Genomic DNA, 41619 nt, shown 5'->3' with positions numbered 1-41619 from the left:
CCCCTCGAGGGCGCCCTGCTGGAGCGGATCGCCCGTGCGCTGGAGGGCATTTCCGCCCACCTGGCGGGCTCTTCCGCGGTCCCGGCCGATGCCGCGCTGAGTTCGGCCGAGGCGTTCGTCTGGCAACCGGAGGGGCGGTTGGCGCCGGTTCCCAGGGTCAGCCGGGTCGAGCTGTCGCTGCTGCAGGGTGTCGACCGGATGCGCGACACGCTGATCGAAAACACCGAACGGTTTGCCACCGGCCTGCCCGCCAACAACGCGCTGCTGTGGGGCGCGCGGGGCATGGGCAAATCGTCGCTGGTCAAAGCCGCTCACGCGCATGTCAACGCGCGGCCCGACGTCGCCGGCCGGCTGAAGCTGATCGAGATTCACCGCGAGGACATCGAAAGCCTGCCGGCGCTGATGGCGCTGCTGCGCGCCTCGGACTATCGCTTCATCGTGTTCTGCGACGATCTGTCGTTCGACGGTAACGACGCCTCCTACAAGTCGCTCAAGGCGGTGCTCGAAGGCGGTATCGAAGGCCGGCCCGACAACGTCATCCTGTACGCGACGTCGAATCGCCGGCATCTGCTGGCGCGCGACATGATGGAGAACGAGCGCTCGACCGCTATCAATCCCGGCGAAGCGGTCGAGGAGAAGGTGTCGCTGTCCGATCGATTCGGCCTGTGGCTCGGCTTCCACAAATGCAGCCAGGATGAATTCCTGGCGATGGTGCGCGGCTACTGCGCGCACTACGACATCGCGATCGACGACGACCAGATCCAGCGCGAAGCACTGGAATGGTCGACCACCCGCGGGTCGCGCTCCGGCCGCGTCGCCTGGCAGTTTGTGCAGGACCTCGCCGGCCGGCTCGCGGTGCGACTCGGAGCCGGATAATCGGACTGCGGTTTCCGTCGCCGCCAAGGAAAGTCGGGTCGACTCGGAGGTTTCCGAGTTCGCAACCGGCGGTGCCTGCCCCTACAGTGCCGACAGCGATTCGTGGACAGGCACAGTCACGCGGACGGCCTGTGTCCGCGAGGGCGTCGATGGCGACTTTGGGGGCGAAGTCCGTGCGCAACTCGATCAGCAACTCGATCATCTGTGTGTCCGCCGTGCTGGCCGCATCATGCAGCGCGCACGCTGCGGATCTGCCGCGGCCCCCGGCCGCCAAGGCCGTCGCCGTCTGGAACTGGACCGGCTTCTATCTCGGCGCTCATTTGGGCGCCGGCTTCGGCACCGCCAAGGTCGACAATCCTTTTGGGGCGTCGATCTACGGCGACACCGTGCGGGCGCCGAAAGCGCTGGCGGGATTGCAGGCCGGCTACACCTGGCAAGCCCCCGGCTCGGCCTGGGTGCTCGGCGTCGAAGTCGACGCCTCGGCGATCGACGCCGATGGCACCGACACCTGTCTGGCCTATTCCGGCCAGTTCGTTTCGGCGAACTGTCGGATTCGCGAACACGTTCTGGGCACCCTGACCGGGCGGCTCGGCCACGCCTTCGGCGCGCAGGGCCGTTCGCTGCTGTACGTCAAAGGCGGCGGCGCGTTCCTGATCGGCAATCTGACCATGACGACCAACGCATCGGACTATCTGGCTCAGCCCGGTGCCGAGCTGAACGCAACGCGCTGGGGCTGGACCGTCGGCGCCGGCATCGAGCACGCGCTGACGCCGCGCTGGTCGGTACGGGCCGAATACGACTACGCGAATTTCGGCCGCCGCGGGATGAACACACCCGGCGGCGGATTTCTGCAGACGCCGTTCAACCCCAACACCCTGATCGACACGCCCGGCGCGCCGACGCAGGTGCGTCAGGACATGCATCTGATCAAGCTCGGGCTGAACTATCAGTTCGGCCGTGGCGACGGCGCATTCGATCAGGCGTCGCTGCTGCCGGTGAAGGCAGCCGCCGTCAATCCCTGGTCGTCCTGGCAGTTCGATGTCGGCGCGCGTTACTGGTACAGCCACGGCCGCTATCAGAACGATCTGACGCTCAACACCGTCAACGCCCTCCAGGAGCATCTGGTGTCGCGCCTCACCTACGCGAGCGAAGGACACTCCGGCGAAGTGTTTTGGCGGATCGACAGCCCGCAGAAGCTGTTCCTGAAGGGCTTCGCCGGCGGTGGCGCGCTGGTGGCGGGGAAGATGAACGACGAAGATTGGTTCCCCACCGACCAGCAAAACGCCACGGCGTATTCGAACACGGACCACGGCAAGGTCACAGGCACCATCGCCTATGCGACGCTGGACGCCGGTATCGATCTGTTCGGCAACGCGTCCGGCAAGCTCGGCGTGTTCGCCGGCTACAATTTCTATCGCGACCGCAAGGACGCGTTCGATTGCCGCCAGATCGCGCTGCAGGATCCCGGGGCATTCTGCGGATCGGCGCAAGGCATCTCGATCAGCCAATACGAAGACTGGCACTCGCTGCGGATCGGCGCCAACGGCACCATGACCGTCGCACCGAACACCAGGCTGCAGGTCGACGCCGCCTACCTGCCCTACACTCATATTTCGGCGCTCGACATCCATCACAACAGAACCGACGTCGCCGACAAGAACTCACCGGCCTGGGGCACCGGACGCGGTGTTCAGTTGGAGGCGATCCTGAGTTACGACGTGACGCCGACGTTCAACATCGGTGTCGGCGGCCGCTATTGGGCGATGTGGGCGACCGATGTCGAGACCGCAGGCTTCGGCAGCCCGGTGCCGACCCAGTTGCTGCCGATCCGCGTCGAGCGCTACGGCAGCTTCGTGCAGGCGTCGTACAAGTTCGGCGTCCACTGACCGCAACCAGAGTAGTTCAGTTTCTGATCGAAACAGAGCTGCGCTTCGCAGACTTCGCAACCGGCACGACCTCACCGGTGAGGAGGCGCAACGCGCCGTCTCGACCTCTGCGCCGCAGGCGATGCGGTTCCTCATCCTGCGAGACGCCCTGGTTTGTCGGACCGTCAGATGAGGGCTTCATGCGCTCGGAAAGGGGCAAGTCCGCTGCGATCAATGAGGCGTTGTTAGCTCGACCGTATCGCCATCGCCGACCGCCGGCGGAACTGAAAATGCCCGGCTTTTCGGGCCGGGCATTTCGTCTTCCAGGTATCGCTCAACCAGCGTTGCTCAGGCGCCGTTGAGGAACTTGAGCGGATCGACCGGGGTCGATCCCTTGCGGATCTCGAAGTGCAGTTGCGGGGACGACACGTCGCCGCTCTGGCCGGATTTGGCGATCACTTGGCCGCGCTTGATGGACTCGCCGCGCTTGACCATCAGTTCGCTGGCATGGGCGTAGGCCGAGACGTAGCCGTTGGAATGCCGGATCAGCACCAGATTGCCGTAGCCCTTCAGCTCGCTGCCGGCGTAGGCGACGACGCCGTCTTCGGCAGCCTTCACCGGGGTGCCTTCCGGCACCGACAGGTTGATGCCGTCGTTCGACTTGCCGTTGGTCTTGGCGCCGTAGGCGGCGATGACGCGGCCGCGGGCCGGCCAGCGGAAGCTCGGCAGCGCGCCGGTCGCCTCGGCGGCCTTCACCGGGGAGGCATCGGCCGGGGCCGCGGATTCCGGTGTCTCGGTCGGAGCCACCATCCGGGCCTTCTGGGCGGGCTCGGCCGGCGTCGGAGCGACACTGGCCATCCGCACCGGCGCAGCGGCAGGAGCCGCAGCCGGGGCTGGCGCCTGCGGCTGGGCCGGCGCAGCCGCCGCGACCTGCGCGGTCGGCACGTTGATCTTCATGCCCGGCTTCAGCTTGGTCGTGGTGGTGAGATTGTTGTACCGCGCCAGCTCGCCGAGCGATAGGTTGTTGCGCCGCGCGATGTTGATCAGCGTGTCGCCGTTATTGACGTAGTGGACCCGGGACGCTGTCGGGGCCGGCGCCGCGGTGGCGACCGGACGCGGCGCCGGCGGAACGGCGGCCGGTGCGGCAACCGGCGCAGCCGCCTGGGCGGTCGTGGCGCGGCTCGGAATCACCAATTGCTGGCCAGGCTGCAATCGCCGCGGCCCCTTGTAGCCGTTGGCGCGCAGGATTTCGGCGGTCGAGACGCGATAGCGCTGCGCCAGGATCTCGAGGGTATCGCTGGTGCCGACGATGATCGTGGTGCCTGCAGCCGGGGCCGGTGCGGGAGCAGCCGGCATCGGCCGCGCCGCAGCGACCGAGCGCGGCGCCTGCACCGTCCCGGTCGACTCGATCGGGGCGCGCGGCGGCGGCTCGTAGGACGCGACACCGCGACCGCCGCCGGAGACGCCGGCACCCTGCCCCGCGACCGGATAGGACGGCGGCGCCGAGATCGGCGGCAGAGCCTGCGACTGGTACTGCGGCGATTGATATTGCGGCTGGTACGGCTGCTGATATTGCGGCTGCTGATACTGAGGCCGCGCATATTGCGGCAGCTCCTGCCGCTGCGGCTGACGTGCCACCGACCCGGTGGATTCGACCGGCCCGAACGGGGCCTGCTGGAAGCGTGTCTGCATGTCGGCGCTGCACGCACTGAAACCGACCGACATCAACGCCAGCACCGCAACTTGCGGGGCGCGGCGCGAGCAAAGCAACGCGGCAACGCGGGACATGGTTACTCACTCATACGCAATACGACTGGTAAATTGAGTAAACACCGCGCCAGTAAACAACCGTTTAACCTTGCGCGGAAACCGCTTGTTGACGCTGAGAAATCGAAAAGCCGAGTGCGCTCAGAGCTCGCGCGCGGTGCCGCGCAGCGCGGGTACGAAGCGGACCTCGCCGAGTGCCTTGTGCTCGTCGCCGTCCGGGGAGCGGCGCACCCGCAGCAGCGTCTGCCGCCCGTTCGCTGGCCCGACCGGGGCGATCAGAATGCCGCCCGGATCGAGCAGCTCGAGCAAACGCTGCGGCAGCTCTGGCACCGCGGCGGTGACCAGGATACGATCGAAGGTGCCGGCGGTCTCCGGCAGGTCGAACCCGTCGCCGAATACCACTTCGACATTGTGACAGCCGAGCTCGGCGAGTCGCTTGCGGGCGCGGTCGGCCAGCGTCTTGAAGCGTTCATAGCTCAGCACGTCCCCCGCCAGCCGCGACAGCACCGCGGCGTGATAGCCGGAACCGGCGCCGATCTCGAGTACGCGGTCGCGCGGACGCAACTGAAGCTGCTCGGTCATGTAGGCGACCACGAACGGCTGACTGATGGTCTGGCCGCAGGCGATCGGCAGCGCAGTGTCGCGCCAGGCGCCGTCGCGATAGCCGGGATCGACGAACTGGTCGCGCGGCACCGCCTCCATGGTACGCAGCACCGCCTGATCGCTGATGCCGCGCCGCCGCAGGCTGAGCTGGAACATCATCTTTTCGGGCGGCGGCGCCGCGGGGCTCGGCATCTCGGGTCTCGCGATCAGTCGGTGCGCCGCCCACTCGGGTTCCGGATGGCGCGATTCTCGGCAGAGTGTTGGCGTGCGGAACGAAACCTGGCAAGTGCGGAGCGCCACGCAACGACGTAGGTCGCGCTTGCATTTGCCATCCCGCCGCTTATTTGCGACGGTGTTCGGAGAAGCGCCTTTGCTGCGGATCGGCGCCCGCGACAGCACATTTCGAGGACATCATCCGATGACGACACCTGGCCCGACCGGCGGCTCCGTTTTTCTGGTCGAGGACGAAGCGATGATCCGCATGATGGTGGCCGACATGCTCGAAGAGCTGGGCTTCTCGGTCGCCGCCGAGACCGGCGAGATCAACGAAGCGCTGCAACTCGCCGAAGCCACCGACTTCGACATTGCGATCCTCGACGTCAACGTCAACGGCAAGGTGATCTCGCCGGTCGCCGACCTGCTCAAGGCGCGCAACCGGCCGTTCATCTTCGCCACCGGCTACGGCACCCAGGGCGTGCCGGAAAACTATCGCGATCGCCCCGCGCTGCAGAAGCCGTTCCAGATCGAATCGCTGAAGCAGGCGCTCGACGCCACGCTGCGCGGCGCCGCGTAGTTCCGTCGGATCATCTGCGGTCGCTGCGCCCAACCCATGCTACGCGCTCGTTTCGAGCTTATCCCAGCGTCTTGGTCAGCGCCGCCGAAAATGCCTCGTCGGTGCGGTCGAGGCGCAGCGGCGTCACCGAGACGAAGTTGGCGGCGAGCGCGGCCAGATCAGTGCCTTCGGCCGGCATGTCGGCGACTTTGATCTTCTCGAAGCCGATCCAGTAGTACGGGTTGCCGCGGCCGTCGTGACGCTCGTCGATCCGCAGGAAGCCGGGATTGCGCTTGCCCTGCCGCGTCACCACCACGCCCTTGACCTCGTCCGGCGTGCAGGCCGGGAAGTTGATGTTGACCACGGTGTTCTTCGGCACGCCCGCCGCCATCACCTTGCGGATGATGTCTGGCGCGTGCGTCCTTGCAGTCTCCCACAGCGGCGCGTTGCGGGTCTCGATGGTGAATTCCTGCGACAGCGCGAACGACGGCAGCCCCAGAATGGTGCCTTCGAGCGCACCGGCGATGGTGCCCGAATAGACCACGTCCTCGGCGACGTTGCGGCCGCGGTTGACACCGGACAGCACCAGATCCGGCGCCTTGTCCTTGAGGATGAAGCGCGAGCCCATGATCACGCAGTCGGTCGGCGTGCCGCGCACCGCGAAGTGCCGCGGGCCGACTTCGCGCAGGCGCAACGGATCGTTCAGCGACAACGAATGCGATACCCCTGACTGGTCGAGCTCGGGCGCCACCACCCAGACGTCGTCGGAAAGCGCGCGGGCGATCTGTTCGACCGTCTTGAGGCCGGGCGCGTGAATGCCGTCGTCGTTGGTGCACAGAATCCGCATGGTCGCTGGGACGCCTTTCGTCGGGGATGGGGTCAGGCCGTCGTCTTATCCGCCCCCGCCGCCAGAGGCAAATAGCTGCCCCGGCAGATCAGCGCCTCAGATGCACAGGCCGAGCAGCCGGACCGTGCAATCCCGTGCAGCGGAAGGTTTCGGGAGCTGCTTGCCCCAGGTGGCCGCCGGCTCGGCGGCCGCCTTGGAGCTGGAGGCCGATTTCGCCGCGGGCTTGCTCGCGGATTTGGCCGGCGGCTTCGCTTTCGGCTTCGGTTTTTCGTCGCCGCCGGCGATCACCATCGCCCAATAGGTCCGCCCGCTCGCGCTCGACCTGACGCTGGCGACGCCGACCTTCGAAGCGCCCTTCAGCAACAGGTTGCGGCGGTGACCCGGCGAGTTGATCCACTGCTTCAGCGTGTTCGGAAAATCCGGATAGCCGTAGGCGATGTTCTCGGCGGCGCGCGACGCCTTCGCCGGCGCCACGCGCGAGGTGAACGAGCCGCCGGCCTCGTGGCTGAGGACGTCCTTCGACGCCATCGCGGCGGCCTGCCGCTGCGCGATCGCATTCAGCGCCGCGTCCATCACCACCTTGCCTTGGCCGTTCTTGGCACGAAACTGCGAGATCAGGTCGGCGGGACCGGCGGCGGAGCCAGTAGCAAGTGCGAGGTCTGGTAGACTGGCGGCCATCAACAAAGTCGCGAGTGCAACAAAAGCTCCAAAGCGTCGCGCCATCCCACTATTTTTGCTTTTCAACATTCGTGAGAGATGATGACGTTCCCGATCGGGTCGTCGGAACATCCGACTTCAACGTTTTCGCGCTTGTGGCACGATTCCCGAAATCCCGCTTGGCGGAGGACCAGGTTTCCATTCGTATCGCGGCGCTATTCGCCGCCTTCATGACGGGGGACGCCTTATCCATTTGTTTCATCAGAGACATCCGAGTGCCGACATGACAGCTTTGACCAATCGGCGCGTGCGATAGGCGCAAGATAGGACGATTCCATCTCGGCGACCAGAGAGCCGTACGTTACCCCTTTCGGACCATCTTTCGGAGCCGTCGGTCGCAGAGCATAGCCTTGAGCATCTTTTCGGCGCGTCATATCAAACAGATCGATGAATCGCGTTGGAGCAATTCCGACAAAGGCATCGAACCTGACCGCGTCTTCGTCGGCAAGTCGGTCGTGATCGACCTGAATTGCTCGCTTGTAGAGCTTCTTTGCACGGCTCTTCGGATAGGGCTCAATGTAGACGACCCGCTTGATCCCAGCAGCGATGATGTGCCTTGCGCACATGTGACAAGGAAACGTGGTGCAATAAAGCGTACTATCGCGCACTGAAATTCCGCGCATAGCAGCATCGCATACCGCGGCCATTTCAGCATGTACAATTCGGCCAAACTCTAACAGGCTCGCCACCGTGGTTCCGGCCAACGGTTTCGGCTCGACGTAGAGAGCATCCTGCGCGCGTTCCTCTGCCTTCTTTGCCTTTTTCTCTGCGGTCAACCATCCGGCATCGGCAAGTGCTTCTAACAGCTCAGCGACGATCTCCTTTCGCGTCCCTGCGGCCGCATCCTGTCCCAATTTGTAGTCTCGATAATCACGCTCCGTGCCCGCGACGTCGTCCCAAATAACACCTCCACCAGCCCGCGGCACCTCGTTGCAACCCGTAGCCAGAATTTCCCCAGTACGAGTTGCGATGACAGCGCCAACCTGCCGAGACAGATCGGCCGATCGCTGCGCAGTCGCGCGGGCTTGAAACATCAATAACTCATCGACTGTCGGCGTGATGTAAGGCGCTTGGAATAATAGCTGAACAAACCTTCGAGCATCCTCGCGGAAGGAGACGCCGGCCTTCAGGAATACATCGGCCCTCTGAAAGACGTCTTCCAATCGCTGCCCCAGTTCATCTGATCGCTCTTTCTGATCAGTATCGATGAGGCGTTCAGCGATTTCTCGATGCGCATCGGGATCGGATGAATTTTTACTGCTGGCTATCTTCCGGCATAAATTTTCGATCCGGTGCTCTTTTGGCTCGTATATTGAAACAAGAAGTGCTCGTTGGCCGAACAGCTTCCGCAGCATCTCGAGCTCTTCCTCCCGCTTCAGAGACGACACGATGAAGCAATGTCGTTCCGCGGGCACCGATGGATCATTGCTGTCGTTCAGCCCTGCACGGATCCGATGAATCTCCGACAGGGCAAGCCTTGCAACCGCATCCGCACTGCCGATAATCGCCCGGATCTCATTGCCAGCCTTCATGCTCTCTTGGATGCGCTCGTCTTCTGCCTTCAAGTCCAGGAGAAATTCGAGCCCCGGTATCTGAGCCATGAGCGCGCTTAGCCGGATCGGTACCGGCGTATATCCGACCGAGAGCAGTTCTGAAGCGAGAGCGTCGGAAACTATCGCAGTGTCAGTGCCGACCGCCGCACAAATCGACAGGACCAATTCGGGATAGTAGCGCCCATCGACTGGCGCGATAGACGCATCCTGTGACCTCGAGCAACTCATCGTCGATCTCTGCCTGAAACAATCTGCAAACACGAACTTGCATTGCTTGAAAACCAGCAGTGGTTGACACTATCGAAATCCGACGAACCTTTCTACCCTAAGTAGCAGCCCCAATCACCTTCAGCCCGCCCATGTAGGGCTGCAGCACGTCGGGCACGGCGATCGAGCCGTCTTCCTGCTGATAATTCTCGATCACCGCGATCAGCGCACGGCCGACGGCGGTTCCGGAGCCGTTCAGGGTGTGGACGAAGCGCGGCTTGCCGTCCGGGCCGCGCGAGCGTGCGTCCATGCGGCGGGCCTGGAAGTCGCCGCACACCGAGCACGAGGAGATTTCGCGGTACGCGCCGCCTTCGCCCTGGCCCGGCATCCAGACCTCGATGTCGTAGGTCTTCTGCGACGCAAAGCCCATGTCGCCGGTGCACAGCGTCATCACGCGGTAGTGCAGCCCGAGGCGGCGCAGCACTTCCTCGGCGCAAGCCAGCATCCGCTCGTGCTCGTCCTTCGACTGCTCGGGCGTGGTGATCGACACCAGCTCGACCTTCGTGAACTGATGCTGCCGGATCATGCCGCGCGTATCACGCCCCGCCGCGCCCGCCTCGGCGCGGAAGCACGGCGTCAACGCCGTGAGCCGCATCGGCAGCTCTTTCTCGTCGAGAATGGACTCGCGCACCAGATTCGTCAGCGAGACTTCGGCGGTAGGGATGAGCCAGTAGCCCTCGCCGCCGCTGCCGATTGCGCCGGCGGCAAACTGATCCTCACGAAATTTCGGCAACTGCGCGGTGCCGAACATCGCATCGTCCTTCACCAGCAGCGGCGGGTTGACTTCGGTGTAGCCATGGTCGCCGGTGTGGACGTCGAGGAAGAACTGGCCGATCGCGCGCTCAAGCCGGGCAAGCCCCTTCTTCAGCACCGTGAAGCGTGCACCGGAGAGTTTGGCCGCGGCTTCGAAGTCCATCATGCCGAGCGCTTCGCCGAGGTCGTAATGCGGCTTCGGCGTGAAGCTGTAGCTCGGCTTCTCGCCGAAGCGGTGATGCTCGACATTGCCGTGCTCGTCGGCACCTTCCGGCACCTCGGCGAGCGGCAGGTTGGGAATTTCCGACAGCGCCTTCTTGAGCGCCTCATCTGCCTCTTTCACTGCGGCGTCGAGCGCCGGCATCGTGGTCTTCAGTTCGGTGACCTCGGCCATCAGCGCCTCGGCGCGGGCATTGTCCTTGGCCTTCTTGGCGTCGCCGATCTCCTTCGACGCCGCATTGCGCCGCGCCTGCGCCTGCTCGGCGGCCTGCACCGCGGCGCGGCGGGCTTCGTCGAGCTTGATCAGGCTGTCCGCGATCGGCGCCAGACCGCGCCTCGTGAACGCCGCGTCGAAGGCCTGCGGATTGTCGCGGATCGCTTTGATGTCGTGCATGGAATCGCCTCGTCAGGCCGGGCCCGTCCCGGCCGTCCGCGTGTTGCGGAGCACCGTCTGTAAAAGACGGCAATGCCCGGCACAAGGCCGGGCACGACAACGGAGACAGGTCAGAACTGCCAGCTCAACAGGCCGCGGACCTGATCGCGCCGGGCACGCTCGCCGCGCTGGGCGGCGTAGGACAGTCCGGCACGGGCCTGCGGACCGAGTTGCAGATCGAAGCCGCATTCGACCAGCGCGGTGTCGTGGTCGAGCGGCACGCCGGCGACCGCGAACGGCCCGCCGGTGCTGCGGAACGCCAGATCGGCGATCGCTGCCGTCGTTCCGAACGCATGCTGCCAGGACGCCGCCAACCGGGGCATCGCCACCAGACCGGGCGACAGCGTGTAGCTGGTCGTCAGGCGGCCGCCCAGCGTCGAATAGCCGATATCGTGGTTGTGGCCCGTCCCCGCCAACGCGGTGATGCCGCCGCCTTCGGTGAACGCATCGCGATGCAGATGCACCAGCGCCAGCCCGCCGAACGGCTCGGCGACGGCCTGCCCGACCGCCACGCGGTAGCCGATCTCGCCGAAAGCCTGCGCGGTGGTCGCATCGTAGCGGGCGCCGGCGATGTCGGCGACGCCCGGGAAGCTCACCGAGCGGCTGGTCGACAGCGTGCTGAAGCTCGCCGAGGCCGCCGCGCGCAGCCGCCACGGGCCGGCCTCGCCGGACGCGTAGCCGGCCAGATGCGCGGTATCAATACCGGCGGAACTAGCGCGGTCGCGCACCGTCACGGTGGAGTTAGTGGAGCCACCAGCGAGGCCGACCTGCCAGCCGGAGCCGAGGCGGTAATCGACGCCGCTGACGAAGCCGGCAATCGACGTGCTCGCCTCCGCCGCATTGCCATCGCTGCCATTGCGGCCCCAGGTGCCGATGCCCTGCGCCCAGACGCCGGCGCCGGTGGCGAGCACCGTGTCGGTGCCCCCGCTCTGCCGCATCCGCCCGAGCACCGCTTCGCGCAGCAGCAGGCTGTCGTCGAGCAGCGCGGATTGGGCGCTGGCATGAACCTCGCCGGACAGCGCGTCGAACACGCGCGGCGCCCCGGCGGTCGATTGCGTGGCGATCAGCAGGCCGAGCCCGCTCGCCGCTGGACCGGCGTCGAGCGCATTGGCGACGGCGGCCTGATTAGCACTGGTCGCCAGGCTGGCGAACGGAACGGCGTTGCGGGTCAGCGTCAGCGTCACCGTATTCGCCGTGGTGTTCAGCGACGCGGCGAGAAACGGCAGATCGTCGGTCACCGCGCTTGCGAAGCTGCCGGTGATGCCGCCGGCCGCGGTGAGGATCGGATAGGCTTGGCCGAGGACCGGGCTGTGTCCGATCAGGCCGGCGATGACGGCGCCACCCGACAGGTTCGCGGTGCCGCCGACCTGGATCAGATCGGCGGTGCTCCCCTCGACCTGAGCGAAGTAAGTGGCGCCGGCCGATACGCTGAGATTGCCCGAAACCTGGATAGTTCCGACCGAATGACCGGGCGACACGACCGAGCCGCCGCGCAGATCGAGCGAGCCGAACGTGCCGGTGCCGCCGAGCCAGCCGGCGTTGGTGAAGGAGCCGCCGCCGCTGAAGCTGCCGTCGACCACGCCGGCGTTGTAAACGGTGCCGTCGTTACTCAGCGCGCCTGTGAACGTGCCGCTGCGGCCGACCACGAAGCTCGCCCCGGAGGCGACCCACAGCGGCCCGAGCAGGCTGCCGCTGAGACCGAGCGTGCTGCCGCTCTGGACCCGGGTGCCGCCGGTGTAGGTGTTGGCGCCCGCCAGCACCAGCGTGCCGGTGCCTGCCAGCGTCAGTCCGCCCGGACCGGAGATATCATTGCTCCAGACATCGAACGCGTTGAGGCCGCCTTGCGACGCATCCATCGTCACGGTGACGTTGCTGCGGAACGCGCCGTAGCCGCCGGCTGCCGCATAGAGGTTGATCCGCGCCCAGCCGCTGCCGTTGTCGAGCGGCCCGCCCGACGGCAGCTCGGTGGTGGCGAGGATCTCATCGAGCTGCGCGGTCGTCAGATACGGATAGCGCGTCGCGATCAGGTAATGCGCTTCCGCGGGCACTACGGGCGCAAGATCGGTCGGGCCGACCGACGGAAAATCGTAGGTAAGAAACCGCCGATAGGCCTGCGCCTGCTGCTGATAGCTCGCGGCGGTCGGGATCACGCCGCTGCTCAGGCAGGCGATCAGATCGGCGCACGCCGACGCATAGGGCGAGCCCGCGCCGCCGCCCAGGTACGTCTGCATCTCGGTGCTCAGCGACGGCAAAAGCGTGGTGTTGAAGTCGGCCGAGGCATACAGCGGATTACCGGCCAGCATGTTGGCGGTGACGTAGGTCGCCATGATTCGGCCGCCGATCACGTCGAGCGGATAGTGCGCCGCATAGACGTTGAGGTCGTACGAGAACTGCGCCGCCGCCATGACGAACTGCTGATAATAACCCGGCGCCAGGATCGCGAACGGCACCGCGTTGGAGGTGGCGAGCATCGTATGGGCGCTCGGGAAGTCGCCGACCTTCGAATCGCCGAGTGCCCAGTTGATGTTGTAGGCGCCCGGAGTCTGCTGGTTCTGCCACGCCAGATAGGACGAGTTCTGCGGCGTGAACGGGTTATTCAGGATCGCCGCGGAGACCTGATACGGCGGCGGATTGCCGTAGCTGTCGGTCTGGCCCGGCAGATAGCCGTAGGCGTTGCCGTAGACGTCGCTGGTGCCGAAATACGGCTTCATCGCGACGATCTGATTGCTGCCGATTATCGCGGCTTCCATCTTCAAGATGGAGGGCGGCAGCGTCGGTGCCGTCGGAATTCCTTGCGCGTTGTAGCCGTAGGCCGGATTGCCCGGGAAGGCGCGCAGCAGCACATTGGCCGGCACTGCGGGCAGGATCAGCACGGTGCCGGCGGCGATCTTCTCGGCCTGAGTCGAGTTCAGATAGATCTCGACCTGCTTATTGAGATTGGCATCGAGCACTGCCCGCCCCTGCGCGGTCGCCGGCAGGTTGTTGAACGGGGCCAGCAGCGCTTCCTGATCGGCGGCCTGCAGAGCACAGATTCCCGTGCAGCTCGGCTGCTGCTGGGCCCGCGCGGCAGGCACCGCCACGATCGATGCGACCAATGGCAGAGTCAGCAGGATCGTGTCTCGATATACGCGCATAGGAGCCCGGGCAAACGGGCCACCCGACGGCGACCTCGCTGCGGCCGCCAACATGCGGTCGATTCGGAGATCCGCACAATGCTGACTCGATTACCAGCGCGGCACGCTCGGCCGTTGCAGACAGCAGGCCAAACGAAGAGCGGTCAGGCCGCCCCGGCCGGCGGCGACGAGTCGGTCGACGTCGAGGCGTCCGCGGCGGCGCGCTTCTTCTCGACAATCCCGACCGCGACGATCGAGCCTTCGTAGAGCAGCATCAGCGGCAGCGCGAGCGAGGCCTGGCTGATCACGTCGGGCGGCGTCAGGACCGCGGCGATGACGAACGCGCCGACGATGAAGTAACGCCGCTTCTCCTTGAGCTGCTTGGAGGTGAGCACGCCGATCCGGCCCAGCAGGGTGAGGATCACCGGCAACTGGAACGCCAGCCCGAACGCGAAAATCAGCGACATCATCAGCGACAGATATTCGCCGACCTTGGGCAGGAGCTGGATCTGCGCGGTCTCGTCGCCGCCGACCTGCTGCATGCCGAGCGAGAACCGCACCAGCATCGGCAGCACCACGAAGTACACCACCAGCGAGCCGAGTACGAAGAAGCCAGGGGTGGCGATCAGATACGGCAGGAAGGCGTTCTTCTCGTGCTTGTACAGGCCGGGCGCGACGAACTTGTAGATCTGGGTGGCGATGATCGGGAACGAGATGAAGCCGGCGCCGAACATCGCCAGCTTGAGCTGGGTGAGGAAGTATTCGAGCAGCGCGGTATAGATGAATTTCGAATTCTCCACCCCCGCGACCCAGACGAACGGCCATACCAGCACGTTGTAGATCTGCTTGGCGAAGAAGAAGCAGAAGATGAACGCGATGCCGAAGCCGAGCAGCGCCTTGATCAGGCGCGAGCGCAGCTCGATCAGGTGGTCCATCAGCGGCGCCTTGGAGGCCTCGATGTCTTCGGCACTCATGACGCTTTGGCGTCCTTGGCGAGTTCGGAACCGGCAAGTTCGGAACCGGCGCGGTCGGGATGGGCGAGATCCGGCGGCGCCGCGTCCGGGGTGGCAAGCGCGTGGCTCTCGGCCGGTACCGGTAAATGCGCCGGCTCGGCAGCCGGGGTCTCACGGACGATCGCCAGCGGCTCCGAGATCGCGGCGTCGTGCCGGGTCGGCTCGATCAGCGTCTCGGCTGTCGGTTGCACCGGAGTGGTGGGCTCGGTCGGCGGAGTGTCTGCGTTCGGGGGGGCTGCCGTCGGGGTGTCGGTGGCGGCGGGCTTGTCGAGCGCCATCGCGTCGGTGACCTCGCTCGACAGCTTGGTGAGCATGTTGTTGGTCGACAGCCCGGTGGTGGCTTCCTTGACCTCGTCGAACGACTTCTTCAGGTCGGCCATCTCGGCCTCGCGCATCGCTTCCTGGAACTGCCCCTGGAACTCGGTGGCGAGCCGGCGCGCCTTGCCGACCCATTGGCCCACCGTGCGCAACACGCCCGGCAGCTCCTTGGGGCCAATCGCGATCAACGCGACCACCCCGACCACCATCAGTTCACTCCACCCGATGTCGAACATGAAACGGCCGACTATGCCTCAATGCGCCCGCGAATCCGCTGGGGCGCTTCCGGGCGCGCCCCGCTGTCCCCCGCGATGCGCTCACCCTCTGATGATCCGGCGGCGCGTACCGTCGCCGGATCAAGCGGCCCGGCGGCGATGCCGCACGGGGCTCAAAGACGGATCAGGCGCGTGCGACCGCGCTTCAGACCGCCTTGCTGCCGACGTCGGTGCGGTTGGTCGCACCGGGCGTGGAGGCGTGGTCGATCGACTTCACCGGCTCGGACTTTTCGGCCGTCTTGTCATCGTCCTGCAGGCCCTTCTTGAAGGACTTGATGCCCTGGGCGACGTCGCCCATCAGGTCGGAAATCTTGCCACGACCGAACAGCAGCAGGACGACCGCGATAACGACGATCCAGTGCCAGATACTGAGTGAACCCATCCTGCCTTCTCCCGAAACTCGACCGGCGCGCCAGCCCTATTCACTCGCGAAGCTAGGTGAAAGAACCGCCCGAAACAAGGATTTATGCCGACACAACGGTGAGTTGATCGGCCGCATTCTGGTTCCGGGCCGGCAGCATCATCGAACCGTTCAGGGCTCGTCGCGCCGGTCGGACGCCTCGTCGTCGTCCTGCGCGTCGGCATCGTCCGATTCAGCGGTATCCAATTCCGCGGCGGTCGCATCATCGATCTCGCTGTCGGACGCAGCATCGATCTGGCCCACGGCCTGCTCCGGCTTGATCAACTCCACCTCGACGGTTTCGATCTCGACGCTGAGTTCGTCCACCGTCACGAGGCTGTCCGCCTCGGGCTCGTCAGCCGCGACTTCTTCGGTCCCGATGGCATCGTCGGTCGCCACGTCCTCAGCTTCGAACTCGTCCGTCTCGAAATCTTCGGTCTCGATCCCGCCGGCATCGAACGCTTCGGCAACAACCTCGGTACCGTCGATCTGTTCGGCCTGCTCGGTCTCGATCGCGCCGGTTTGATCGGCATCGGCAAAGCCTGTTGCGGCGGACTCGGACTCCGCTTCGGCACCACCCGCAAAGCCTGTTTCGGTGGGCTCCGAGGCGGTATCGGACGTTTCGGCCAAACCGGTCTCGGTCGCGACCGCTTCGGCCGTGCCGGCGGTCTCGGCAGCCTCGCCGGACAGCTCCAGTTCGGGCTGCGGGGCCAGCGTCAGATCGAGATCGCCGGGCTCCAGCGGATCCTCGTCCTCGCGCAGCGCAGGATCGTCGGACGGCGTCGGCACGCTGAAACCGGTCGGCAGACGGGTGTCGAGCAAGCCGGTGCCCTTGAGCTCTTCCAGCCCCGGCAGGTCGGTCAGCGATTCCAGGCTGAACTGCGACAGGAACGCCTCGGTGGTGCCGAAGGTCAGCGGACGGCCCGGCGTCTTGCGACGGCCACGGGGCTTGATCCAGCCGGTTTCGAGCAGCACATCGAGCGTACCCTTCGAGGTCACCACGCCGCGGATCTCTTCGATCTCGGCGCGGGTGATCGGCTGGTGATAGGCGATGATCGCCAGCATCTCGATCGCCGCGCGCGACAGCTTGCGGGTCTCGGTCGACTCGCGGGTCATCAGCCAGGCGAGATCGCCGGCGGTGCGGAACGTCCATTTGCTGGCGATCCGCACCAGATTGACGCCGCGATGGGCATAGTCGTCCTGCAACTGCTTCAGCGCCGCCTTGACGTCGACGCCTTCCGGCATCCGCTTGGCGAGCGCCGCCTGGTCGAGCGGCTCGGGCGACGCGAACAGCAGGGCTTCGAGCAGGCGCAGCTCCTCGGGCCGGGTCTGCGGCTGCTGCTCGGCGCTGTCATCGGACAGATGTTCGACCGGCTGTTCGAACTCCACGATGCGCTTCTCCGCCAGACTTGCCATGGCTCGGTCTCCTTCTTCCACTACCCGACCGGAGTATCCGGCAAGGCTGCCGCTTCCATCGCTGGAGACGGCGGACGCTTACGAAAATACAGGGGCGCCAGCGGCGCGGCCTGATGCAGCTCCACCTCACCCTCGCGCACCAATTCGAGCGCGGCGGCAAAGCTCGACGCCAGCACGGTGGCGCGCTGCGTCGGGTCGGGCATGTAGCGCAGCAGATATTCGTCGAGCCGGCTCCAGTCCTCGGCGAGCCCGACCAGCCGCTCCAGCGACGCACGCGCTTCGCTCAGCGACCACACCGTGCGCTTGGCCAAATGCACCGTGGTCAGCACCCGCGACTGCCGCTGCGACGCGTAGGCGCTGAGCAGGTCGTAAAGCGTCGCGGTGAACTTCGGATGCTTGATCTCGGCGATGTCTTCGGCCAGACCGCGGGGAAAGATGTCGCGGCCGAGCTGGGCGCGCGTCATCAGCGAGTTCGCGGCCTCGCGGATCGCCTCCAGCCGGCGCAGCCTGTTGGCCAGCGCGTTCGCCATCTCTTCGGCGCTCGGGCCTTCCTGGGCGGGCGGCTCGGGCAGCAGCAGGCGCGATTTGAGGAAGGCGAGCCACGCCGCCATCACCAGATAGTCGGCGGCGAGTTCGAGCCGGATCTTCCGCGCTTCCTCGATGAACAGCAGGTACTGATCGGCGAGCGCCAGGATCGAGATCTTGTGCAGGTCGACCTTCTGCTGCCGCGCCAGCGCCAGCAACAGGTCGAGCGGACCTTCGTAACCCTCGACGTCGACGACGAGTGCCTCGTCCTGGTCGACCTGCTCGACAGGCCGGCCAGTCTCGAACTGCAGAATCTCAGCGGTCATACGCTCACCCTCGAGCGGCCGATCAAGGTGTCGAGCTCGGCCCGCGCCGCGGCCCGGTCGAACGGCTGCGGGGGGCGGCGCGCCGCCAGCGCCGCCTCGGCACGGGCCAGCGCCCTGCCCGCCAGTTCCGGTGTTTCGGCAACGACCTGGCGCATTTCGTCGAGCTTGCCGTTGCAATGCAGGACGACGTCGCAGCCCGCCGCGACGATCGCGCGTGTGCGCTCGGCGATGCTGCCGGCCAGCGCGTTCATCGAAACGTCGTCGCTCATCAGCAATCCTTGGAACCCGATCGACTCACGAATCACCCGATCGATGATTGTCGCAGAAGTGGTCGCCGGTTGGGCGGGATCGAGCGCGCTAAACACAACATGTGCAGTCATCGCCATCGGCAGGTCGGCGAGCGGCCGGAACGCGGCGAAATCGGTGCGATCCAGCTCTTCGCGCGAGGTGTCGACGGTCGGCAGCCGATGATGACTGTCGGCGGTGGCGCGGCCGTGACCGGGAATGTGCTTCAGCACCGGCAGCACGCCGCCCTGCGCCAGGCCGTCGCTGACCGCGCGGGCGATCGTTGCGACCTTGTTGGGCGTGGTGCCATAGGCACGATCGCCGATCACCGCATCGGCGCCGGCGACCGGCACGTCGGCAAGCGGCAGGCAGTCGACGGTGATGCCGAGCGCGGCAAGATCGTCGGCGATCAGCCGGGCGCTCAGACGCGCCGCGGTCAACCCGGCCTCCGGGTCGATGTCATAGAGCGTGGAGAACACCGCGCCCGGGGGATAGGCCGGCCAATGCGGCGGTGCGAGCCGCTGAACCCGCCCGCCTTCCTGATCGATCAGGACCGGCGCGTCGGGGGAACCGATGGTTCCGCGCAAATCGTCAACCAGCGCCTTGACTTGCGCCGGATTGTCGACATTGCGCTTGAACAGAATGAAGCCCCACGGACGGGAATCGCGGAGAAATCCGCGCTCGTCGTCGCTGAGATTGAGGCCGGCAATGCCGGTAATGAAAGCGCGCGGTGGCATACAGGCCGCTTAGCCCGCGCGCGCCTCCAGGGTCAAGGAAACCGCCGTTAATTCCTCTGGACGAAGCACTGTCCGCCGGCACTTTTCAGGCTGCCGCAGACCTGCTGCGCCTGTTCGGCCGAGGCGAACGGGCCGACCATGGCACGGTAGTAGACGCCCTTGTTGCCGAGATCGACCTTCTTGATGATGTGGGGCTGTGATCCCAGCAGCGACGGGAACTTGCTCTGCAGGGTGCGATAGGACGCCTTGGCGTCCGCCTCGCTGCGCTGAGACGATACCTGCACCACATAGCCACCGGCCGTCGCAGCCGGCTCAGCAGGCAGAGAAGCCACACGCTGCGGCCGAGGCGCCGGGGTGTCGGCTGTGGTATTGGGCGACAGCGACAGCGGTGCATTCCCGGCTGACGCGTTGGCATCGGCGACATTGCGCGCGGGCGCCCGCGCCGCGGCGGCGGGCGTCGGAGTTCGCGACGCCTGCTGCGCCGCTCCGGCCGGCTGGCCGGCATGGTCGGCCTGATCCGGGCGGATGCTGTAGGTCTTGATCTTGCGCGGCTCGTCGCCGGCCAGGGTGCCGTTGTTCGGCGGCGGCGTCAGATTCGGTTTGACGCCGGGCGTGACGCTGGCGACGGTCGGCGGATTCGGGTTCTGATTGAGCTGCGGCAGCACGACCCGCGGACCGGAGCCAGGCATCCGCGACGGGTCGGCGGCCGGCTGCTCCTCGCGCGACACCAGCGCCTCGACGCCGGTTCCGGAGGCGAGCCGGTCCTGGATCGGCTTGCCGGCATTGTCGTTTGACGGCCCCGGAATCTTGGTCGGGCTGGTGTCGGCCTTGATCACCGGCGGCTCGCCGCTTCGCGGCGCGCCGGAGAACGTGCGATACGCCAGGGCCCCGCCAGTGCCGACCACCGCCAGCGCCAGAATGGCCACCACCGTCATCATGTTGTTCCGACGCGGCTTCACCGCCTGTCCGTCGGACATATCGTCGTAGCCGTCGCCGTAACCGTAAGAGGGATCCTGATAGCCTCCGATCGGCGCGGGGTCGGCCGGGAGCTGGCCGTACAACGCGTCATCGTAGCGGCCCGGCTCCAACGGAGCGGTGCTGGCCGGCAGCGGATCGAATTGCGGTTCGTAGTGGACCCGATCCGGCTGCACCAGATCGAGACGATGCTGCTCGATCGGCGCCGGATCGAATCGCGGATCGGGCAACCGGGTGTCGAGCGCGATCGGCTCGACCGGCATCGACTCGATGGACGCCTGTGGCCCCTGAGGCGCTTGTGCGTAGCCGGTCGCCGCGGCACGGCGCGGCGTCGCAGCGCTGACGAAGGACGGCGGCTGTCTGAAATCCGGCTCCGGCGGCAGGATCGGTTCGGGCGGTTCGGGCGCTCGGGCGGGCTCGGGCGCACGCTGACGATGCTGCATCCAGGACGGCATCGGCCGCGCCGACAGATCATCCTCGGCCGCGACCGAGGACGGTCCACGGCTGGCGCTGAAATCGGTCGATCGGCTCTGCGGTGCGATTGGAGGCGCCTGCTCGACGCGCCCGGCCTTGCCGAACGGATCGGCCTGACCGATCAAGCGAGCGAGCTCCGCGAGCGGATCGTTTTCCGGCTTTTGCGGATAGCGCGAAGTCACGCTCTCGTCTTCATAAGCCGGGAAAGGTCGGTCCTGATATCGATCCGTCATCGTGATGTCGCGTCCCATTCGGGAAAGCGGCCAAAGGCGCCTTCGCAGACGTCACGGCCGCTCTCACAAGCCGCTCCAGATCCCCATCTGACGGCCGATCCCCTATCGCATCTCGTCCGGCGCAGTGACGCCGAGAATGGCGAGCCCCGAGGCCAAAACCGAGACGACGCCTTGGACCATCGCCAAGCGCGCCCTGGTTATCTCTGCATCATTATTGATAATGAAGCGTAAATGAGGCAGATCCCGTCCATGCGTCCAAAGCGCATGAAATTCGCTCGCGAGCTCATTGAGATAAAACGCAATTCTGTGCGGCTCGTGGGCCTGGGCGGCGGCTTCGACGATACGCGGATAGAGCGCGAGGCGTTTCAATAGTTCGAGCTCGGCCGGATCGCTCAGCCGCTCCAGCGGCGCCTGCCGCAGCATCGCCGCCCGCGCCTTCGAATCCTCCGGCAGATCCGGAACCACCTCGCGCGCATTGCGGAAGATCGAATGGCCGCGCGCGTGGCCGTACTGGACGTAGAACACCGGATTGTCCTTCGACTGCTCGATCACCTTGGCGAGGTCGAAGTCGAGCACCGCATCGTTCTTGCGGAACAGCATCATGAAGCGGACGGCGTCGGAACCAACTTCGTCCACCACTTCACGCAACGTGACGAAGTCGCCGGCCCGCTTCGACATCTTCACCGGCTCGCCGTTGCGCAGCAGCCGCACGAGCTGAACGATCTTGACGTCGAGCGCGCCCTTGCCGGCCGTCACTGCCTGGATCGCCGCCTGCATCCGCTTGATGTAACCGCCGTGATCGGCGCCCCAGACGTCGACCATATTGGCGAAGCCGGCGTCGAACTTGACCTTGTGATAGGCGATGTCTGACGCGAAGTAGGTGTAGGAGCCGTCCGACTTCAGCAGCGGCCGGTCGACGTCGTCGCCATAGGCGGTGGCGCGGAACAGCGTCTGTTCGCGGTCCTCATAGTCCTCCACCGGCGCGCCCTTCGGCGGCGGCAGCCGGCCCTGATACACGTCGCCTTTGGCGCGCAGGAACTCGATAGTCTCGGCGACGCGGTTGCGGCCGCCTTCGATCAGCGAACGCTCCGAGAAGAACGCCTCGTGGGTGATGTTCAGCGCGGCAAGGTCGCCCTTGATCGCTTCCATCATCATCGCGATCGCCTTGGCGCGGACGGTCGGCAGCCACTGCGCTTCCGGTAGTTCCTTGAGCGCAGCGCCATGCTCCGCCTTCAGCGCCTCGCCGACAGGCTTCAAGTAATCGCCCGGATACAGCCCTTCCGGAATCTCGCCGATCGCCTCGCCCAGCGCCTCGCGGTAGCGCAGGAACGCGGAACGCGCCAGCACATCGACCTGGGCGCCGGCGTCGTTGATGTAGTACTCGCGGGTGACGGCAAAGCCGGCGGTGTCGAGCAGATTGGCCAGCGCATCACCGAACACCGCGCCGCGGCAGTGGCCGACATGCATCGGCCCGGTCGGATTGGCCGAGACGTATTCGACGTTGACCTTCTCGCCGCCGCCAATGGTGCTGCGGCCGTAACCGGCGCCGGCATCGAGCACGGCGCGCAGCGCCTCCGCCCACACCGCCGGCTTCAGGGTCAGGTTGATGAAGCCCGGTCCGGCGATCGCGACCTGATCGATCAGCTCCTCGGCGCGGAGCTTGTCGGCGATCTTGTCGGCGAGGTCGCGCGGCTTGGCCTTGGCATCCTTGGCCAGCACCATCGCCGCATTGGTCGCCATGTCGCCGTGGGAGGCGTCCTTCGGCGGCTCGACCACGATGCGCGACAGGTCGATCCCGGCGGGCAGCGCGCCCTCTTCGATCAGCGCCGCGCACACCGCGTGCACGCGCGACAGGAGACGGGCGAAAAGATGCGTGGACATCGGGAGCTCGGCCATATCTGAAAAGGGAAAATGGACGCGGCCGTTTCGGGCCGGTCGAGGCGCCGCCTAACGCAAATCCGGGGTCGAGTCAAAAAGCCGCTGATGCTCGGCCAGCGCGTAGCGGTCGGTCATGCCGGCGATAAAATTGCGAATCCGCAGCAACCGGTCGGCTTCGCACTCGGCCACCGGGCCGTTCGCCGGCAGCCAGTCCGGCGGCAGGTCCGACGGATGGTCGCAATACCGCAGGAACAGGTCGGCGACGATCGCCTCGGCGTCGCGCATCACCTTCATCACCCGCTCGGCGCGGTACATCCGGGTCCACAGGAACGCCTTGATCTCGGCTTCGGCTTTCGCCGCTTCGGCCGGGAACGCCACCAGCGCCCGCTCGGCGCGGCGGACCTCATCGGCCGAGCCCGGCCTCACCTCGCCGATCCGACGCTCGGCCTCGGCGGCGACCGCGCCGATGAAATATGAGATCAGCTCGCGCACCAGCTCGGCACCGCGGCGGCTGTCGTCGAGCCCCGGAAAGCGCCGGTCGATCGCGGCGATGATCCGCGCCATCAGCGGTACTTCGGCCAGATCCTCGATCCGGAACAGCCCGGCGCGCAGGCCGTCGTCGATATCGTGGGCGTCGTAGGCAATGTCGTCGGCAATCGCCGCCACCTGGGCCTCGAGCGAGGCGAAGCTCCAGAGCTGCAGGTCGAAACGCTGGTCGAACTCGGCGATGCCGCGCGGTACGCCGTGCTCGGCATAGCGCGGCAGCGGCGCGCCGGCGCGGTCCGTCAGCGGCCCGTTGTGCTTGACCACGCCTTCCAGCGTTTCCCAGGTCAGGTTGAGGCCGTCGAACTCGGGGTAGCGATGCTCGAGCGCGGTCAGCACCCGCAGCGTCTGGGCGTTGTGGTCGAAGCCGCCGGCGTCCTTCAGGCAGAGGTCGAGCGCGCGCTCGCCGGCATGGCCGAACGGCGGATGGCCGAGGTCGTGGGCGAGCGCCAGCGTTTCGGTAAGGTCTTCGTCGAGCCCGAGCTGGCGCGCCAGCGCGCGGGCGATCTGCGCCACTTCCAGGCTATGCGTCAGCCGGGTGCGATAGTGGTCGCCTTCGTGAAACACGAAGACCTGGGTCTTGTGCTTCAGCCGGCGAAACGCGTTGGAGTGGATGACGCGGTCGCAATCGCGGCGAAACGCGCTGCGGGTCCGGCTCGGCGGCTCATGGAATTGCCGGCCGCGGCTGTGGTCCGGATCGCAGCCAAAGGCTGCACGGGGAGCTGCCATACCGACCGACACGCGCGACTCGTCCTGACCGTTTGATTCTGCGGTGCGGCGCACTTAACTATTGTTGGCAAAGAAATCCAATGACGGGCCCCTGCCCGAACGACACGGAGCGGCGAGATGACGGAATCAGGCGTCACCATCAGCGAGCGCGCGGCGCGCCGGATCGGCGAAATCCTCAAGGGCGAAGGCCAGGGCGCGATGCTGCGGATCAGCGTCGAGGGCGGCGGCTGCTCGGGCTTCCAGTATAAATTCGACGTCGACCGCACCAAGACCGACGACGATCTGGTGATCGCCCGGGACGGCGCAGTCGTATTGGTGGATTCGGCCTCGGTGCCGTTCCTGGCCGGCTCGGAGGTCGACTTCATCGACGATCTGATCGGCGCCTCATTCCGGGTCAACAACCCGAACGCCTCCGCGTCCTGCGGCTGCGGCACCAGCTTTTCGATCTGACGATCTTGCCGACAGGACGGTTGCGGCGGCTGGGTGCCACCCGCAGCCGTTGGCTTTGAGACGCTCGGTTAAGACAAACGTCCCCTGCCGTACGTTCTGCTCTTGGTTCCGGTTCCCAATTCCGCTAAGGCGCGGCCAAAGAACCCTCCGAACGACCTATTGGCAGCGCGCGATGCCCCGCGCGCTGCGCGGCCATGTCGAGGATGGGTCAACAGCCCCCGGAAACCTCGATGTCGTTGCCTCCCAGCGTTCCCCGTGTGCCTCTGCGCGTCTCCAGCGTCCAAGCCGGCCTGATCCCCGCGCTGGTGCTGGCGCTGAGCTTCAGCGCGATGCTCGCCCTCACTTTCTCGATGCAGAACGACGTGATCGCGCGCGACCGCGATCACCAGATGGCGGCGGTCAGCCAGGCGATCACCGCCGCACTCGACGAAGCGGGACGGTTCGCGCTGACCCAGGCGGAGACCACGGCGCGGCAGCGCGCCGTCGGGCGAGCGCTTGCCGCCGGTGACCGCGCCGCGCTGACGGAGCTCACGGCCGCGCCCTATGCGTATCTGAAGAGCCAGGGCGTGCCGGTGTTCGGCTTCCACGCAGCCGACATGACCTATCTGTTGCGACTGCATCTGCCGGACAAATCCGGCGACGACCTGACCAAACTTCGGCCGATGGTGCTCGCCGCCAACAAGACGCGGCGCTCGCAGGTCGGACTTGAAATCGGCGTCGCCGGCACCTTCGTGCGCGGCATCGCGGTGATCAATGACGGCGACCGCTTCGTCGGCACCGTCGAGGCCGGCCTCAATCTCGAGCCGATCCTCGAACAGGTGAAGACCCTGACCAATGCCGACATCGCGGTGGTGCTGAGCCAGTCGCTCGCCGAGCTGCCGCCGCGACGGCCCGGCGACACGGGCGAGCAGTTCGGCGACCTGATCGCGCTGGCCTCGACCGACACCCCGCTGTTCGCGGGACTGTTGCGCGACGGCGCAATCCGCCTCGCCCGGACCCGCGAGATCAGCCCGTATCGGATCGGAGACGAAACCGGCGCGATCCTGGTGCAGCCGCTGATCGATTTTTCCGGTCGGATGATCGGCAACATCGCAGCGGTGAAAACTTTCCCGTCGCATGGCGTGGCGCTGCAGCGGACCCGGATCGAGCTGATCGCGGCTGCGCTGATCGGCGCCGTGCTCGCCTTCGTCGCCTTCTCGGTATTGGCACGGATGCTGAAGCCGCGCGACGAGGCGCAGGCATGAAGTCACTGCGGGCAGCGCTGCTGATCGTTTTCGTGGCACTGTGCGGCGCCCCCGCATCCGCTGGCTCGCCGTCGGAAGGGCTGCCCGACGGTATCGAGCTGCCGGTCAAGGTCCGCATTGGTCTGCGCGTGCTCGATATCACCGAAATCCGCGAGGTGATCGGCCGCGCCCGACTGCACATCGAAGTCACCCAGCGCTGGACCGATCCGCGCCGGCGTTTCGATCCGCTCGACGCCGGCACCTCGCGGGTCGACCGCGTTGGCGCCGAAGCACGGCAGTACATCGCCGGGATCTGGACGCCCGGTCTGGCGATCGACAATCAGCTCGGCGAGCCGCGCGCCAAGGCGGATGCCGTCTCGGTCTATGCCGACGGCAGTGTGGTGCTGGTCGAACGTTACGAGGCCGATTTCCGCGTCGGCGTCGACATGGCAGCGTTTCCGTTCGACCGGCAGCGGCTGTCGCTGTCGTTCTCGCTGCCGCGGTATGCCAAGCAGGACGCGATGCTGGTCACCACCGAGACCGACCGGCTGTTCTCGCGGATCGAACCGAAATTGTCGGTGATCGATTGGCGCCCGCTCGACCTGACCTTCTTCTACGACGAGGCCGCCGGCTGGAACGCGCGGGCGTATTCGCGGCTGAACGCCACCATCGGCATCGAGCGTCTTGCGTAGCCCTATCTGCTGCGGCCGTTCCTCCCGCACCGAAGGATCACGGCAGCCTGGTGTTCTCCGCCCTTCTAGCGCTGGCGGCGATCAGCTTCACCTACGAGGCGAGCTTCCCCGGCTCGATCTCGCTGAACACCCCGATCGCGAAGATCATCTCGCTCGGCTATTTCTATCTTGTGGTGGTGATGCTGATCGACGCGCTGCTGTGGAAACCGCGCAGCGATCCCGCCTCGCGCTATCACGTCCTCGCCACCGGCCTGCGTTCGCACTGCCGCTGGGCGCTGCCGTCGATCATGGTGATCGTCTGCCTCGCGCTGGTGCTGCGGGGACTGCCGGGGTAGCGGCGACCCGTGGCGGCGTGCTGCCCCGTCACCGCGGCAAACTGGCGGCGGAGGTGACGAATTCGGACTTCGTGATCAGCCCGGGCCTGCCGTTTCTGAGGCGCCCGGCCACCATGTTCTTCACTGTCCAGGTGCCGTCGAGATTGTAGCTGACATTGAATGCCGTGAAGCCCTGCGCCGCATCGCACAGCGCAGCGGTCGCCACCATCGAAGCGAAATCCAGCACCGTTCCTGCAGCATAGCTCCCGATCTGCACGTAAAACTTTAGCGAAGGCGTGCAGTCCAGGGCGACGTTCGGCGGCGCCGTCACGAAATTCGACAACAGAATTCCGCCGGCCAGCGTCTGCATCGCGACGCCGGCGTTGTAGTTCACCAGCGTCGGGTTGAACACCGCGGTCCTGATCCGAAATGCGCCGGCCGGCACGTCCTCCGTAGCCATCGGCGCCGACAAGCCAAGCGCCGGCGACACCGACATGGTGGTGGTGTTGGCGGTCGGTGGCCCTTGCGCGGGCGTCAGCTCGATCGCCCGAATAGCGCCAGCCTGCCCGACCGGCTGTCCCGGCTGCGGCGGCGCGATCTGCTGCTGCACGCCGGCGTAGGTTTGCGGCGTGATCATGAAGCTCAGCACGGCGCCGGATGTCGCATAGGGCAGTAGCGGCTGGCCGCACAGGCTGCTGACATACACCCGACCGGCGCTGGAATACCCGGCCGGCTGCTGGAAGAAACAGAAGTTTTGCAGCGTATTGCTGTCGTTCCTGAGATTGATGGTGATCGCGCTGACCATGTCGCTTCCCCGACGGCAGCCTGGGCGCCCGGAGCGACCCTTCAACCAGATGGTGCGCCTCCGCGCCGGACGACCTTTCTTTTGAAAGTCTTCCGGCGCGGCGCCATCGGCGGCCGGGATGCTCAACCGATCATCGCGCGACCGCCGCGACGATTACTCGAACACCGCCGTCGCGTTCGGCACGTCGAGCTGCGTACACATCGTCCCGCGATACGGTCCGCCGATCCAGCCGATCTGGTACTCGTTGAACTGTTGCAGGGCGCCCGGCACGTCGAGATGGGTGATCGTGGTGGGCGCCAGCATGTCGGCCGCATAGCCACGCGCGATCGAGGCGGTGCCGGCCTCGTTGAGGACTTCGGCGTTGGCGGCGCCGTTCACGTTGGCCCGGGTGCTGGTGATCGTGGACTTTTCGATCAGACCGCGACGCCCGTTCGCCAGCATCATCGATGCCATGTTCTGCACCGTCCAGGTGCCGTCGAGATTGTACGACACGTTGAAGGTGGTGAAGCCCTGGGTCGCGTCGCAGATCGCCGCATTCTGCGACGAAGCAGTGAAGTTCATCACCGTCCCGGCGGTATAGGTGCCGGTCTGGACGTAGAACTTGATGATCGGCTGGCAGTCGAGATTGGTATTCGGCGACACCGGGACGAAATTCGACAGCGTGATGCCGCCGGCCGTCGACTGCACCGCCGATCCTGCGTTGTAGGGCGTGACCACCGGATTGAACGTCGGCGTCTTGATCCGGAACGAACCCTTCTGCGGTCCATCGGTGTTGGTCGGCTTCGACAGCCCGAGGGACGGCGACACGCTCATCACGGTGGTGTTGTTGGTCGGCGTGCCGCCGGCCGCCGGGGTCAGGTCGATCGCCTGGATCGCGCCCAACTGGCCGGAGGGTTTCCCGATCTGCGGCGGCGAGACCTGCTGCTGCGCACCCGCGTAGTACTGCAGCATCATGGTGAAGCTGAGAACCGCGCCGGAACTCTCGTAAGGCATCACCGGAAGACTGTAGAGGCTGTTGGTGTAGACCTGCGGGCCGCCGGTATAGATTGCCGGCTGCTGAAAGATGAAGAAGTTCTGCATCACGTTGCTGTTGTTGGTGACGTTGATGGTGATCGTGGTGGCCATGATGGTCTCCTGCGGGATTGCGGGGCTCAGGTTGAACCCTTGGTCGATCTGCAACCAAGGGTTGTACAACACTAATCCCGCACCCGGGCCAAACGGCAACTTCTGGTTGCATTGAGCGCAAATTTCTCGCTGTGCAACTTGCGCACGCAGCAACTCGCCGTTCTCAAAGGTCGGAAGCCTCGGGACATAACGAGGTGATGAAGGCGATCAGATGCGCCTTGGAGCGTTCGGACATCCTGGCCTCGGCGCGCCGGACGCAGGTCAACAGCCGCGACTCGTCCGAATCGCACGCCGCCGCGGCCTTGTGGCCGTCGATCCGGCCGCGGCCGGTCAGGAACCAGTCCAGCGAGATCTCGAGAACGCCGCACAGCAGCACGGCGTGATCGACCGAGATCGGACCGTTGTTCTTCCAGCGGGTCACGGTGCTTTCGTTGACGCCCATGGCGAAGGCCAAGGCATGTTGCTTGGTCATGCCCCTGAGCTGCATGGCTTCGACCATCCGCGCTCCGCGACTCGACATGCCCGGCGCTCCGCTTCGGCTGTTCGCGCTGCCGTGGACGATCGCGCAGCGGCTCACAGCGATCGCCGCGCCCGATTTGCGTCCGACCTCGATTGCTTTATCACAGCGCTGCACGGCCGCGATCTGCCGCGGCGCAAATCATCCCGGGCAACGGACGGCGCGATGCGGATTGCCACCTGTTCTGTACCGTCGCATATCGCCGGATGACGCACTTTAACGACAGATAGCCGCAAGTCATTGCGGCTACAGTCGTTTTCGGGGCCTACTGAGTTAAGCCATTGAAATTGCAGCGGGTTGCACCGGAAGGTTTTGGGGGTACGGTTGGGGGTATCGAAAGCTACTTCTTTGCCGGTTTGAGCATGGCAATCCTCGCCGCGAAGTATGCCTTTTCTACAGTTGCGTGGTTCAGCGGAGGCCTTTCATGGATCGTGCTTTTGCCGGGGCCGCCGACCACGAAGCCCTCAACATTTTCAGAGTGCAGCCAGTACACTTTCTCGTCTCGTCGGTCCTCGTGAAACCAGTACCTGTTGTCGGAGTTGCCTAGAATTTCTTCGATAGGCACATCGCGTTTCCATTTTTCCAGAACAAGTACATTCGCGGTCTTTGGTGCCGGCCCTCCAATCGCCAACCAAACTCTTTGCCCCGGCTTGTCGTGCGAAAGGCAACGCGCCTTGACGGACTCTTCCGTGACGATCTTCTCGTCATTGGGCTTCACCTCGAAATAGGCGTCGAAGTCCTTCAAGTAGAAATCGGGCAGATATTTCTCGCCAGATGATAAGGTTATCGTCTCGGGCTCGTATTGAAATTGGACTCCCAAAGTGTCGAAGAACACGGCCCACCTAGCCTCGGTCTGCGACCTGTACGTCACGCCGCCGTATTCAGTCTTAATCGCGTTCGCGCCGCGATCTTGAGCCTTATTCACATCCTGCATTTCCGCCCCCTCTTTCCTCAACCTGAGGTTGTTTCGCGTGTCTCGTTTGGCAAGCCCGGTTTCCGACTCGCCTGCCCGAAGGCAGGCGGCTGGGATCAGGCGAACAGGCCGGCATCCTTGAGAAACTGGCGGCGAGCCGAAATGCTTTTGATTTCTGCGGCGCGACGCATGGCGGCAATTTGCTCCATGTCGACCGTGTGCTTGTGCATCTGGCCCAGCAGCGCAAGAGTCGGAAGCGATTCCATAGCGCTTGCCTCGAACTTGTCGGCGGCCTGCTTGAGCCATTGGGCGCTGATCGTTTGCTTGGTCATGTCGTTCATCCTGGTGCGTTGTCGATGAAATGATTCTGCCACCGAATTCGCTCGCCCGGGCTATAACCACACATCACGCTAGGTCATTGGCCCGCCGCGCCGACTCACCACATCTTGGTCAAGCCGGCCGCCCACTCTACCCAGCCAAATTGGTGGTACTTTTGGGGGTATTTCGGCGTACAAGCCCCGTCATCATGCGTGGAGATTCTAAGTGATATGCGGTGATTTGGAATGACAATCCGTGTGGCGACTTGGAACGTCAACTCGGTCCGGCAGCGGCTGGACCATCTGGTCAGCTGGCTGAAGGATAGCCAGCCCGACGTGGTCTGCCTGCAGGAGATCAAATGCGTCGACGAGGCGTTTCCGCGCGAGCCGATCGAGGCGCTCGGCTACAACGTCGTCACCCACGGCCAGAAGACTTTCAACGGCGTGGCGCTGCTGTCGAAATATCCGCTCGAGGAAGCCAATCCGGGCCTCGCCGGTGACGATGGCGACGTTCATGCCCGGTTTCTCGAAGGCGTGGTGTCGCTGAAGCACGGCGTCGTGCGCGTCGCCTGCCTGTATCTGCCGAACGGCAATCCGGTCGGCAGCGAGAAGTATCCCTACAAACTGAGCTGGATGGTACGGCTGCGCGACTACGCCCAGCAGCGACTGAAGACCGAGGAGCCGCTGATCCTGGCCGGCGACTTCAACGTCATCCCGCAGCCGGGCGACGTGCACAATCCGGCGGCCTGGACCGAGGACGCGCTGTTCCGCCCCGAGACCCGCGAGAGCTTCCAGGCCCTGCTCGGCCTCGGCTTCACCGACGCGCTGCGCGCCACCACCGACGCGCCCGGCCAATACACTTTCTGGGACTACCAGGCCGGCGCCTGGCAGAAGAACTGGGGGCTGCGGATCGATCACCTGCTGCTGTCGCCGCAGGCCGCCGACCGGCTGCGCCATGTCGGCATCGACAGCTATGTGCGCAATTGGGAAAAGCCCTCGGACCACGTCCCGGTGTGGGCGGATCTCGATCTGGAAGCGGCGTAACGAAGTCCGAGCGAATCCGGCGTCATCCTGGGGCTGCGCCGCGCAGCGGCGGACTCGAAGGATTGGCCAAAGGCCCTGCCCTCGCCGTCGCCCTTCGAGGGCTCGCTTCGCTCGCCACCTCAGGAATGACGGCGAATGTGGCGTGATGCCTCAGTCCCGCCGGCCCTGCACCCAGTGCTCGAGCATCTGCAGTGCCATCACCCGGTCGTCGTCGGAAGCCTTGGCGAAAGCCTTATTGTAGCTGTCCTTGATCCAGGCCTCTTCCGGCGTCGCAGCGTCGCGCGCCAGGGTCAGCCACATCAGACCGCGGGCGGCCTGGCGGGGCAGCTTGTCGCCGTTGAACAGCAGGTGTCCGAGCATCGCCTGGGCCTGGTGCTGCCCCTTCTGGGCGGCGAGGCCGAGCCAGCGGGCGCCGTAGCGGAAGTCGCGCGGCACGCCGACGCCTTCGATATACAGCCGGGCCAGATCGTACTGCGCGTCGGCGTTGCCGAAATACGAGGCGGCGTAAGAGAACATCTCGCGCGCCCGCTCGGGATCGCGCTTGACCTTCGAATTCGGGATGCCGTCGAGATAGTAGCGGCCGAGTGCCACGAAGGCGTTGGCGACGATCGCGGCCTGCGGCGCCGACGGGCTGTCCTCGGCGTGGGCGTTGGCGATCTTGCTGAAATAGTCGAAAGCGCGCAGGTCGTCCTGATCGACGCCATTGCCGTCGGCATACATCTTCCCGAGGCGCCACTGCGCGATCGGGTGGCCGCCCTCGGCGGCATATTGCAGCGCGGTGAGCGAGGTGGTCGACGGCGCCGCCGGCAGCGCCTTCTTCAGCGCAGGCGCGGTACCCGGCTGGCTGGTGGCGACCGGGATCGCGGTGTCCTCCGGTCGAACCGGGGTGCCTTCGAACGCCGCCGCCGGCACGGCGCCTGCTCCGGCGCCGATCAGCAACGCGGCAAAAACGCTACGCCTAAAATTCCGCATCGCACATCTCGCGGGTCACCCCCGGTACGGTCGAATCGACCCGCCGGCTTTCCATCCAACACACTCCCGCCCTCTCCTCTGTCGCGGCCGCACCCGTTTCGGACGGGTCTGTGGCCGACGCTGCGGCGGTCAAATTTCTGTCACGGCCGCGACCGGCCGTCGGCTGTTCGACGGTCAGGTGATCGCACCTTGGTTGGCCATGATTGCGCAAGATCGTCGCCGGGAGCTGGGCACTATCAGCATCACCCTGCTGTTTGGCGAGATGACGGCCGAGCCGCCGCAAATCCGCGGCAGACGGTGACTTTTTGAAGACGCCGAGGCCCGACAGGTTCGCGCCGCAGCCAGTGGTCTGGCGGCTCGTCGGCATCGACCTGGTAGGCGTCGTGGCGAACATTCGCGAACTCGTCTTTCCGGCCGCCTCGCTGTCGGGCTTTCCGGACTTTCCCGGTAAGACCATCGACCTGCGCTCGGCTCAGGTCAGATGATCTCATTGACCGGTGTGGCCAAAAAGCGGCGCGTGCAAGAGCGACCATCAAAGACGGTTAAATGATGCAGAACTGTTGCGGCATAGCAACAAGAGTGTCCCGGCGGACACCCTTTTCGGGTGCACTTAGTAGCCGCTGGGGTCAGGCGTTGAGCACCTTGCCGTAGGCGTCGAGCACGGCTTCCTTCATCATCTCCGACAGCGTCGGGTGCGGGAAGACGGTGTGCATCAGCTCTTCCTCGGTGGTTTCGAGGTTCATCGCCACCACGTAACCCTGGATCAGCTCGGTGACTTCGGCGCCGATCATGTGGGCGCCCAAGAGCTGCCCCGTCTTCTTGTCGAAGATCACCTTGACCAGGCCCTGGTCCTCGCCGAGCGCAATCGCCTTGCCGTTGGCGGTGAACGGGAAGCGGCCGACCCGGATCTCCCGTCCCTGCTCCTTCGCCTTGGCCTCGGTAAGGCCAACGGAGGCGATCTGCGGCTGGCAGTAGGTGCAGCCGGGAATCAGGCTCTTGTCGAGCGGGTGCGGATGCAGGCCCTTGATGGCCTCGACACAGATCACCCCCTCGTGCTCGGCCTTGTGCGCCAGCATCGGCGGACCGGCGACATCGCCGATCGCGTAGATGCCGGGCACGCTGGTCTTGCCGAGCCCGTCGGTGACGATGGTGCCGCGGTCGAGCTTCACCCCGAGCTTCTCCAGCCCGAGATGCTCGACATTGCCGACCACGCCGACCGCCGAGATCACCCGGTCGAATTCCTGCGTCTCCGGCTTGCCGGTGCCGGGATCGATGGTGGCGACGACGCTATCAGCCTTCTTGTCGAGCTTGGTGACCTTGGCGCCGGTCAGGATCTTGATGCCCTGCTTCTCGAACCGCTTGCGGGCCAGCGCGGCGATCTCGGCGTCCTCGACCGGAAGGATCTGCGGCAGCACCTCGACCACGGTGACCTTGGCCCCCATGGTGTGGAAGAACGAGGCGAACTCGATGCCGATCGCGCCGGAGCCGACCACCAGCAGCGACTTCGGCATCACTTCCGGCACCATCGCCTCGAAATAGGTCCAGACCAGCTTCTTATCCGGCTCGAGCCCCGGCAGCACCCGCGGCCGCGCCCCGGTGGCGACGATGATGTGCTTGGCCTGATAGCTGCCCGGCGGCAACGCGCCCTTCGGCGCCTCGGTCTTGGAGGCAGCGACCGTGAGCTTGCCCGGCGCGTCGATCGTCGCCTGACCCCAGATGATCGAGATCTTGTTCTTCTTCATCAGGAAGCCGACGCCGTCGTTCAGCCGCTTCGACACCCCGCGCGAGCGCTGTACGATCGCCTTCGGATCAAACGAAATGTTATCGGCCGACAGCCCGTAATCCTTGGCGTGCTGCATGTAGTGATAGATTTCCGCCGAGCGCAGCAGCGCCTTGGTCGGAATGCAGCCCCAGTTGAGACAAATGCCGCCGAGATACGACTTCTCGACGATCGCGGTCTTGAACCCGAGCTGCGCCGCCCGGATCGCCGCGACATAGCCGCCGGGTCCGGAGCCGATGATGATGACGTCGAAGGAGGTGTCGGACATAACTACTCGCTCTTCTTTCCCTCACCCGCCCTCGCTTCGCTCGGGCACCCTCTCCCACAAGGGGAGAGGGGAAGAAACCTCACACCATCATCATCACGGGATTTTCGATCAGCGTCTTGAAGGCGCCGATCAGTTCGGCGCCGAGCGCACCGTCGACGGCGCGGTGATCGCAGGACAGCGTCACGCTCATCATGGTGGCGATTTCAATCTTGCCGTCCTTGACGATGGCGCGCTGCTCGCCAGTGCCGACCGCCAGGATGGTGGCGTGCGGCGGATTGATCACGGCGGTGAAGTCCTTGATCCCGAACATGCCGAGATTGGACACCGCGGTGGTGCCGCCCTGGTACTCTTCGGGCTTCAGCTTGCGGGCCCGCGCGCGCGCGGCAAAGTCCTTCATCTGCGCCGAGATCGACGACAGCGACTGAGTTTCGGCGCTGCGGATGATCGGGGTGATCAGCCCGCCCGGCATCGCGACCGCGACGCCGATGTCGGAATGCTTGTGCTTGAGCATCCCTGCCTCGGTCCACGACACGTTGGCGTCGGGGATGCGCTGCAGGGCGATCGCCATCGCCTTGATGATGAAGTCGTTGACCGACAGCTTGTAGGCCGGCTTGCCGTCCTTGTCCTTCGGCGCGGCGGCGTTGATGTCCTCGCGCGCGGCCAGCAGCCGGCCGAGGTTGCAGTCGATCGTCAGATAGAAATGCGGGATGGTCTGGGTCGACTGCGTCAACCTCTGCGCAATAGTCCGGCGCATGCCGTCGTGCGGCACCACTTCGTAAGAGCCTTCCGGATACAGCGCGCGGATCTGCTGATCCGACATCGCCGGCGCGATCGCCGGACCGGCCGCAGGGGCTGCTGCCGGCGCCTTCAGGCCGCCACCGCTCTTGGCCTGCTCGACGTCGCGGGCGATGACACGGCCGTGCGGGCCGGTGCCGGTGACGCGGGCGATATCGATGCCGGCGTCCTTGGCCAGCCGCCGCGCCAACGGCGAGGCGAATACGCGGGCGCCGTTATGCGTGGCTTCGCCCTTCGAGACGGGCGCTGGCGCGCCCTCCTCAGGGCGAGGAGCTACGTTTGTTGTTGGTTTTGTCGGAGCCTCTGTGTTGCCGCCCGCACTGCCCTCATCCTGAGGAGCCCGCGCAGCGGGCGTCTCGAAGGATGAGGCTGTTGGCTTCGGCGCCTCGGCCTTGCCGGCCCCTGCCCCAGCCGCTTTCACGTCCTCGCCGTCCTCGGCCAGCACCGCGATCACGTCGTTGACCGGCACGTCCTGGGTGCCTTCGGGCACGACGATCTTGGCCAGCGTGCCTTCGTCGGCGGCTTCGACTTCCATCGTCGCCTTGTCGGTCTCGATCTCGGCAATGACGTCGCCGCTTTTGACCTTGTCGCCCTCCTTCTTCAGCCACTTCGCAAGGTTGCCCTTCTCCATGGTCGGCGACAGCGCGGGCATCAGAATGTTGATCGGCATGAGGACAGAACCTTACTGCGGCCGTTCGGTGGTGGCGCCGGTGTCGGTCGGGCGCGACAGCTCGGCCTCGAACATCTCGACGATGCGCTCCAGCGCCTCGTCCTCGGTGTATTCGCTCTCGCGCGCATAGGCGCGCGCGGCGTGGCGGGCGATGTCGACCAGCAGCAGCCCCCACATCTCCGGATCTTCGAACGCGCGCATGAAGGCGATCGACAAACCGCCGTCGAGCACAAAGGCGCGCAACACTTCGATCGCATCTTCGCGGCCTTCGACGTCGGGCGGCAGCGGCTGTTGCTTGGGTCCGGTCATAGGGTCACCGATAGCAGACGGCTTTGGCGGCCTCGACCACCTCGGCGACGCTGGGCAGAGCCAGCTTTTCCAAATTGGCGGCATACGGCATCGGCACGTCCTTGCCCGATACGCGCGTCACCGGCGCGTCCAAGTAATCGAACGCGTGCTCCATGATCCGGGCGGAGAGTTCGGCGCCGACGCCGTTCTGCTGCCAGCCCTCTTCGACCGTCACCGCACGCCCGGTCTTCTTCACCGAGGCGATGATCGTTTCGGTGTCGAGCGGACGCAGCGTGCGCAGGTCGATCACCTCGGCCGAGATACCGTCCTTCGCCAGCTCGTCGGCGGCCTTCAGCGTGTAGGTCATACCGTGCGACCACGAGATCAGCGTGACATCCTTGCCCTCGCGGACGATGCGCGCTTTGCCGATCGGGATCACGTAGTCGTCGAGCTTCGGCACTTCGCCGTGCTGGCCGTACAGCATCTCGTGCTCGAGAAAGATCACCGGATTGGGATCGCGGATCGCCGCCTTGAGCAGGCCCTTGGCGTCGGCGGCCGAATACGGCGCCACCACTTTGAGGCCGGGGATCTGCGCGTACCAGGCCGAGTAGTCCTGGCTGTGCTGTGCGGCGACGCGCGAGGCGGCGCCGTTCGGGCCGCGGAACACGATCGAGCAGCCGAGCTGGCCGCCGGACATGTACAGCGTCTTCGCCGCCGAGTTGATGATCTGGTCGATCGCCTGCATGGCGAAGTTGAAGGTCATGAACTCGACGATCGGCTTCAACCCGGCAAAGCCGGCACCGACGCCGACGCCGGCGAAGCCGTGCTCGGTGATCGGGGTGTCGATCACGCGGCGGTCGCCGAATTCCTGCAGCAGTCCCTGCGTGACCTTGTAGGCGCCCTGATACTCGGCGACCTCTTCGCCCATCACGAACACGTCGGGATCGCGGCGCATTTCCTCGGCCATCGCATCGCGCAGCGCTTCGCGGATCGTCACCGTCACCATCTCGGTGCCGGCCGGAATATCCGGATCAGCGGCGGCCGACACCGTCGGTGCTTCTGGCGCGTGCTGCGCGGGCGCCGCTGCGGACTTGGCCTGCGCGGCTTCAGGCTCCGCTGCCGGCGGAGCCGATTGCGAGGCCTTGTTCTGCACGGCAGGGTCCGACGCCTTGTCGGCGTCGGCCGCGCTTTCGCCGTCGCCGAGAATGGTGGCGATCGGCGTGTTGACCGCGACGTCGTTGGTGCCTTCGGGGATCAGGATCTTGCCGAGCGTGCCTTCGTCGGCGGCTTCGACTTCCATCGTCGCCTTGTCGGTCTCGATCTCGGCGATGACGTCACCGCTTTTGACCTTGTCGCCTTCCTTCTTCAGCCATTTCGACAGGTTTCCCTTCTCCATGGTCGGCGACAGCGCGGGCATCAGAACTTGGATTGGCATTGGGGCTCCGCAGTCATTCAGTCAGGCGGGAAGCAGCCGCGACACGGCAAGGCGGGGATCAGCGATACACATCGGTGTACAGTTCGGACGGATCGGGCTCGGGATCGTGCTGCGCGAAGTCGGCTGACTCGTTGACGACCTTGCGCACCTCGGCATCGATCGCCTTCAGATCGTCCTCGGTCATGTCGAGCGCCAGCAGACGCTTGCGGACCTGCTCGATCGGATCCTGATCGTTGCGGATCTTGTCGACCTCTTCGCGCGACCGATACTTCGCCGGGTCAGACATCGAGTGACCGCGGTAGCGGTAGGTCTGCATTTCGAGAATGAACGGACCGTTGCCGGCGCGGCAATGCGCCACCGCCTTGTCGCCGGCAGCCTTCACCGCGCGCACGTCCATGCCGTCGACCTGCTCGCCCGGAATGTTGAACGACACGCCGCGCTTGGAGAAATCGGTCTGCGCCGAGGAGCGCGTCACCGACGTGCCCATCGCGTAGCGGTTGTTCTCGATCACGTACACCACGGGGAGCTTCCACAGCTCCGCCATGTTGAAGCTCTCGTACACCTGGCCCTGATTGGCGGCGCCGTCGCCGAAATAAGCGAGGCAGACGCGACCATCGCCGCGATAGCGGTTGGCGAAGGCGATGCCGGTGCCGAGCGAGACCTGCGCGCCGACGATGCCGTGTCCGCCGAAGAAACTCTTCTCCCGGCTGAACATGTGCATCGAGCCGCCCTTGCCCTTGGAGTAGCCGCCGCGGCGCCCGGTGAGTTCGGCCATCACACCGTTGGCATCCATGCCGCAGGCGAGCATGTGACCGTGATCGCGATAGCCGGTGATCACCTGATCACCTTCGCGTAGCGCCATCTGCATGCCGACGACGACGGCTTCCTGACCGATGTAGAGGTGGCAGAATCCGCCGATTGCACCCATGCCGTAGAGCTGGCCCGCTTTCTCTTCGAAGCGACGGATCAGCAGCATCTCACGAAAGGCGCCGAGCTCCTGTTCCTTGCTGAAAGGCGGCACATTCGACGGTGACGCTCCTCCGGCCTTGTCCTGTGCTGTTTCCTTCGCGGCGCTCTTCTTGGGTGCGGCCATGGCGATTCCGATTAGAGATGAGATGAGCCTCTCTATCGTAACTTATAGCGGCTTGAAAGGATCGCTATGTCGCTGCGCGCAAATCAATATGCCGCAGTGCAGCGACACGAAACTTTCGAAATCGTTCGTCCAGATTTTTGGAATTTGCGCACTCAGCGCGCCGGCATCATCCGCACCAGGTCCGCCGGATTGGCGAAGTCGAGCTGATAGCGCACGCGCTCGTCGAGCATGTCGGGATCGATCCGGTCGGAGCGCAGCAGCGAGACTCGCTGCTCGGCCTCGGCGCGTTGCTGGCGGAGCTGCACCAGCTCCGCAGTCAGCGCGGTGATTTCCTGGTCGAGCTCCTGCTGCGCCGTCAGGCCGTAGCGGCCGGTGTAGGCGTTGACGCCGAAATAGCCGATCACGGCGGCAGCGATCGCGTACAGCGCGATGCCGGCGAGGATCGATTTGAGACGACTGCGGGTGACCATGGCCGGACCATGGGACAGCGCGGTTAACGCGCGGCTAACGCCGCATCTGTCCCGCCAGCTTGACAGCCGGCGGGGCGGATGCGGCCGACGTTATTTGTACTGCTGGGCGACGAAGCCGGCGAAGGCGTCGATGTACTTCTGCAGGAACTCGCGCAGCGCGTCCTTGACCAGCGCACCGTCCTCGCCGAACGCATCCCCGATGCCGCCGACATAAGCCTCCGGCTGCTGCAGCGTCGGCATGTTCAGAAACACCAGGCATTGCCGCAGATGGTGGTTGGCGCCGAAACCGCCGATCGCGCCCGGCGAATTCGACAGCACGCCGGCCGGCTTCTTGTCGAAGCAGCTCTTGCCGTAGGGCCGCGACCCGACGTCGATGGCGTTTTTCAGCACGCCGGGAATCGAGCGGTTGTATTCGGGAGTTACGAACAGCACCGCATCAGAGGCCTTGATGCTGTCGCGGAACGCGGTCCAGTCGGCCGGCGGCGCGTCGGTTTCGAGATCCTGGTTGTACATCGACAGGCCGTGCAGCGTGACGATGTCCAGCTTCACCGTGTCCGGCGCCAGCGCGGCGAGCGCCTGCGCGGTCCGCAGCGAATACGCCTGCTTGCGCAAGCTGCCGACGACGGTCGCGACACGATATGGTGGGGCCATAGGCAATCCTCCGGTCATGCAATCAGACAATCGCGGCGAGCCTATCCCGCCGCGATGACGGAGAATGCGCAACATGCGACAAGCACGCCGCGATGACGCGGTTTTGATGGGCGCACCTGCCCGGTTTCGTGCGGAGGCGAACCTCCGCACCTGGCACTCGCAGCCCTATTCGGCCGCGGCGCGGTTACCCAGCACCTCATGGTTGTGTGCGCCGAGCTTCGGTGTGGCGAGCTCGGGATGCGGGCGCGCGCCGTCGAACACGATCGGCAGACCGGCGACGGTGAGACCAGTGTCCGGCATCGTGCGCAGCAGATCGACCGCGGCTAGCTGCTCGGTGGCGGCGAGCTCGGGAATGTCGTTGACCGGGCTGACCGGCACGCCGGCCCCCTTGAGCGCAGCGAGCCAGTCGGCGGCACTGCGGCTCTTCAGCACCTCCTGCATCAGCGGGATCAGGACGGGCCGATGCGCCTGCCGGTCGCGCACCCGCGCAAAGCGCTGGTCGGCGCTCCACTCCGGATGGCCGAGCACCTCGGCACAGCGCGCGAACAGCCGGTCGTTGCCGGCCGCGATCACGATCGGTCGGTCGGCGGTCTCGAACACCTGGTACGGCGCCAGCGTGCCGCTGGCGGTGCCGTGGCGCACAGGGGGCTCGCCGTCGAGCAGATAGCCGCTGAGCGACATGTCGACCCAGCCGACCGCCGTGTCGAACAGCGAGGTGTCGATCACGCAGCCCTTGCCGGTGACGTGGCGCTGCTGAAGCGCCGCCAGCGCGCCGATCACGCACCATTGCGCAGTGGCGCGATCGTTGATCGGCGGCGCGCAGAAGGTCGGCGGATGCTCCGGGCCGCCGGTGAGCGACATCACCGCGCCATAGGCCTGCAGCAGTGGATCGAAGCCCGGCTCCTTGCTCAGCGGACCGGACTTGCCGAACGCCCACACCGAACAATAGATCAGCCGCGGATTGACCGCGCACATCACGTCCGGCCCGATGCCGCACGACGCGACCACGCCGGAGCGCAGGTTCTGGATCAGGATGTCCGCATCCTGGACAAGTTGTTTGAGCCGCGCGACGTCGTCCGGGTTCTTGATGTCGAGCGTCACCGACCGCTTGTTGCGGTTGTAGGTGTGAAACAGCAAGGAATCGCCGTCGACGAAGGGCGGGCCCCAGTGCCGGGCATCGTCGCCGCCGTCGTGCTTCTCGATCTTGATCACGTCGGCGCCCATGTCGCCGAGGATCATCCCGGCCATCGGCCCGGCGATCGCCTGCGCGATCTCGATCACTTTGATGCCGGCGAGCGGTCCACCCATTGCGGTCTCCGATTTCGTGTTATGTCTGTTGGCGCGCACTGTTTCAGTGGCGCGAGGCAAATTGCAAGTGTCTGGCAGGAGCGATGCGCGCAATGGTGACCGCCGAATTTCTCATCACCTCGCTGATCGTGGTCGCCTCGCCCGGAACCGGCGTGCTCTATACGGTGGCCACCGGCCTGTCGCGCGGCTCACGCGCCAGCGCGATTGCGGCGTTCGGCTCGACCATCGGCATCGTGCCCCACATGGCGGCGGCGATCCTCGGCCTCGCCGCCCTGCTCCACACCAGCGCGGTGGCGTTCCAGCTCTTCAAGTATCTCGGCGTCGCCTATCTGCTCTACATGGCGTGGAAGACGCTCGGCGAGCGCGGCCCGCTCAGCGTCGAGACCGATGTCGGCGCTCCGTCGGCAGTGCAGATGACGGTGACGGGCGTCCTGATCAACATCCTCAATCCGAAGCTGTCGATCTTCTTCCTCGCCTTCCTGCCGCAGTTCGTTTCGGCCGATGACGCCCATCCGCTCGGCCGGATGGTCGAGCTGAGCGGCATCTTCATGCTGATGACCTTCGTGGTGGTCGTGAT

General features: G+C 65.6%; 40 protein-coding genes. 10 read left to right on the top strand and 30 right to left on the bottom strand.

Features of this window, described 5'->3' with window-relative positions; translation table 11 throughout:
- Positions 1–15 precede the first annotated feature (15 nt).
- Both DU475_RS08290 and DU475_RS08285 read left to right on the top strand, forming a co-directional pair.
- Entirely contained in the window at positions 16–876 is an 861-nt protein-coding gene (locus DU475_RS08290; RefSeq protein WP_246700277.1) for an ATP-binding protein, read from the top strand.
- A gap of 149 nt (positions 877–1025) precedes the next feature.
- Positions 1026–2762 (top strand): outer membrane protein, encoded by a 1737-nt coding sequence (locus DU475_RS08285; protein WP_205524280.1) that lies wholly within the window; start codon positions 1026–1028, stop codon positions 2760–2762.
- A gap of 327 nt (positions 2763–3089) precedes the next feature.
- Here DU475_RS08285 and DU475_RS08280 read toward each other — a convergent pair whose 3' ends face one another.
- Together DU475_RS08280 and DU475_RS08275 are read right to left on the bottom strand one after the other, a co-directional pair.
- Complete coding sequence (locus tag DU475_RS08280; protein WP_013502373.1) at positions 3090–4529, bottom strand: peptidoglycan DD-metalloendopeptidase family protein; 1440 nt, start codon at positions 4527–4529, stop codon at positions 3090–3092.
- Between the two features lie 120 nt (positions 4530–4649).
- The gene (locus DU475_RS08275; RefSeq protein ID WP_047307829.1) at positions 4650–5303 is read right to left on the bottom strand and encodes a protein-L-isoaspartate(D-aspartate) O-methyltransferase; all 654 of its coding nucleotides are present in this window, start codon (positions 5301–5303) and stop codon (positions 4650–4652) included.
- A gap of 226 nt (positions 5304–5529) precedes the next feature.
- On the opposite strand from DU475_RS08275, the gene DU475_RS08270 reads away from it, so the two are divergent.
- Positions 5530–5904, top strand: coding sequence for a response regulator (locus tag DU475_RS08270; RefSeq protein WP_013502371.1), 375 nt, complete (start codon positions 5530–5532; stop codon positions 5902–5904).
- Positions 5905–5962: 58 nt separating this feature from the next.
- On the opposite strand, the gene surE is transcribed toward DU475_RS08270, so the two are convergent.
- From surE to DU475_RS08200, 14 genes are all read right to left on the bottom strand, one after another.
- Positions 5963–6730 carry a 5'/3'-nucleotidase SurE gene (gene surE, locus DU475_RS08265; protein ID WP_013502370.1) on the bottom strand — a complete coding sequence of 256 codons (768 nt, stop codon included), beginning with the start codon at positions 6728–6730 and terminating at the stop codon, positions 5963–5965.
- Positions 6731–6826: 96 nt separating this feature from the next.
- Positions 6827–7408, bottom strand: coding sequence for a CAP domain-containing protein (locus DU475_RS08260; protein ID WP_013502369.1), 582 nt, complete (start codon positions 7406–7408; stop codon positions 6827–6829).
- A gap of 224 nt (positions 7409–7632) precedes the next feature.
- Complete coding sequence (locus DU475_RS08255; RefSeq protein WP_013502368.1) at positions 7633–9228, bottom strand: anti-phage dCTP deaminase; 1596 nt, start codon at positions 9226–9228, stop codon at positions 7633–7635.
- A 97-nt stretch (positions 9229–9325) separates the two neighbouring features.
- Positions 9326–10633: a serine--tRNA ligase gene (serS, locus tag DU475_RS08250; protein ID WP_164631657.1), complete on the bottom strand. Its 1308-nt coding sequence runs from the start codon at positions 10631–10633 to the stop codon at positions 9326–9328.
- Positions 10634–10743: 110 nt separating this feature from the next.
- Positions 10744–13767, bottom strand: a complete 3024-nt coding sequence (locus DU475_RS08245; RefSeq protein WP_205524279.1) for an autotransporter domain-containing protein — start codon at positions 13765–13767, stop codon at positions 10744–10746.
- A gap of 182 nt (positions 13768–13949) precedes the next feature.
- Positions 13950–14759, bottom strand: coding sequence for a twin-arginine translocase subunit TatC (tatC, locus tag DU475_RS08240; RefSeq protein WP_013502365.1), 810 nt, complete (start codon positions 14757–14759; stop codon positions 13950–13952).
- Positions 14756–15352 (bottom strand): Sec-independent protein translocase protein TatB, encoded by a 597-nt coding sequence (tatB, locus tag DU475_RS08235; RefSeq protein WP_080964159.1) that lies wholly within the window; start codon positions 15350–15352, stop codon positions 14756–14758. The genes tatC and tatB overlap by 4 nt, the downstream gene beginning before the upstream one ends.
- A gap of 184 nt (positions 15353–15536) precedes the next feature.
- Positions 15537–15773, bottom strand: a complete 237-nt coding sequence (locus tag DU475_RS08230) for a twin-arginine translocase TatA/TatE family subunit (protein WP_013502363.1) — start codon at positions 15771–15773, stop codon at positions 15537–15539.
- A 150-nt stretch (positions 15774–15923) separates the two neighbouring features.
- A complete protein-coding gene (scpB, locus tag DU475_RS08225; protein WP_164631655.1) occupies positions 15924–17207 on the bottom strand; it encodes an SMC-Scp complex subunit ScpB in 1284 nt (427 codons plus the stop codon).
- Positions 17208–17227: 20 nt separating this feature from the next.
- Positions 17228–18058 (bottom strand): segregation and condensation protein A, encoded by an 831-nt coding sequence (locus tag DU475_RS08220; RefSeq protein ID WP_164631654.1) that lies wholly within the window; start codon positions 18056–18058, stop codon positions 17228–17230.
- Positions 18055–19080 (bottom strand): beta-N-acetylhexosaminidase, encoded by a 1026-nt coding sequence (gene nagZ / locus DU475_RS08215; protein WP_164631653.1) that lies wholly within the window; start codon positions 19078–19080, stop codon positions 18055–18057. The genes DU475_RS08220 and nagZ overlap by 4 nt, the downstream gene beginning before the upstream one ends.
- A 47-nt stretch (positions 19081–19127) precedes the next feature.
- Positions 19128–20762: an SPOR domain-containing protein gene (locus DU475_RS08210; RefSeq protein ID WP_164631652.1), complete on the bottom strand. Its 1635-nt coding sequence runs from the start codon at positions 20760–20762 to the stop codon at positions 19128–19130.
- A 102-nt stretch (positions 20763–20864) separates the two neighbouring features.
- Entirely contained in the window at positions 20865–22658 is a 1794-nt protein-coding gene (gene argS / locus DU475_RS08205; RefSeq protein WP_164631651.1) for an arginine--tRNA ligase, read from the bottom strand.
- Positions 22659–22709: 51 nt separating this feature from the next.
- Complete coding sequence (locus DU475_RS08200; RefSeq protein WP_164631650.1) at positions 22710–23924, bottom strand: deoxyguanosinetriphosphate triphosphohydrolase; 1215 nt, start codon at positions 23922–23924, stop codon at positions 22710–22712.
- 105 nt (positions 23925–24029) lie between these two features.
- Between DU475_RS08200 and erpA the strand changes: the two genes are divergently transcribed.
- The 4 genes from erpA (at position 24030) to DU475_RS24575 (ending at position 26612) form a co-directional block, all read left to right on the top strand.
- A complete protein-coding gene (gene erpA / locus DU475_RS08195) occupies positions 24030–24362 on the top strand; it encodes an iron-sulfur cluster insertion protein ErpA (protein WP_013502356.1) in 333 nt (110 codons plus the stop codon).
- 230 nt (positions 24363–24592) lie between these two features.
- Entirely contained in the window at positions 24593–25606 is a 1014-nt protein-coding gene (locus DU475_RS08190) for a cache domain-containing protein (protein WP_164631649.1), read from the top strand.
- Positions 25603–26277, top strand: coding sequence for a ligand-gated ion channel (locus DU475_RS08185; RefSeq protein ID WP_246700276.1), 675 nt, complete (start codon positions 25603–25605; stop codon positions 26275–26277). Before DU475_RS08190 ends, DU475_RS08185 begins: the two co-directional genes overlap by 4 nt.
- A 50-nt stretch (positions 26278–26327) precedes the next feature.
- On the top strand, positions 26328–26612 hold the full coding sequence (locus DU475_RS24575) for a hypothetical protein (RefSeq protein ID WP_246700275.1): 285 nt from the start codon (positions 26328–26330) through the stop codon (positions 26610–26612).
- A 28-nt stretch (positions 26613–26640) separates the two neighbouring features.
- Here the strand turns inward: DU475_RS24575 and DU475_RS08180 are convergent, their stop codons facing one another.
- The 5 genes from DU475_RS08180 to DU475_RS08160 form a co-directional block, all read right to left on the bottom strand.
- Positions 26641–27396: a RhiA family protein gene (locus DU475_RS08180; protein ID WP_164631648.1), complete on the bottom strand. Its 756-nt coding sequence runs from the start codon at positions 27394–27396 to the stop codon at positions 26641–26643.
- Between the two features lie 153 nt (positions 27397–27549).
- Positions 27550–28521: a hypothetical protein gene (locus DU475_RS08175; protein ID WP_013502352.1), complete on the bottom strand. Its 972-nt coding sequence runs from the start codon at positions 28519–28521 to the stop codon at positions 27550–27552.
- Positions 28522–28684: 163 nt separating this feature from the next.
- Entirely contained in the window at positions 28685–29041 is a 357-nt protein-coding gene (locus DU475_RS08170) for a helix-turn-helix domain-containing protein (protein WP_164631647.1), read from the bottom strand.
- A gap of 337 nt (positions 29042–29378) precedes the next feature.
- On the bottom strand, positions 29379–29972 hold the full coding sequence (locus tag DU475_RS08165; protein WP_164631646.1) for a PDDEXK family nuclease: 594 nt from the start codon (positions 29970–29972) through the stop codon (positions 29379–29381).
- Positions 29973–30067: 95 nt separating this feature from the next.
- Positions 30068–30283: a hypothetical protein gene (locus DU475_RS08160; RefSeq protein WP_164631645.1), complete on the bottom strand. Its 216-nt coding sequence runs from the start codon at positions 30281–30283 to the stop codon at positions 30068–30070.
- 237 nt (positions 30284–30520) lie between these two features.
- Between DU475_RS08160 and xth the strand changes: the two genes are divergently transcribed.
- Positions 30521–31312 carry an exodeoxyribonuclease III gene (gene xth / locus DU475_RS08155; RefSeq protein ID WP_164631660.1) on the top strand — a complete coding sequence of 264 codons (792 nt, stop codon included), beginning with the start codon at positions 30521–30523 and terminating at the stop codon, positions 31310–31312.
- A gap of 150 nt (positions 31313–31462) precedes the next feature.
- Here the strand turns inward: xth and DU475_RS08150 are convergent, their stop codons facing one another.
- Positions 31463–32284 carry a tetratricopeptide repeat protein gene (locus DU475_RS08150; RefSeq protein ID WP_013502349.1) on the bottom strand — a complete coding sequence of 274 codons (822 nt, stop codon included), beginning with the start codon at positions 32282–32284 and terminating at the stop codon, positions 31463–31465.
- Positions 32285–32589: 305 nt separating this feature from the next.
- Here DU475_RS08150 and DU475_RS08145 point away from each other — a divergent pair, with 305 nt between their 5' ends.
- Positions 32590–32769 carry a hypothetical protein gene (locus DU475_RS08145; protein WP_164631644.1) on the top strand — a complete coding sequence of 60 codons (180 nt, stop codon included), beginning with the start codon at positions 32590–32592 and terminating at the stop codon, positions 32767–32769.
- Positions 32770–32910: 141 nt separating this feature from the next.
- Here the strand turns inward: DU475_RS08145 and lpdA are convergent, their stop codons facing one another.
- The 8 genes from lpdA to DU475_RS08105 form a co-directional block, all read right to left on the bottom strand.
- Complete coding sequence (gene lpdA / locus DU475_RS08140) at positions 32911–34332, bottom strand: dihydrolipoyl dehydrogenase (RefSeq protein WP_164631643.1); 1422 nt, start codon at positions 34330–34332, stop codon at positions 32911–32913.
- Positions 34333–34411: 79 nt separating this feature from the next.
- Positions 34412–35797: a pyruvate dehydrogenase complex dihydrolipoamide acetyltransferase gene (locus DU475_RS08135; protein ID WP_164631642.1), complete on the bottom strand. Its 1386-nt coding sequence runs from the start codon at positions 35795–35797 to the stop codon at positions 34412–34414.
- Positions 35798–35809: 12 nt separating this feature from the next.
- The gene (locus tag DU475_RS08130; RefSeq protein ID WP_114356184.1) at positions 35810–36106 is read right to left on the bottom strand and encodes a DUF5076 domain-containing protein; all 297 of its coding nucleotides are present in this window, start codon (positions 36104–36106) and stop codon (positions 35810–35812) included.
- Positions 36107–36110: 4 nt separating this feature from the next.
- Positions 36111–37520: a pyruvate dehydrogenase complex E1 component subunit beta gene (locus DU475_RS08125; protein WP_164631641.1), complete on the bottom strand. Its 1410-nt coding sequence runs from the start codon at positions 37518–37520 to the stop codon at positions 36111–36113.
- 58 nt (positions 37521–37578) lie between these two features.
- Positions 37579–38613, bottom strand: a complete 1035-nt coding sequence (gene pdhA, locus DU475_RS08120; protein ID WP_047307842.1) for a pyruvate dehydrogenase (acetyl-transferring) E1 component subunit alpha — start codon at positions 38611–38613, stop codon at positions 37579–37581.
- Between the two features lie 152 nt (positions 38614–38765).
- Complete coding sequence (locus tag DU475_RS08115) at positions 38766–39083, bottom strand: FtsB family cell division protein (RefSeq protein ID WP_013502343.1); 318 nt, start codon at positions 39081–39083, stop codon at positions 38766–38768.
- Between the two features lie 90 nt (positions 39084–39173).
- Entirely contained in the window at positions 39174–39734 is a 561-nt protein-coding gene (locus DU475_RS08110; protein WP_164631640.1) for an NADPH-dependent FMN reductase, read from the bottom strand.
- A 165-nt stretch (positions 39735–39899) separates the two neighbouring features.
- Positions 39900–41042, bottom strand: a complete 1143-nt coding sequence (locus DU475_RS08105) for a CaiB/BaiF CoA transferase family protein (protein ID WP_164631639.1) — start codon at positions 41040–41042, stop codon at positions 39900–39902.
- A 92-nt stretch (positions 41043–41134) separates the two neighbouring features.
- On the opposite strand from DU475_RS08105, the gene DU475_RS08100 reads away from it, so the two are divergent.
- The coding region (locus DU475_RS08100; protein WP_164631638.1) for a LysE family translocator at positions 41135–41619 on the top strand (485 nt) is incomplete at its 3' end.

This window comes from Rhodopseudomonas sp. WA056 (assembly GCF_010906995.1).
GTDB lineage: Bacteria > Pseudomonadota > Alphaproteobacteria > Rhizobiales > Xanthobacteraceae > Rhodopseudomonas > Rhodopseudomonas palustris_G.
Note: the sequence above shows the minus strand (reverse complement) of the source record. Positions and strands in the feature narration are given on the sequence as shown.

Bases quoted from the DNA above. Each gene is read 5' to 3' on its own strand.
- DU475_RS08285 (WP_205524280.1), top strand. From the start codon at position 1,026: ATGGCGACTTTGGGGGCGAAGTCCGTGCGCAACTCGATCAGCAACTCG.
- DU475_RS08280 (WP_013502373.1), bottom strand. From the start codon at position 4,529: ATGTCCCGCGTTGCCGCGTTGCTTTGCTCGCGCCGCGCCCCGCAAGTT.
- DU475_RS08275 (WP_047307829.1), bottom strand. From the start codon at position 5,303: ATGCCGAGCCCCGCGGCGCCGCCGCCCGAAAAGATGATGTTCCAGCTC.
- DU475_RS08270 (WP_013502371.1), top strand. From the start codon at position 5,530: ATGACGACACCTGGCCCGACCGGCGGCTCCGTTTTTCTGGTCGAGGAC.
- surE (WP_013502370.1), bottom strand. From the start codon at position 6,730: ATGCGGATTCTGTGCACCAACGACGACGGCATTCACGCGCCCGGCCTC.
- DU475_RS08260 (WP_013502369.1), bottom strand. From the start codon at position 7,408: ATGGCCGCCAGTCTACCAGACCTCGCACTTGCTACTGGCTCCGCCGCC.
- DU475_RS08255 (WP_013502368.1), bottom strand. From the start codon at position 9,228: ATGAGTTGCTCGAGGTCACAGGATGCGTCTATCGCGCCAGTCGATGGG.
- serS (WP_164631657.1), bottom strand. From the start codon at position 10,633: ATGCACGACATCAAAGCGATCCGCGACAATCCGCAGGCCTTCGACGCG.
- tatC (WP_013502365.1), bottom strand. From the start codon at position 14,759: ATGAGTGCCGAAGACATCGAGGCCTCCAAGGCGCCGCTGATGGACCAC.
- tatB (WP_080964159.1), bottom strand. From the start codon at position 15,352: ATGTTCGACATCGGGTGGAGTGAACTGATGGTGGTCGGGGTGGTCGCG.
- DU475_RS08230 (WP_013502363.1), bottom strand. From the start codon at position 15,773: ATGGGTTCACTCAGTATCTGGCACTGGATCGTCGTTATCGCGGTCGTC.
- scpB (WP_164631655.1), bottom strand. From the start codon at position 17,207: ATGGCAAGTCTGGCGGAGAAGCGCATCGTGGAGTTCGAACAGCCGGTC.
- DU475_RS08220 (WP_164631654.1), bottom strand. From the start codon at position 18,058: ATGACCGCTGAGATTCTGCAGTTCGAGACTGGCCGGCCTGTCGAGCAG.
- nagZ (WP_164631653.1), bottom strand. From the start codon at position 19,080: ATGCCACCGCGCGCTTTCATTACCGGCATTGCCGGCCTCAATCTCAGC.
- DU475_RS08210 (WP_164631652.1), bottom strand. From the start codon at position 20,762: ATGACGGATCGATATCAGGACCGACCTTTCCCGGCTTATGAAGACGAG.
- argS (WP_164631651.1), bottom strand. From the start codon at position 22,658: ATGGCCGAGCTCCCGATGTCCACGCATCTTTTCGCCCGTCTCCTGTCG.
- erpA (WP_013502356.1), top strand. From the start codon at position 24,030: ATGACGGAATCAGGCGTCACCATCAGCGAGCGCGCGGCGCGCCGGATC.
- DU475_RS08190 (WP_164631649.1), top strand. From the start codon at position 24,593: ATGTCGTTGCCTCCCAGCGTTCCCCGTGTGCCTCTGCGCGTCTCCAGC.
- DU475_RS08185 (WP_246700276.1), top strand. From the start codon at position 25,603: ATGAAGTCACTGCGGGCAGCGCTGCTGATCGTTTTCGTGGCACTGTGC.
- DU475_RS08180 (WP_164631648.1), bottom strand. From the start codon at position 27,396: ATGGTCAGCGCGATCACCATCAATCTCAGGAACGACAGCAATACGCTG.
- DU475_RS08175 (WP_013502352.1), bottom strand. From the start codon at position 28,521: ATGGCCACCACGATCACCATCAACGTCACCAACAACAGCAACGTGATG.
- DU475_RS08170 (WP_164631647.1), bottom strand. From the start codon at position 29,041: ATGTCGAGTCGCGGAGCGCGGATGGTCGAAGCCATGCAGCTCAGGGGC.
- DU475_RS08165 (WP_164631646.1), bottom strand. From the start codon at position 29,972: ATGCAGGATGTGAATAAGGCTCAAGATCGCGGCGCGAACGCGATTAAG.
- DU475_RS08160 (WP_164631645.1), bottom strand. From the start codon at position 30,283: ATGACCAAGCAAACGATCAGCGCCCAATGGCTCAAGCAGGCCGCCGAC.
- DU475_RS08150 (WP_013502349.1), bottom strand. From the start codon at position 32,284: ATGCGGAATTTTAGGCGTAGCGTTTTTGCCGCGTTGCTGATCGGCGCC.
- lpdA (WP_164631643.1), bottom strand. From the start codon at position 34,332: ATGTCCGACACCTCCTTCGACGTCATCATCATCGGCTCCGGACCCGGC.
- DU475_RS08135 (WP_164631642.1), bottom strand. From the start codon at position 35,797: ATGCCGATCAACATTCTGATGCCCGCGCTGTCGCCGACCATGGAGAAG.
- DU475_RS08130 (WP_114356184.1), bottom strand. From the start codon at position 36,106: ATGACCGGACCCAAGCAACAGCCGCTGCCGCCCGACGTCGAAGGCCGC.
- DU475_RS08125 (WP_164631641.1), bottom strand. From the start codon at position 37,520: ATGCCAATCCAAGTTCTGATGCCCGCGCTGTCGCCGACCATGGAGAAG.
- pdhA (WP_047307842.1), bottom strand. From the start codon at position 38,613: ATGGCCGCACCCAAGAAGAGCGCCGCGAAGGAAACAGCACAGGACAAG.
- DU475_RS08115 (WP_013502343.1), bottom strand. From the start codon at position 39,083: ATGGTCACCCGCAGTCGTCTCAAATCGATCCTCGCCGGCATCGCGCTG.
- DU475_RS08110 (WP_164631640.1), bottom strand. From the start codon at position 39,734: ATGGCCCCACCATATCGTGTCGCGACCGTCGTCGGCAGCTTGCGCAAG.
- DU475_RS08105 (WP_164631639.1), bottom strand. From the start codon at position 41,042: ATGGGTGGACCGCTCGCCGGCATCAAAGTGATCGAGATCGCGCAGGCG.